Source organism: Sphingosinicella terrae (assembly GCF_003347635.1).
GTDB lineage: Bacteria > Pseudomonadota > Alphaproteobacteria > Sphingomonadales > Sphingomonadaceae > Allosphingosinicella > Allosphingosinicella terrae.
Window position 1 is genome coordinate 1 of sequence record NZ_QDFY01000014.1, and the last position, 54,649, is coordinate 54,649.

Consider the following 54,649-nt stretch of genomic DNA (forward strand, 5'->3'; position numbering starts at 1 on the left):
GGTTCATGCTCATCTTCACGTTGGCGAGGTCGATCCCCGTGCCGTCCGCCTTCACCCGCGGCTTCACATTATAGTCGATCACACGCTTCACAGCGACCAGAAGCTTCATGTCAAATCTCCAACCGTCACGCCGCAGAAGACCGGCACCCCAGCAGGTTCATCGCGGCTCGGCGCCGCCGACCGGCCCCCGCAAGCGGCGCGACACAGAGGCAGCTACTCTGCCCTTTACGTAAACGTCAACCAGGCTGCTTCACCTGCGCGACGATCTTGCGCGCGGCGTCGCCGAGATCGTCCGCCGGGACGATGGCGAGCCCGCTATCGGCCAGGATGGCCTTGCCCTCTTCGACGTTCGTCCCCTCCAGCCTGACCACCAGCGGGACGTTGAGCTCGACCTCGCGCGCAGCGGCGACGATGCCCTCGGCGATGATGTCGCAGCGCATGATGCCGCCGAAGATGTTGACGAGAATTCCCTTCACTGCCGGATCGGAAAGGATGATCTTGAACGCGGACGTCACCTTCTCCTTCGACGCGCCGCCGCCGACGTCCAGGAAGTTGGCCGGGAAGGCGCCGTTCAGCTTGATGATGTCCATCGTCGCCATGGCAAGGCCGGCGCCGTTGACCATGCAGCCGATATTGCCGTCCAGCTTGATGTAGGCGAGGTCGTGCCTCGACGCTTCGAGCTCCATCGGATCTTCCTCGCTCTCGTCGCGCAGCGATTCGAGATCGGGGTGACGGAATTCGGCGTTCGAATCGAAGCCGACCTTGGCATCGAGCACGAGCAGCCGCCCGTCGTCGGTGACGGCGAGCGGATTGACCTCGATCTGCGACGCATCGGTTCCGACAAAGGCCTCGTAGAGACGGGCAGCGATCTTCTGCGCCTGCTTGGCCAGATCGCCCTCCAGGCGAAGCGCCGAGGCGACTGCGCGGCCGTGATGCGGCATGAAGCCGGTCGCCGGATCGACGGTGAAGGTGCGGATCTTCTCGGGCGTCTCGTGGGCGACGTCCTCGATGTTCATGCCGCCCTCGGTCGAGGCGACGAAGGCGATGCGGCCGGTCTTCCGGTCGACAAGCAAGGCGAGATAGAATTCGCGGGCGATGTCGACACCGTCGGTAACGTAAAGGCGGTTGACCTGCTTGCCCTGCGGCCCGGTCTGGATGGTGACCAGGGTATTGCCCAGCATCTCGGCGGCATGGGCCCGGACTTCCTCCGGGCTGTTGGCGAGGCGGACGCCGCCTTTCGCTTCGGCGCCCAATTCCTTGAAACGGCCCTTGCCGCGGCCGCCGGCGTGAATCTGAGCCTTGACGACGTAAAGCGGGCCGGGGAGCTGACCGGCGGCGGCGACCGCTTCTTCGACGGACATGGCGGCATGGCCCGCCGGCACCGGCACGCCGAACCGGGCGAGCAGTTCCTTGGCCTGATATTCGTGGATGTTCATCGCTGAAAGGAGGTCCCTTGGAGAGAGTCGCGGCGGGCTAAAGCACAGACGCCGGGCGATGAAAAGCATCGCGCGCGGCGGAGCCGGCCGCCGGTGGGGGGCCGACGAAGATCATTGCTCCAGGGATTCGAACATCGAACGCGCCTCTCCCTCGCTGACCGGCACGCGCACCAGCGGCTCGAATCCGGCGCGGGCGCCGCAGCTCGCATAGTCGGCCGCCCGGGGATCGATGCCATCCTGGTCGGCCATCGCCCGGCCCTGCTCATAAACTTCGGCCCTATCGTCGGACAGAAGCAGGACAGGCACCGGCCGGCCCCGCCATGGCGCTGGCTCGTCCGCCGCCGCGTCCCGCGCAGCCGAATACCAGCCGGTGTCAGGGTCAATCCGCAGCCTCTCGGCGCCGAGCGAGCACAGATGCGCGTTGGCGCCCACCGCACTGCCGCGCGCATCGAGGCTCCCATCGGCATTCACGCGGATGGCGACATGAGCCGAGGCGGAACCGATGATCACCGGCAGCAGGCGCCGGTAGAGCGGATCGCTTTGGAAGCCCTCGTCGAAGCCCAGATCCGGAACGACGAACAGGACATGACCGGCGCTGCCCAACCAGTCTGGCCGGAGACGTCCGGCGAGAAAGGCTCGACGAGCGCGGTAGGCTCGGTCGAGGCAGCTGAGCAAGGCATCGCCGGTGCATCGGTCGCGATCGGCCAGCCAAGCGCGCTGGCCGGAGGCGAGCGACGGATCGGCGAGGAGCGCTCGTCTGTAGAGCGAGGCCATATCCTGATCGAGCGCGCGCAGGAAGCCTCCGTCATCGCCGCAGATCGTCCGCTCGACCTCGGTGCCGGCGCGAGCGCAGTCGAACGCGGGCCGTGCAGGCCGCTCCACGTCCCGGGCGTGGGCGAGGAGCGTGCGCAGCTCCTGCGGACGGATCTCCACCGCAGCGTCGCCGCCGCGAACGGTGAGCGGGCCGGCAATATCGGCGGCGGCCAGGGCCTGGAGCTGATGCAAGCCGACCTGCGTCCCGTCGATGCGGGATCCAGTCCAGTCGGCGATCAGCCAATAGCTGTCGATTCGCGCTTCGGTGAGATTGGCGCGGCGAAGACTGATGCGCCGCTCCAGCGGGCAGCCGTCGCCGAGCGTGATGCCGCAGTCGAACCGGAAACGGCTGAGATCGGCGTCGTCCAGGCCGAGATTGTCGAGACTGCCTGCCCAGCCGCCGTCGAGGCGGCCGCCGGAGAGATCGGCCCCGGCGGCGTCGACATCGGTAAGCGTCGCTTCCCGGAGGAGGACCTGCCCGAGGTCGGCACCGGCGAGCCTGGCGCCGCTGAGATCGGCCCGGACAAAGCCGATCCCGGTGGCGTCGGCCCCACGCCAGTCGCTCCGCCCAAGGTCGGTGTCGAGAAAGCAGATATTGTGCAGCGATGCTCCGCGAAAGTCGGCTCCGGCAAAGTGGCCGCCTTTGACGACGATGAGCGCATCGCCGCGATCGGCGCGCAAGCGGAGGAGCGCGTCGGCCGAATTCAGAGTTGCGCCATCCACTTGTCCGGGGAGGTCCGCTTCGTCAGTCCCCTCGTAGAGCGAGCCGAGCGCCGACTGGCAGGTTTGGTCGCCTGCCGCCACGCTGGGTGGCGCCTGAGCCGCGGTCAGCGCGAAAGCGAGGACGAAGCCAAACATGATCCGGTTTCCTGCAGCCGATCCGGGCGGCAGCTTTGCCCGAAAGGACCGGGCATGCCAGCGGAAAGCCCCCTTGGTCGACCGTGCGATGTCAGCCGGCGAGGCCGACGGCGCACAGGGCAGCGGCGCGCGAGGTCACGCTCCAGATCTCCGGATCGCGAAGCGACCGCACCCGGTGAAGGAAGTCCTCGGTAGTCGGCGCGCGCCCGGCCGCCTCGAGATCGGCGAGACGGCGCAGCTGGATCAGCGACAGCCGGTCCACCATCCGCTCGGCCATGCAGCCGGCGAGCGGCTCAGGCAGACCTGCCTCGATGAGGCCGCCACGCAGCCGCGATTCCGGCGTCGCGCAGCCAGCGAGCAGGATGAAAGGCAGGAGCCATGTCGAAGCGCGCGGCATCACCGTCCGTTAATGCGTCGCCCAGCCCCGCGCAATCCGGGGAGTTTCACCTTCTCCGCACATAGTTGCGCTACCGCTAAGAGGTTCCGATTCAGGCTTTTCTCGCAGCATGCCGAGATACCGGGCAAGTGACCCGGCCGTGCGTTGAATAGCGGCAGCGTTGCGGCCGCAGCCTGTTCTTGTGCGTCCTGCGATTCGGAGTCATGTTCGACCCAGGGAGGGGATGATGAGTCGCAATCCCGTCGCACTGGCCGCTGCCGCTTGTCTGCTCTCGGGCTGCGTCACTCACCAGATCATCGTCGCCAACCCCAACCCGACCGACGATCAGCCGGCCGTGGTGGACAGCAATGGCTTCGGCTTCGGCGCCGTTCAGCGCCGCAACGTCGCCGAGTGCGACACCAACCTCCTCGACGAAGTACGGGTGCGGCAGACACTGGCACAGGCGCTGGCGACCGTCCTTACCCTCGGCCTGTGGATGCCGACGCAGATCGAGTATCGCTGCGCCAAGATCCCGTCGACGACCGGCACGATCGGGGCCGGCGAAACCGGCGGAAGCGACGATGCCGGCCGATGAATTCCTGAAGTTCGTCGAAGGTGGCAGCTGGACGAACTTCCACGCCACCGTGACGGTGCCGATCAAGGGCCTGTGGAGGATCCGGAATCCTTCGCCGGCCGCCTCGCTCGACAATATGCGCACAACCGCCCAGCGCCTGCAGCGATTGATCCGTCATGCCATCGATCGGCAGGTTCGACTTCGAGCGGTAGGGTCGCGCTGGTCTTTCTCCGACATCGCCGCGGCCGAGGATGGATGGGCGCTGCAGACCAGCCAGCTCAACCATGATTTCATCGTCGGCCCGGCCCTATGCGACGCCGCCTTCGACGGCGATCCCGCCTCACTCGTCCTCGCCCAGGCGGGCGCATCGGTCGCCGAGATCAACCTCAAGATCGAGAAGCCAAGCCGCCGGCGTTCGTTCAGGACCAGCGGCGCCAGCAACGGCCAGACGATCGGCGGCATGATCGGCACGGGCGTGCACGGGTCGGCTGTCGACATGGGTGCCTTCGAGAGCGAGGTGGTCGGCCTTCAGCTTCTCACCGGCTCCCGAAACCTCTGGCTCGAGAATCCCGATCGGCCGATCATGAGCGCGCAGTTCGCGGCGAAGCTCGACGCCGAGCTGGTGCGCGACCGCTTGCTCTTCAGGGCGGCTCTGGTCGGCCTTGGCGCGCTCGGCATTGTCCATTCGGTCATGCTGCGGACCGTGCCCACTTACCTGCTGCGATCGTACCGGCGGAAGATGGAGTTCGCCGAGGTCGAATTCGCGATGAACAGCCTCAGCTTCGACGGCGTGCCGTTGCCGCGACCAGCGGAGCGCCCCTATTTCTTCCAGGTGGTCGTGCATCCCGACCCGAAGGAAAGAATCGCTTATGTCACCACCCGCTACCGCGAGGAATGCCCGCCCGGCCACCGCATCGATCCGAGCCTGAAATCCGGATACGATATCGGCAACGATCTCCCGGCCCTGTTCAGCAAGCTGGTCGATGCCCTTCCGGCGGTCACCCCGGCCCTGGTGAAGCTCGCCATGGCACAGCAGCTCGCTCCCTTCGAGGACCGCCTGAACAGCCCGGGCGAGGCCTATACCTATACCACGTCCAAGCCGGGCTCCGCCGGGGCCGCGCTCGCCGTGCCCGCCAATCGCCTCTCCGAGGCGCTCGCTTTGGCCCGCCAAGCCTACCAGACGGTACCGGGGACGCCGGCGACCTTCGCCTGCCGCTTCGCAACCGCGTCGCCGGGGCTGCTTTCCTTCGTCCAATATGCGCGGACCTGCATCATCGACATAGACGGAGTGGAGAACAGCAAGACGCGCCGGGTCATGGAAGCCGTCCGCAGCGCCTTCGATGCCAACGATTTTCCCTATTCGCAGCATTGGGGGAAATTGAACGCACTCACCGCCGAGCGCGTGCGCGCAAGCTACGGCGACAAGGTGGATGCCTGGAACCTGGCGCGGGCGACGCTGCTGCCATCGCCGGCCGAGCGCTTCGTCTTCTCCACGCAAACGCTGGAGAAGGCCGGGCTCTGCCAGTGAGAATGGCGGCTACGCCGCTCGCCCGATCGCCTTCTGGCGACGCCGCTGGACCGAGGAGCCGATCCCGATGGCTTCGCGATACTTGGCGACGGTGCGCCGGGCGAGATCGAACCCTTCCGCCCTGAGCAGGTCGACGAGCTGGTCATCCGAGAGGATCTTGCCCGAATCCTCGGCGGAAATCAGCGCTTTGATCCGGCTCTTGACCGCCTCGGCGGAGACGGAATCGCCGCCGCCTTCGGCGCCCGACGCGCGGATGCCGCTGGTGAAGAAATATTTGAGCTCGAACAGGCCGCGCTCGCAGGACATATATTTGTTCGAGGTGACGCGGCTCACCGTCGACTCGTGCATGCCGATGGATTCGGCGACCGAGCGCAAGGTCAGGGGCTTCAGGTGCGAGACTCCGTGGCGGAAGAAGCCCTCCTGCTGGGTCACGATCTCGCTCGCCACCTTGACGATCGTGCGGGCGCGCTGGTCGAGCGCCTTCATCAGCCAATTGGCGCTCTGCAGGCACTCCGAGAGCCAGGCTTTCGACTGGCGATCCTGCGCCCCGCCCGACAACTCGGTATAATAAGTGCGGTTGACGAGCAGCCTGGGGAGCGTCGCGCTGTTGAGCTCGACCGCCCAGCCGACGCCGCGCCGGGCGACGAAGAGGTCCGGGACGATCGCATCCACCCGGTCCGAGGAGGCGAAGCGGCAGCCCGGCTTGGGATCATAGGCGCGAAGCTCGCGGATCATGTCCGCAAGATCCTCGTCGTCGACACCGCAGATCCGCCGAAGCGCGGCGAGATTGCCCTTCGCCAGATAGTCGAGATTGTCGATCAGCCGCGCCATGGCGGGATCGTAGCGGTTCGCGTCCTTCGCCTGCAGCGCAAGGCACTCGGCGAGACTGCGTGCGCCGACACCGGCGGGATCGAAGCCGTGGACGATTTCGATCACCCGCTCGGCGTGCGAGAGAGGAATTCCGAGCCGATCGGCAATGTCGCGCAGCGGAACGAGAAGCCAGCCGGTCTCGTCGATCTGGTCGATAATGGCTTCGGCAATCGCAAGATCCACGCTGCCGAGGCATTCGCCGGCCTGGCGCCGAAGATGATCGTGGAGCGACAGCGCCTCACTGGCGAAGGCATCGAAGTCCGGCGCCTCGTCGAAGCCGCCGCCGCTGCCCGTTCCGCCAAGACCCAGCCCGCCGTCGAGGCCGACGCCGGAATCGACGGCGCTGTCCTGATGGAAGTCCTCGCTGTTCAGGTCGACGTCGAGCGGCGCGTCGGCGATGCCATCGCCGTTCAGGACGAGATCGTCGACGGTGGCCGACTCGTCCCGGTCGGGCGCGGCCGACGCCGTGTCGGCGGGTGGTTCGCCCCCATCCTCGCCCGGCTCGGCGCCGCCTGCCGTTTCGAGCAGAGGGTTCTTCTCGATCTCCTCGGCGATGAAGCTCTCGACCTCGAGATTGGACAGCGCGAGCAGGCGGATGGCCTGCTGCAGCTGCGGCGTCATCACCAGCGATTGCGATTGGCGAATGTCGAGGCGAGGCGCGAGCGACACGGCTGACCTATAGCTCGAAGCTCTCGCCGAGATAGAGACGGCGGACGTTGGGATCGCGAACCAGTTCCTCCGGCGCGCCGGCGAACAGGACCTGTCCACCATAGATGATGCAAGCGCGGTCGACGATGTCGAGCGTCTCCCGGACATTGTGATCGGTGATGAGAACGCCGATGTCCCGCTTCTTCAGCTCGCCGATCAGGTCGCGAATGTCCTGGATCGAGATGGGGTCGATCCCGGCGAAGGGCTCGTCCAGCAGCATGATCGATGGATTGGCGGCGAGCGCGCGGGCGATCTCGCAGCGGCGGCGCTCGCCGCCGGAGAGCGCCATGGCCGGAGCGTCGCGAAGGTCTCCGATGTGGAATTCCGCCAGAAGCTGCTCGAGGCGATCCGCACGGGCCCGGCGATCCGGTTCGGCGACCTCGAGCACCGCCATGATGTTCTGGGACACCGTGAGACCGCGGAAGATCGATGTCTCCTGCGGAAGATAGCCGAGCCCGAGAATCGCCCGACGATACATGGGGAGGCCGGTAATGTCCTGCCCGTCGAGCAGGATACGGCCGCTGTCGGGCTTCACCAGGCCCATGATCGAATAGAAGCAGGTGGTCTTGCCGGCGCCGTTGGGACCAAGGAGGCCGACCACCTCGCCGCGGTCCACCCCGAGCGACACGTCCGTCAAAACCGCCTTTTTATCATAGGATTTCGCGATCGAGATGACGGAGAGGCCGCGCGAAAGCTCACCCACCGCCGCCTGGACGTCGGGTCGGTCGATGGCGAGAGTCTCGTTCATGCATGCTCCGCCGGAGCAACCCGTTCGAGGCGGGCCGTCCCGATTGTCAATCGCATTGCGAGCCGAATTCGGACCACCCCTCTCCGGCGCAATGCCTATCCCCTTGCGCTAGTTAGGCGATCGCGTGCGCCGTCTCAACCGGCAAGACTCTTGCATGGCCGAAGTGGCGGAAGCCGCTTGCGAAACGCGCCAATCAGTTGTCGCGGCGGGGCACGGTGAAGCGGCCCGTCACCCGCCCGCCGGTCTGCTGGGTGCCGGGAGCGCCGGCCGTACCCCCGTCCATCACGGCACGGCCGCTGTCGAGATCGAGGACGAGCCGACCACCGCGCACCTGCGATTCGCCGCGATCGAGGCTGACGCCACCGATCATCGTCACGATCCGCCGATTGAGATCATAGATGGCGAACTGGCTCCGCGCCGTCTCGGACGGGCTGCGCAGAACGACACCGCCGCTCGCTTCGAGCCGCTGGATCTCGATGCCGTCCGCATTGGCATAGGCGACGGTCAGGCGCGCCGTGCTGAGCTGCAGATTGCCTTGGCGGACCTCGACACTACCGCTGAATATGGCGCGGTCGGCGCGATCCTGGACCTCGATGCGATCCGCCGCGACGTCGACCGGCGCGTCGGTGTCGTGCCCCTTGAGCGCCGACCCGCCTTCCTGCCCTATGGCGGCGGATGCGGTGGCAATGGCGATCGCCAGAGCGGCACCGGCGGCGAGCTTGATCCGTCTCATCCGACCGCACCTTGCACGATGTGGACCCGGGCGCGGCCGCTCAGCACAGCGCGGCGTTCCGGAAGGTCGACCTGGAGGCGCTGCGCGGAAAAACGGCCCAGCGGCATCTGACCGTCGACCGGCCCCTGGCTGGCGAGGGTACGCGCGCGAAGGTCGACGACCACATCGCGCGTGCGCATCCGATAGCCGTCGGAGGCGGCGAAGAGGATCGGGCCGTCGACCGCGACCTTGCTGGTGTCCATATTGTAGCGCGCCCGCTCCGCGACGAGGCGCGCGGGCCCGTCGTCGAGCAGAATCTGAGCGCTCATGTCGCGGATATGGACGATCGGCACCGAAGAACTCTGCTGAAGGGCGGCGCGGGCATTCAATACGAACGGCCGGCCCCGGCTGTCCTGGCCGCGATACTGGGCGGACTGAATCCGCATCCGTTCTTCGGCGTGCTCGACCTTGTCCTTGTCGAGGATGAAGCTCACCTCCTGCTTCTCCTCGAGCGGGGCGAAGGCAAGAAAGGCAAGAACGACGCCGATCGCCGCGGGCAGGGCGACCTTCAGCAGCCGGATCATGCGGTCGTGGGCTCCCCCGGGCGCCGCCCATCCCCGCTTGAAGATCCTGTCCCGCTCGGCGAGATCAGACATGGGCGAAGATATCCTGTTCGGCCCAGCCCGCAAGGTCGAGGATCGCCCGATGCGGCAGGAATTCGAAACAGGCCTGCGCGAGCGCCGTCCGCCGCTCGCGCTCGAGCCGCTCATCGAGCTTCGCCTTCAGAGCGTGGAGATAGCGCACGTCGGAGGCGGCATAATCCTTCTGAGCATCGGAGAGTTCCGGCCCACCCCAGTCGGTCTGCTGCTGCTGCTTGGAGATCTCTTGCCCGAGCAACTCCTTGACGAGGTCCTTGAGCCCGTGCCGGTCGGTATAGGTGCGCACCAGGCGCGAGGCCGTCTTGGTACAATATACCGGCGCCGCGACGATGCCGAGATAGGCGCGGATAGAGGCGAGGTCGAAGCGAGCGAAATGGTAGAGCTTCACACGCTCGGGATCCCCGAGCACCGCCTTGAGATTGGGCGCGTCGTAGCGACTGCCGGGCCCGAAACGAACGAGATGCTCGTCGCCGCGGCCGTCGGCGATCTGGACGACGCACAGCCGGTCGCGCCCTAGCTGCAGGCCCATCGTCTCGGTGTCGACGGCGACTGGACCGGGACCGAGCACGTCGGCCGGCAGGTCCTCTTCGTGAAAATGTACGGTCATCTGCTAGCCCGCATAAGGCGAAGCGCCTGAACGCTCAATGCACATCGGGCATCGGCGGCCAGATCGCCGCGGCAGGAGCATCGGCAAGAGGGTGGCGCCGCACCTTTGTTCCAGCCGGGGTTGATTGCGAGATTGAACCCGGTCCACAGAAAACGCCCGACCAGCCAGGAAAGCCCCCCCTCATGCCCGGAGGCCTCGCCGCTCTTCTCGACGACGTTACCGCGATCGCCAAGCTGACGGCCGCGTCAGTTGACGATATCGGCCTCGCCGCCAGCCGCGCCGGCATGAAGGCCGCCGGGGTCGTGGTAGACGACACGGCCGTCACGCCGCGTTACGTCACCGGCTTCACGCCGGATCGCGAGCTGCCCATCATCTGGCGCATCGCCAAGGGCTCGCTGCGCAACAAGTTGCTCATCATCCTGCCCATCGCCCTGCTGCTGAGCGCCCTGCTTCCCTGGGCGATCACGCCGCTGCTGATGCTCGGCGGCGCCTATCTTTGCTACGAAGGGGCGGAAAAGGTCTGGCATGCCTTCACCCATGAGAAGAGCAGCCTCGCCGAGGTGGCCACCGAGCTCAACAGCGAGGAGCATGAACGCTCGATGGTGTCGGGCGCGATCCGCACCGACTTCATCCTGTCCGCCGAGATCATGGCGATCGCACTGGCCGAGGTCGCAACGGAGCCGTTTGCGATGCGCGCCGGCATCCTCGCTCTGGTCGCCGTCGCGATCACCATCGGCGTCTATGGCGTGGTCGGGCTGATCGTGAAGATGGACGATATCGGCCTTCATCTCGCCGAGCGGCCCGACCCCGGATCGCGCGCACTGGGGCGCCTGCTCGTTCGAGCCATGCCGAAGGTGATGGCGGCGCTTTCCGTGATCGGAATCGCGGCGATGATCTGGGTCGGCGGCGGCATCGTCGTCCATGGGCTCGCCGCATTCGGTGTCGGCGCCGTGGAGCATGCGATCCATGACGCCGCCGTGGCGGTGGGTCACGCGCTGCCGGCGGCCCACGCCGTGGTCGAATGGATCGTCACCGCCGCCGGAGCCGGGCTGGTCGGGCTGGCGCTCGGCGCGCTGATCGTGGCGGTCCATCACGCCGTCGCCGCTGCGCGCGGCAAGGACGCCGCCCACTAGGCACAGGCGTTCCCGGCTCGATCTGTGCGCCGGAACGAGCACCGCCGAGCACGCCGGCCACGCAACCCTTCCGGCGGCAACTCGATCACCCCCCGGAGGCGTCCGAGCGATCCCCGGCCATGTCGACATCCCTCGCCGCGGCCTCGCGGCGGAGGCGTCGGTTGCGCGCTACCATGTTCAGGCCCTCGACGAGCGCCGAGAAGGCCATGGCCGCATAGATATAGCCCTTCGGCACGTGGACGCCGAAGCCGTCCGCGATCAGCACCGCTCCGATCATCAGAAGGAAGCCCAGGGCGAGCATCACTACCGTCGGATTGCGGTTGATGAACTCGGCGAGTGGATTGGCCGCGAGCAGCATCACCACGACGGCGAACACGACGGCGATGACCATGATGGGCAGGTGCTCGGTCATGCCGACGGCGGTCAGGATCGAATCGATCGAGAAGACGATGTCGAGAAGGAGGATCTGGAAAATCGCGGCGCCGAACCCGATCGCCGCGCGAGACGTGTCGAACACGTCCGCGGTCGGCGCCGGATCGACATTGTGGTGGATTTCCTTCGTTGCCTTCCAGACCAGGAACAGGCCGCCCGCGATCAGGATCAGGTCGCGCCAGGAAAAGCTGGTCTCGAAGCTCGGCCGGCCATGGGCGTCGAGCGGCCCCTGAAGTCCGAAATCGACGACCGACGCAGTGAGGCCGACCAGCCAGGCGATCGCCGACAGCAGTGCCAGGCGCATGATCAGCGCCAGGCTGATGCCGATCCGTCGCGCCTTCGCGCGTTGCGCTTCGGGCAGTTTGTTCGACAGAATGGAGATGAAGATGAGATTGTCGATGCCGAGCACCACCTCCATCACGATCAAGGTGACGAGCGCAGCCCACGCTTCGGGCTGGCCGAGAATGGCGAGAGAGTCGATCATGATTTCCCCGAACCGCTGGACTTGCCGCGCCATGCATGAAGTGTGGCTTCCGAGCAATGGATCGTGCTCTTACGGTCGCGTCTGTTGACGCCGAGGGAAAAGCACTCGCAGAGCCCGTCTTTTTCGGGTATAGGATTCGCTCGCGCGCCGGCTGTCCGGCGTGAAGGCCTTTGCGCGTTCTGCCCAGCGCGGTGGTTCTGACAGGGGATTGGGCGCTGGAAAGTAACTGAAGCAGATGGGTTTCGACAGAGGGCGCCGCGGCGAGCGCGGTGGGCGCGGCAGAGACAAGCGCGATTTCATCGGTGAGGAAGGTCCGGGTCAGGACCGGTTCGGCGGCGGCGGCGACCGATTCGGTGGTGGCGGCGGCTATGGCGGCGGCGGCGACCGTTTCGGCGGTGGCGGCGGTGGCTATGGCGGGCCTCGCGGCGGCGGTGGCGGCGGCTATGGTGGGCCACGCGGCGGCGGTGGTGGCGGCGGCGGCTTCGGCGGCCCGCGCGGCGGCGGCGGAATGCCCCCGCAGGTCGTCGGCGAAGGCCGTGGCATCGTCAAATTCTTCAACGCGCAGAAGGGCTTCGGCTTCATCGTGCGCGATGACGGCGGCGAGGACGTCTTCGTGCACATTTCCGCGGTCGAGCAGGCCGGCCTGACAGGCCTGGCCGAAGGGCAGCCGCTCGAGTTCACGCTCGTGGATCGCGGCGGCCGCGTCTCGGCGACCGATCTCAAGATCGAGGGCGAGCCGCTCCCGGTCGAGGATAGCGGGCCGCGCGAGCGCGGGCCGCAGCGTCAGCTGACCGGCGAGAAGGCCACCGGCACGGTGAAGTTCTTCAACGCCACCAAGGGCTTCGGCTTCATTACGCGCGACGATGGCCAGCCCGACGCGTTCGTGCACATTTCCGCCGTGGAGCGGGCTGGAATGATCTCGCTGAACGAAGGCGATCGCATCGAGTTCGAACTCGAGGTCGATCGGCGCGGCAAGACCGCGGCGGTGAACCTGGTTCCGATCCAGTAACGCTGCTTCGGCAGCGGACGAAGTTGAAGGCCGGCAGCGATGCCGGCCTTTTTCGTCGTGCGTCCGGTTCGGTTCGCACTTTCCTGGTCCCGCCCGTCGACACAGGCATGCTTTTCGTCGCGTAAACCATTTCCTCTGAACCATCCTCCATATTTGCCGTTCTACATGGCAGACATGGAAAGCCTTCTCATCGCCCTGTTCGTCGCGACGGCGCCGGCGGCCGTCCCGGCCGAAGACGGCGATCCGGCCGCGCTCGACCTGCGCTGCTTCCGGCTGATGGCTGCGCTTTCGGACGAGGAGGATCCACGGCTGAGGTCGATGGGCCGGGTGGCGGCGCAATATTTCCTCGGACGGATCGACGCGGCGGCACCGGGCTTCGATGTCGCCAATGCCGGTGCCGATGCCGGCGGAGACCGCGCCCGCCTTCTGCGCCGATGCGGCGAAGTGATGAGCCGCGGTGGACGGGACTTCCGAGCCATTGGCGAGGCCCTCGCGCCGACCGGCGGGCCTGCCATCTAGCCTCGTCTCGCGAGTCCGGGGTTCCAACCGTCCCACGGGCCTCGCAGCCAGACGTCTCAGGTTACCATCCGCCGCAAGGTCTCGATCGTGTCGGCTTCCTCGGCCGGCTTGTCCCGGCGGATCCGCGACACCCGGGGAAAGCGCATCGCCAATCCCGATTTGTGGCGTTTGCTGAGATGAACCGAATCGAAGGCGACCTCGAGCACGAGCTTCTTCTCCACCTCGCGCACCGGTCCGAACCGTTGCACCGTGTGGTTGCGGACGAAGCGATCCAGCCACATCAGTTCCTCGTCGGTAAAGCCGAAATAGGCCTTGCCGACCGGCAGCAGCTCGCCCGTCTCGCTCCAGCAGCCGAACGTGTAATCGGAATAATATGAGGAGCGCTTTCCGCTGCCGCGGGCGGCATACATCAGGACGCAGTCGACATTGAGCGGATCGCGCTTCCATTTGTACCAGAGCCCCACGCGTCGTCCGGGCACATATTGGCTATCCCGACGCTTGAGCATCACTCCTTCGATCGCCGCGTCGCGCGTCCCGCCCCGGATCTCCTCCAGCGCCTCGAAGCTTTCCGCCTCGATCAACGACGAAAGATCGAACCGCTCTGGGTCGAGCTGGGCGACCAATGATTCGAGGCGGGTCCGACGCTCGCTCCACGGGGACATTCGGACGTCTTCCCGTCCGTCGATCAGCACGTCGTAAAGGCGAACGAACGCCGGATAATCCGCAAGCATCCGGGCCGATACCGTCTTGCGGCCGAGACGCTGCTGGAGGGCGTTGAAGCTGCCCGCCTCGCCCCCCTGAAACTCGCCCCTGACGAGGAGTTCACCATCGAGGACGCCCTCTCGATCGAACGCGGCGGCGACGTCGGGGAAGCTGCGGGTGATATCGTCGCCGGCTCGGCTGTAGAGCCTTGTCTCGCCGCCGGCGTGAACCAGTTGGACCCGGATCCCGTCCCACTTCCACTCGGCGGCATATTCGTCCATCGACACCCGCACATCCTCGAGCGGGTGGGCGAGCATGAACGGCCGGAACACCGGGACATCCTCCGCCGTCGGCTGCGGCCCGCGCCCCTCCGCCCAATCGAAAAGCGCCTGGTAGGGCGGGCCGATCCCGTGCCACACCTCCTCGACCGCATCGACGTCGAGGCCGAAAGCCTGAGCCAGCGCGACCTTGGCGAGACGGGCCGAGATGCCGATCCTGAGCTCTCCGGTGGCCAGCTTGAGCAAGGCGAACCGACCACTCGCATCGAGATGGTCGAGCATCCCGGCCAGCGCTCCCGGCGCCTCCGACCGGCCGAGGGCCGAGAGTCGCTCGACGACGCGGCCGATCCCGAGTGTGCCATCGTCGAGATCCGCGCCGCGATCGACCGGCTTCGGCCACAGCAGGGCGGCGGTCTCGGCGAGATCGCCCACATAATCCCAGCTCATGTGGAACAGGGTCGGATCAATCCTTTCCTCGACGATGGCGCGGACCGCCGCCCCCTTTACCGCCGGAAGACTGAGCTCTCCGGTGAGTGCGGCGAGCGCATAGCCGCGATCCGGGTCCGGGGTGCGGCGCAGATAGTCGCCGATCAGCTTCAGCTTGGTGCTGCGCGAGCGCGTGTAGACGAGCGCATCGAGAAGCTGCGAAAAGGCTCGCATCAGCGGCCCCGTGCCATGGGAGCAGGCGGCGCCAGCGGCTCGGTCCGTAAGTCACCGAGCGTGCGCGGGGACAGGGCGCGGACCTGCTCGCGATAGTGATCGGTCCATCCCGTCCCGACCGCGGCATGGCCGAAGCCGGGTAGGAGCCACAGCGCCTTGGTTCCCGCCGCCGCTGCGTGAAGCGCACGTGTCTCGGCAGCCGGAGTGCTGTGACCGCCGGTTCCGCCGACGACGAGCACGGGCGCAGGGAAATGCGAGATCGCACGAGCCGGTGCGAGCCGGGCGGGACCGACTCCAGGTCTCATCCAGGATTGATGGCTCAGCATGGGTTCGCCGAGATAAGCGAGCAGATGGCCGATCCGTTGCGCCAGCCGGTTGAAGATCGCCGAGCGTAAGTTCCTCACCGGACGGAAGCCTAGCGTCTCGCGCGCTCGGCGGAAGCCGCGTTGGCGCCGAGGCATGGAGCGGCGGTTCACGGTTTCCACTTTGCCGCGCGATGCTCTAGCTGAGCCGCCGTGCCCCTGTTCACGATCCGCCGCCTCCTCCTGTTGCTGCTGGTAGCCGTCCTCGCCTTCGTCGCCTGGTGCTATCGCAACGCCACCGCCCGCCCCGTCATCCGCGAGGCGTCGGTCATGCTGCCCCGGTGGCCGGCGGGTCAGCCGCCGATCCGCCTGCTACTGCTGTCCGACGTCCATGTCGCCGCCCCAGACATGACTCCATCGCGCCTCGCCGAGATCGTGTGGCAGATCGAGGCCGCCAGCCCCGACATCGTGCTCATCGCCGGAGATCTGGTGAGCGACCGGCGGATCGCGACCGGCCATTACTCCCTGAGGCAGGCGGTGGCGCCCTTCGAACGGTTGCGGCCCCGCCTCGGGGTCTTCGCCGTCCTCGGGAACCACGATCATTGGCGCGACTCACGCGAGGCCACCGAAGCGCTGGAGGCCGTCGGCGTGCGGCTGCTCGACAACGAGGCGGTTCGCGCCGGGCCCCTGGCGATCGGCGGCCTGGACGATGCCTTCACCGGTCATGACGATCTCCAGGCGACGCTGGAAGCGATGAGCCGCGCCGGCGGCGCCCGGGTCCTGCTCAGCCACAGCCCCGATCCATTCGCCGAATTGCCGAGCGGCACCGGGCTGATGCTGGCCGGCCATACCCATTGCGGGCAGATCCGGCTGCCGCTGTACGGCGCGATCAGCACCATGTCCGACCATGGCGAGCGCTATGCCTGCGGCCGCGTCGACGAGAGGGACAACAGCCTCATCGTCACCTCGGGAGTAGGTACCAGCATCATGCCGCTCCGGCTCGGCGCTCCGCCGGACATGTGGCTGATCACCGTCGGGCCGGAGGCCCGCTGACCGATCAGGCCAGGCGAAGCGCGTGCACCGCGACGATGAAGCCGGCGACAAGGAAAAGGATGGCGCCGGCGATCCGGATCGCGCGAAGCGGCACCGCAGCCCTCAGCTTGTCGCCGAGAAAGGCCGCGGGGACGGCCGCGGCGAAGATGGCCGCCGTCGCACCGCAGGCCGCCAGGGCCGGCGAGTCGAACCGGCCGGCCACAGCGAATGTGATGAACTGGGTCCGGTCTCCCATTTCCGCGGCGAGGCAGAGCAGGAGCGCGGCAAGCAGGACGGGGGTCCGCGCCGATCCGATCGAAGGGGTTCCGCGCCTGAAGAGACCCGCCACCCCGGCGAAGAGCAGCGCCAGCGCGACCATCAGGCTCATCGCGCGGATGGTGATGGTGGCACCGACGAGAGCACCGGCGAAGGCCGCCACCGCCGCGCTCACCGTCGCGGCCACAAGGAGGCCGGCAAGGACGAGACCCGGCCTGCCCGAGCGGGCGGCGAGCAGGGCGACGATGAGCTGGGTCTTGTCGCCCCATTCGGCGATGAAGGCGGCGACGAAGGCGGTGACGAGCGCGTCCATGCAGGGGATGCCGGAGGCGCCTTGGCGCCGGTCCGATCAGCCGGCGAGGCGCACGGAGACCGAGGCGAGCAGCGCCTCGCCGGCGGCATCGTCGAGGCGCTCGCAGCCGATCGCGTCCCGCAGCCGTTCGAAATAGAGGCCGGCAGGGCAGCCTCGCGGCTGTGAGAGGATAGCCCGCTCGAAGGCGTCGGCGAGCGCGACGACCGGGACGAGGCCATAGGCCGAAGCGAGGATACGGATCGTCCCGAGACGCTGGGCGAAATCGCGGACGGTGAGGCCCTGGGCGCTGCTCTGCAGCCGCTCGAGCCGATCGGCGAGGTCCGCCCGTACCACCAGCATCCCGTCATGGTCCCAGCGCATGGCTTGCTCCTTCAGCGCCCGTCCGCGAAGGATGCCCCATTCCGGTTACAGTCGCGTTAACCGGCGCCGAATGGGGGTGCCGCCGGATGAAGGGCGGGACCGCTGCCCTTGACAGAATCGCGGGGTCAGGGCAGAGGCGGCGCGCACGAGGGCGGCGCCAGCGCCGCTTTATTTTTTTGCACATCCAATTCGAAAGAGGCTGTCATGGCCAAGCCGACCACGGTGAAGATCAAGCTCGTCAGCACCGCCGACACGGGCTTCTATTACGTCACCAAGAAGAATCCTCGGAACATCACCGAGAAGATGAGCTTCCGCAAATACGATCCGGTCGCGCGCAAGCACGTCGAGTTCAAGGAAGCCAAGATCAAGTGATCCGGCCGGCCGGGTCACCGGCCGCCCGTCAACCCGGACGCTCCATCTTGTCCGTTTCATCTTCCTGAGCCTCGCCGGCCGCCGCGCCGTCGGGGCTTTCTCCATTTTCGCTGACCGACGGCAGCGCCTCGGGAGAGGGGAGAGCTTCGGGCTCCGCTTCGACGGCCCCGGCTTCGGACTGCACTTCGACCGCACCGTCGGCGTCAGGCGCCGATTCGGCAATGACCGAATCGTCTGGTCGGTCGGGCGCTGGCGCCGCGGCTTTCCGCTCGGCCAGCGCAAGCAGGCCCGCCACCGCCTCGACGAAGCGAACCACCGAGATCGGCTTGGAGACATAGCCCTCGGCACCGGCGTCACGAATCCGCTCCTCGTCTCCCTTCGCAGCGTAAGCCGTCACGGCCATGATCGGCGTCGCGAGCAGATCCGCATCGGCCTTCATCTGCTCGATCAGCTCGAGGCCGCTGACATAGGGCATCTGGATGTCCATGATGACGAGGTCGGGCGCGAACGCGCGCGCGCGCGCCACCGCCTCGCGGCCGTCGCGGACCGGCTCTGCCTCATAGCCGTGCGCGCGCAGCAGCTCGCAGAACAGCTTCAGATTGAGCTCGTTGTCCTCGACAACCAGGATTTTTTGTCCCACCGGCGCGCCTTAAGCGATGCGGGATGAACAAACAAACGATCCGGAGGCGGCGGCGCTGCAGGCACTCGGCTGGACGCTGAGCGATGACGGGCGCGCGGACCGGTTCCTGGCGCTGACCGGCCTCACCCCGGAGCAGTTGCGCGGCCGAATCGGCGAACGATCGCTGCTGGCCGCCCTGATTCGGTTCCTCGAGGCGCATGAACCCGATCTGGTCGCCTGTGCCGCCTTCATCGGCATCACCCCATTGCAGTTGGTCGACGTCCGCCGCAGGCTCGAAACATGAGCCAGTTGCACGGCCGACCGCTGCTTATCAGCGATTGCGACGAGGTGATCCTCCACTTCGTCACCCATTTCGCGCAGTGGGTGGAAGAGGCGGCCGACCTCGTCTTCGCGCTCGACACCCCGGGTTTCGCTGGCGCATTGCGCAGCCGAGACGGCCAATTGGTGCCGGAAGAGCGGGTATGGCCGCTGCTCGAGATGTTCTTCGATGGCGAGATGCATCGACAGAATATCGTGCCAGGCGCTGCCGAGGCTCTCGCCGAGATCGCGCGCCACGCCGATATCGTCATCCTCACCAATATCGGCGATGCCTATGAGGCCAACCGCGTCGCCCAGCTGGAGGCATTCGACATCAAGCATCGCGTGCTGTGCAACCGCGGCGGCAAGGGCAGGCCGGTGAGCGAACTCATCGAGTCGATGCGGCCGAGCGCCACGGTCTTCATCGACGACCTATCGGTCCATCACGAATCGGTGGCGAACCATGCGCCCGACGTATGGCGTCTCCAAATGATCGCGGAGCCGCGCCTCGCCGCATCGACCCCGCCGGCCGAGCACGCCCACGCCCGTATCGACGATTGGAAAGAAGCTCTGCCATGGATCCTGGCGCGGCTGACCGGGCAGGAGCCGGGCGGGGACGAGGATCGCCGTCCTTGACCAGGCGACCCTCCTCATCCTAGCGCAGCGGACATGACCGACAGCATCGACTCCCGCCTCGCCGAGCTCGGCATCGAGCTCCCCACCCCGGCGGCGCCGGTTGCGGCCTACGTGCCTACCGTCACCGTGAACGGGCTCATGCATATTTCGGGTCAGATCCCGTTCCGGCCCGACGGCAGCTTGATCACGGGTCGGCTCGGCGAGAACCAGGACTTGGAGCAGGGCCGCGCGGCGGCCGAGCGCTGCGCCATCATGCTCGTCGCCCAGATGAAGGCGGCGCTGGGCTCGCTCGACCGCGTCGAACGGATCGTCAAGCTCGGCGTATTCGTCAACTGCAGCCCGGACTTTACCGATCAGCCCAAGGTCGCCAACGGCGCCTCCGAGCTGATGGAGCGGGTGTTCGGCACTGCCGGCCAGCATGCCCGCAGCGCCGTCGGCGTGCCGGCGCTGCCGCTCGGCGTCTCGGTCGAGGTCGATGCCGTCGTCGCCGTCAGGCCGGACTGACCTTTCGGATCCGAACGGCGGCCGGCTCGACCGGCTGATCGCGCATCCGTTCGCCCACCGCGGGCTCCACGGCAGCGGGATCGTCGAGAACAGCCGCGCCGCCTTCGAGGCGGCGATCGCCGGCGGATGGGGCATCGAGCTCGATGTCCAGGCCAGTCGCGATGGGCGCGCCTTCGTCTTCCATGATTACGAGCTGGACCGGCTGACGCCGGCGCGTGGCCGACTGGCCGAGACTAACGCTACCCAACTGAAGGATGTTCGGCTGCGCGGGACGGACGAGGCGATCCCCTCTCTCGAGGAAGCGCTCGCCCTCATCGGCGGCCGGGCCGCCTTGCTCATCGAGGTCAAGTCGCCGGGACGGCAAGTGGCTCCGCTGAGCCGGGCCGTCGCCGACGCGATCCGGTCCTATGAGGGGCCAGTGGCGGTGATGTCGTTCAATCCGGAGATCGGCCGGTGGTTCGCCCGCCACAGTCCGGCAACGCTGCGCGGACTCGTCGTCACCGAAGGCGGGCGGCGCTGGCGCGGCTCGATCGCCCGCTACGCAGCGCTGTGGCGATCACGTCCCCATTTCCTTGCCTATGACATTCGCGATCTCCCTTCGCGCTTTGCCGACCGCCAGCGCGCGCGGGGCCTGAAGCTGCTCACCTGGACGTGCCGCAGCGACGATCATCGGGCGACGGCGGCGCTGCACGCCGACCAGATCATCTTCGAGCGGCAGGCATGAGCGGCGAACCCATCGTCGCGCGATTGGCCGCCGGCGTCTCCGCCTTCGATCCGGCGGCGTGGGATCGCTGCGCGGGGAACTCGGATCCGTTCATCGGCCACGCCTTTCTGTCGGCGCTCGAGCAATCGGGCAGCGCCACCGCGCGTGCCGGCTGGCAGCCGGTCCCGGTCGCGATCGACGGCGCGGATGGACATCCGGACGCGGTGATGCCGGCTTATGTGAAAAGCCACAGCCAGGGCGAATATGTGTTCGATCACGGCTGGGCCGACGCCTATGAACGGGCCGGCGGCGACTATTATCCGAAGCTCCAGATCGCCGTCCCATTCACGCCCGTGCCCGGACGGCGGCTGCTGACGCGCCAGCCTGCGCTGGCGCCGGTGCTGATCGCCGCGGCCGAGCGGGTGGTCGCGGCCCATGGCCTCTCTTCCGCCCATGCCACCTTCATCGCGCCGCAAGAGGTGGCCCTGTTCCGGGAGGCGGGATGGCTGATCCGCACCGACAGCCAGTTCCACTGGCTGAACGAAGGCTTTGCGAGCTTCGAGGACTTTCTCGCGTCCTTGTCGTCAAGGAAGAGGAAGATGATCCGGCGCGAGCGGGCGCTCGCGCACGAAGGCATCACGGTCGAGCATCTCACCGGGGCGGCCATCGAAGAGAGTCACTGGGACGCCTTCTGGCAATTCTATCAGGACACGGGCTCTCGCAAATGGGGCCGTCCCTATCTCACGCGCGCCTTCTTCTCCCTGCTCGGCGAGCGGCTTGCCGACCGGGTCCTGCTGATCCTGGCGCTGCGCGAGGGCCGGCCGATCGCCGGCGCGCTCAATCTCATCGGCGCCGAAGCCCTCTACGGGCGCTACTGGGGGGCGATCGAGGAAGTGCCCCACCTCCATTTCGAGATCTGCTACTATCAGGCGATCGAGGCGGCTATCGCCCGCGGCATGGCACGGGTCGAGGCGGGGGCACAGGGCGCGCACAAGCTCGCCCGCGGCTATCGCCCAGTGCCCACCTACTCAGCGCATCATATTCCCGATCCCGGGTTCCGCGACGCCGTCGCCGCCTATCTCGCCGCAGAGCGACAGGCGGTCGAGCGCGAGATCGCCGCGCTCGAAGAATTCACGCCGTTCCGCAAGGGCTGACCCTTTCCTCAAGGTCCATCGCCCGCTTATCATCCGCACGTCTGCCGCCTCCGAGGAGAGAATGATGAACGTCCGCGCCTTCCTCTGGCCGCTGCTCCTCCTCGTCTCGGCGCCGGCGGCGGCCCAGCCGGCGTCCGGCCCGGAGCGGAGCTTTACCGCGCGCGACCTGTTCGATCTCGAGGTCGCGAGCGATCCCCAGATCAGCCCGAACGGACGCTTCATCGCCTATGTCCGGCGCTCGGGCGACGTGATGAGCGACCGCCTGCGCCCTTCCATCTGGCTGATCGACACGCGAGGCGGCGAGCAGATGCCGCTGGTCGCCGGCGCGGGCCTGCACAGCCAGCCACGCTGGTCTCCCGACGGGTCTCGCCTCGCCTACGTCTCGGCCGCCGATGGTCGGCCGCCCCAGCTCCATGTGCGCTGGATGGAGAGCGGCGAATCGGTTCGGATCACGGGCCTTCCCAATTCGCCCGGGAGCCTGGCCTGGTCGCCCGACGGGGAGCACATCGCTTATTCGATGTTCGTACCCGACGAAGGCACGAAGCTGGGGACGGCGCCGGCACGGCCGGAGGGCGCGCAATGGGCCGAGCCGCTCGAAGTCATCACGGCGGTCACCTATCGCTTCGACGGCGCCGGCTATCTGCGCCCTGGCTACGACCAGATCTTCGTGGTGCCGGCCGAGGGCGGTGCCCCCCGCCAGCTCAGCTTCGGTCCCTACAATCATTCCGGCCCGCTCTCCTGGTCGCCTGACGCTCGGACCCTCTATTTCAGCGGCAACCGGAGCGAGGATTGGGAGCGCGAGCCGGTCGACACCGAAATCTACGCGCTCGACGTCTCCAGCCACGCGATTCGCGCGCTCACCGATCGGGACGGTCCGGACGCTTCACCCGCAGTATCGCCCGACGGCCGGCTGATCGCCTTCACAGGCTATGACGATCGCCGGCGCGGCTACGAGAATTCGGTCCTCTACGTGATGGACGCCCAGGGCGGCAACCGCCGGCCCCTCACCCAGTCATTGGACAGAAGCGTGGAAGCGCCGGTCTGGTCGGCGGACGGCCGCGCGATCTACGTCTCCTATGATGATCGCGGCCGCACGCGGGTCGCGCGGGTCAGCCTCGACGGATCGATTCGCATGGTGGCCGAGGGGTTGAGCGGCGCCGAGCTGGACAGGCCCTATACCGGCGGCAGCTTCTCCGTCGCCGGCGACGGGACGCTCGCCTTCACCGGCGGAAGCGCGACCCGGCCCGCCGATATCGTCGTCACGCGCTCCGGCACGAGGCGCCAGCTCACCCGGCTGAACGGCGAACTGCTGGACGGCAAGCGGATGGGCGAGGTGCGGGAGCTCGAGCTCGCCTCATCGTTCGACAATCGGCCGATCCAGGCCTGGCTGACGCTTCCGCCCGGTCATCGCGACGGGGAGCGCCACCCGCTGATCCTCGAGATCCATGGCGGCCCCTTCGCGGCTTACGGCCCGCATTTCTCGACCGACAACCAGCTCTACGCCGCCGCCGGCTATGCGGTCCTGTCGGTCAATCCGCGCGGATCGACCTCCTATGGCGCCGAGTTCGCGAACCTGATCCATCATGCCTATCCCGGCAACGACTATGACGACCTGATCAGCGCCGTCGATGCCGCCATCGCCGAAGGCTATGCCGATCCGGAACGACTCTTCGTCACCGGCGGCTCCGGCGGCGGCGTGCTCAGCGCCTGGATCATCGGCCGGACCGACCGTTTCCGCGCGGCCGCGGTTCAGAAGCCGGTGATCGACTGGTCGAGCTTCGCGCTGACCGCTGATTCGCCCGCATATTTCTCGCGCTACTGGTTCGGCGCTCTGCCCTGGGAGGATCCGGAGAGCTATTGGCGGCGATCGCCCCTATCGCTGGTCGGCAATGTCCGCACCCCGACGCTCGTCGTCGTCGGCAGCGAGGATTATCGGACGCCGGTGAGCGAGGCGGAGCAATATTATACGGCGCTGCAGCTGCGCCGCGTACCGACCGCGCTGGTGAAGGTGCCCGGCGCCGGCCATGGCAGCCTCGCGGCACGACCGTCCCAGAGCGGCGCCAAGGCTGCGGCGATCCTGGCCTGGTTCGAACGCTACCGGAACGGTGCGCCCGTCGACACCGTCACGCCATCGAGCGCGACGGCCGGCTCTCAGCCGTAGGAAGAGATCAGGCGACGCGCCGATAGTGGCCGATTTCGGAGAGCCAGGCGCGCGCCTGACGCTGGGCCTCGGCGATCTCGCGAGCGCTCATCTCGTCGGCGATCTCGGCACGGCATTCCTGCGCCGGACCGCTGCCGTTGAGCGCGGCGAGATTGAACCACTTATGCGCCTCGACGAGATCGACGGCGATGCCGCCGCTGCCGGTCGAGTAGGCGACGCCGAGTTCGAACAGCGCCTGGACGTCGCCGCCGGCGGCGTCGGCGATGCGGGATTCTATCAGGAATGCTGCCGATTTGAGACTGTGAGCCATTTGAGATGCCCCCTTTTTCGCGCATCAGGAGACCATCTGGCCCTCTCGTCACCAACAAATGGTTAACGTGCCGATCAGGATCTGTGCGTAGCCGGCTCCGGCACGATCGGCACATTATCGATGAGCCGCGTCCGGCCCATCCAGGCCGCCGCCAGCAGGCGCCCGGGCCGATCGAGAGTCCCGAGCGGCGTCAGCGTCTCGGCGTCGCGCAGCTCGACATAGTCGACCTTGGCAAAGCCGGCCTCGACGAGGCGCTCGCGCGCCTCGGCGAGCGCAGGCGCGACGGTCGCACCGCCGGCGATCGCGGCGGCCAATGCGCGGAGCATCTCGGGCAGCACCCTCGACGCCGCACGCTCGCCGGGCGACAGATAGGCGTTGCGCGAAGACAGAGCGAGGCCGTCCGGCTCGCGGATCGTCGGCACGCCAACGATCTCGAGATCGAGGTCGAGATCGGCGGCCATTCGGCGAATGACGGCGAGCTGCTGATAATCCTTCTCGCCGAACAGGGCGACGTCGGGACGAACCTGATTGAACAATTTGCACACGACGGTGGCGACGCCGTCGAAATGGCCCGGGCGCGCCGCACCGCAGAGCCCTTCGCTGACCCCTGAGACGCTGACGGTGGTGGCATAGCCCTGCGGATACATCTCCCCGGCGTCGGGGGCCCACAGGATCGCGCAGCCCGCCGCCTCGAGCATCCGCGCATCCTCGGCTTCGCGCCGAGGATAAGTGGCGAGATCCTCGTTCGCGCCGAATTGCCGGGGATTGACGAAGATGGAGGCGACCACATGCCCGGCGCGCGCCCTTGCCTCCTCGACCAGCGCCATGTGCCCTGCGTGGAGCGCCCCCATGGTCGGGACGAGGGCGATGCGTCCGCCCTGCGCGCGCAAGGCAGCGACGGCGCGACGAAGCGACTCCTTTTCACGGATGAATTGCACGGCCAGTGGGGCTCCGATAGAGGAGGACGCGGCTCTTTGCGGGCCGAAGCGTTCGAGATCAAGCCGTTCGGGATCCAAGTACATGGCCGCCGCAGCGCCGCATTTCCTCGTCTTCGCCAACGAAAAGGGCGGCACCGGCAAGTCGACGACGGCCGTGCACACGGCCGTCGCGCTCGCCGCCCAGGGACGGCGGGTCGCCGCGCTCGATCTCGACACGCGCCAGCGCACCCTCGGCCGCTACCTCGACAACCGGAAGGGGACGATCGACCGGCTCGGGGTGGAGCTGCCCATGCCCGACTATGCGACTTTCGATCCGTCGGCCGGAGACAGCCTCGAGACAGCGATCGAGCGGCTCGGCGAGGGCGCGGAGATCATGGTCATCGACACGCCGGGGCGCGACGATCCGCACGCCCGCACCGCCCTGACCCGCGCCGACACCCTGGTCACGCCGATCAACGACAGCTTCGTCGATCTCGACCTCATCGGCGAGGTCGATCCCGAAAGCTATCGCGTCCGGCGGCCGAGCTTCTATGCCGAGCTGGTCTGGAACAGCCGTACCCAGCGCGCCAAGTCCCAGGGCATGAGCGTCGACTGGGTGCTGCTTCGCAACCGGATGCAGCATATCGAGGCGCGCAACATGCGCCGTGTCGGCGAGGCGCTCACCGAATTGTCAAGGCGGGTCGGCTTTCGGATCATCCCAGGCCTGCACGAACGGGTGATCTACCGCGAATTGTTTCCCAAGGGCCTCACTTTGCTCGACCTCCAGCAGATCGGCGAGGTCGGCATTGCCCATGTCGCGGCGCGACAGGAGCTTCGCGAGATGATCGCCGGCTTCGCACTACCGGAACGCGGCGCCGAGGCGCTACCGCGACAGGCCGCCGCCGGCTGATGACCAAGTTGGTCCTCCTGCTCGCGGTCGCCGCCGGCATCTGGCTGTGGTGGCGGCGGCAGAGCCGGTTGAGACCGAGAATGCCCGCCGCGGAGGCGCGCGCGCTCCTCGGCATCGGCGAACAGGCGAGCCTGCAGGAGGTGCGCGACGCGCATCGGCGGCTCATCGCCCGCGTCCATCCCGACGCAGGAGGATCCGCCGAGCTGGCGACCAAGGTCAACGCGGCCCGAGATGCGCTCGTTGCGGAGTTGAACCGAAAGCGCGCTTGACCATTTTGCTGGTGCGGCGCCAGGCGCCGCCGAATTCCTTCATCGTCCGGACGCGGCGTGCGCACCCGGACCCAGTCCATGGAGCCTTTCATGTCGCATCGCTTCGATCCCACGTCTCTGCGCGAATATGACATTCGCGGCATTGTCGGGAAGACGTTGAGCGAAGCGGACGCCTATGCGCTCGGCCGCAGTTTCGGCACGCTCGCGCGCCGCGGGGGCGACCCGCGCGTCGCCGTCGGGCGCGACGGCCGCGAGAGTTCCCCTATACTCGAGCAGGCACTGGTGCGCGGCCTCAACGAGAGCGGCGTCGACGTGGTCAAGGTCGGCGTCGGCCCGACGCCGATGCTCTATTATGCGGAGGCGGAGCTGCCGGTCGGCGGCGGCATCCAGATCACCGGGAGCCACAACCCGCCGGAATATAACGGCTTCAAGATGGTGCTCGGCCACAACGCCTTCTTCGGCGAGAACATCCAGAAGGTCGGCCGCATGGCCGAGGCCGGCGACTGGGAGAGTGGGGACGGCACGGTGAGCGAGCGCGAGGTGCTCGATTCCTATGTCGAGCGGCTGCTCCAGGGCTTTGACGGCGACGCCTTCCGGATCGGTTGGGACGCCGGCAACGGCGCCGCCGGGCCGGCCGTGGAGAAGCTCACCGCGCGGCTGCCGGGCGAGCATCACCTGCTCTTCACCGACATCGACAGCCGCTTTCCCAACCATCATCCCGACCCGACCGACGAAGCCAATCTCGAGGATCTGAAGCGCCTCGTTCGCGAGAAGGGGCTCGATTTCGGCGTCGCCTTCGATGGGGACGGGGACCGGATCGGCGCTGTCGACGGCGAGGGCCGAGTCATCTGGGGCGATCAACTGCTGTCGATCCTCGCCGAGCCGGTGCTGGAGGCGGTACCGGGCGCGACGATCATCGCCGACGTCAAAGCGAGCCAGGCGCTGTTCGACCGGGTCGCCGAGCTCGGCGGGACCCCCTGCATGTGGAAGACAGGCCACAGCCTGATCAAGTCCAAGATGAAGGAAACCGGCGCGCCGCTCGCCGGCGAGATGAGCGGCCACATTTTCTTCGCTCACGATTATTACGGCTTCGACGACGCGCTCTACGCAGCGGTTCGGCTGATCCGGGCCGTCACCGGGCTGGGCGGTTCGCTCAGCAACCTGCACTCGGCAATGCCGAAGGTGATCAACACGCCCGAGATGCGCTTCCAGGTCGAGGAGAGCCGCAAGTTCGCGATCGTCGACGAAGTGCTCGACCGGCTCGCCGCCGACGGCGCCCGCGTCGATCGGACGGACGGTGCCCGGGTGACCACGAATGACGGCTGGTGGCTGCTGCGCGCCTCGAACACCCAGGACGTACTCGTTGCACGTGCAGAGGCGAAGGACCAGCCCGGCCTCGAGCGGCTGGTCGGCCAGATCGACGGCCAGCTCGCGCTGTCGGGGGTGAAGCGGGGGCCACAGGCTTCGCATTGATGCCGCGACTGCATATCGAAGCTTTGCTCTTCTGCCTGGCCTGGGCGGCGCTCGCCGTGTGCGGCGGTCTGCTCGCCGGCTGGCGGACGGGTGCCCTGCTCTCCGTCGGGCTTCTCGTGGTGATCATGCCGATCAGCAGCGTCATCGTCACCCGCGTCGAGAGCGAGAATGTGGAGCGGGCCGTCCGCTGGGGCTTGCTGGCGGCCGCCGGGATCGGCCTGCTCGCCTATCTCAACGCCTGAAGGCCTCTCCTCTCAGTCGTCCTCGTCCTCGTAGCCGACGAGGTTGAGTTCGCGCGCCTTGATCTGTCGGGTCATGCACCAATGCTTGAGCGCCTCCTCCCGGCCGTGGGTGATCCAGACCTCGCGCGGCGCCAGTTCGGCGATCGTCTCGGTCAGCTCGTCCCAGTCGGCATGATCGGAGACGATCAGCGGCAGCTCCACCATGCGCTGGCGGGCGCGCTGGCGCACCCGCATCCAGCCCGAGGCCATGGCGGTGATCGGATCGGGCAGCCGACGTGACCAGCGATCGTTGAGGCAGCCGGGCGGGGCGATGACGATCTGGCCCTTGAGCTCGCCCTTCGACGCACCGGTCGCGGGCTTCAGCTCGCCGAGGGGCACGCCGAAGCCGGCATAGAGATCGCACAGGCGCTGGAGCGCACCATGGATGTAGATCGGCTCGTGATAGCCACGGCAGCGAAGCTCGACGATCAGCCGCTGGGCCTTGCCGAGAGCGTAGGCGCCGACGAGGATACATCGATCGGGATTGTCGTGGAGGCGGGCCAGCAGCCGATCGACTTCCTCGGCGGTGGCCGGATGCCGGAAGACCGGGAGTCCAAACGTCGCCTCGGTGATGAAGATGTCGCAGGGTACCGGCTCGAACGGCGCGCAGGTCGGATCCGGCCTGCGCTTATAGTCCCCGGACACCACCACCCGCTCGCCGCCATGTTCGAGAACGATCTGCGCGGACCCGAGCACATGTCCTGCCGGAACGAAGCTGACGTCGACCTCGCCGAGGCGGACGACCTCGCCATAAGCCGCGGCGCGGCCCGTCTGGGGCCCGTAGCGCGCCTCCATGATCGCCAGCGTTTCCGGCGTCGCCCAGACAGCGCCGTGCCCGCCGCGGGCGTGGTCGGCATGGCCGTGCGTAACGAGGGCGATGGACTTGGGCTGTGAAGGATCGATCCAGGCGTCCGCGGGACGCACATAGATGCCCTCGGAAAATGGCTCTATCCAGGAACCGAGGCGGGCCATGAGGAGATATATGGGAAGGACGGAGCGGCTCGCCAAGCGGGGCCGACACCATGAAAGGAGTCGAAGCGATGGACCTGGGCGGATTCAACTGGTCGCTACTGACCATCGTCGGCGCGATCGTGCTCGCGGTCGTGATCGCCTGGGCGGCGCTTCGCAACCGCAGCTCGCGCGCCAAGATCGAGCGAAGCGAGGAGGCGACGCGCCGCGTCTACGAGGCGGAGGAGCGCGCCCACGGACACGAGTCCGACAAGGGTCCGTAAAACCCGCTGGCGGCGATCGGACCAATGGCTGACGCCGCCCTTCCGCCACCGATCGCTGCGTGGTTCGAAGCGAAAGGATGGCAGGTCCGTCGCCACCAGCGCGAGATGCTCGAGGCGGCGCGGGCCGGCCGCTCCGCGTTGCTGGTCGCGCCGACCGGCGCCGGCAAGACGCTTGCCGGCTTCCTGCCGAGTCTTGCCGCTCTGGCCGAGCGGCCGGCGGAGGGCCTGCACACGCTCTATGTCTCGCCGCTGAAGGCGCTTGCCGTCGACGTCCAGCGCAACCTGCTGATCCCGGTCGAAGAGATGGGACTTCCGATCCGGATCGAGACCCGCACCGGCGACACGCCGGCCGACCGCAAAGCTCGCCAGCGCACGCGGCCACCTCAGATGCTGCTCACGACGCCGGAGTCGCTGAGCCTGCTGCTCAGCCACGAGGACAGCTTCCGGCTGTTCGCCGATCTCGCGACCATCGTCGTGGACGAGGTTCATGCCTTTGCGACGTCCAAGCGCGGCGACCTTCTCGCGCTGGCGATGGCGCGACTGCAGCGGATCGCCCCCGGGTTGCGACGGGTCGGACTCTCGGCGACGATCGCCGATCCGGATGCCTACCGGCAATGGCTGGCGCCGAATGCCGATGTCGAAGCTGTGACTTATGTCGAGGGCGATCCGGGCATCGAGCCCCAGATCCGGATCATGTTGCCCGAGGACGAGCGCGTGCCCTGGTCCGGCCACAGCGGACGCTGGGCTTCGCACCAGGTTATGCGGGAGATCGAACGCCACCGCACCACCTTGGTCTTCTGCAACACGCGCGGCCTGGCCGAGCTCATCTTCCAGGACCTGTGGGCGGTGAACGAGCAGACCCTGCCGATCGGCATCCACCATGGCAGCCTCGCCGTCGAGGCGCGCCGCAAGGTCGAGGCGGCGGTGGCCGACGGACGATTGCGGGCACTGGTCTGCACCGCGAGCCTCGATCTCGGCGTCGACTGGGGCGACATCGACCTCGTCATCCAGATGGGGGCGCCCAAGGGCTCGTCGCGCCTGCTGCAGCGGATCGGCCGCGCCAACCACCGCCTCGACGAGCCCAGCCAGGGGCTGCTCGTCCCCGGCAACCGGTTCGAGTATCTCGAGGCGCGCGCCGCGCTCGACGCGGTCGACGAACGCGAGCTCGACCAGGACCTGTTCCGCGACGGCGCCCTCGATGTGCTCGCCCAGCATGTGATGGCGGCCGCCTGCGCGGCACCCTTCGCCGAAGCGGAGATGCTGGCAGAGGTCCGGAGCTGCGCGCCCTATGCCGGGCTGGAGGCGGAGACGCTCGACCGGATCCTCGGCTTCATCGAGAGCGGCGGCTATTCGCTGCGTGCCTATGACCGGTTCAAGCGCATCACCCGCGGCAGCGACGGCCGCTGGCGGGTCTCGCATCCACGCTTCGTGCAGCAGCACCGGATGAATGCAGGCATCATCGTCGACGCGCCGGTGCTCGACGTTCGTTTCCGCAACGGGCGTCGGCTGGGCACTGTGGAGGAGGCCTTCGCGGCACCGCTGTCCGTTGGCGACACCTTCTTCTTCGCCGGACTGACGCTCGAGGTCGAGCGCATGACGGCGGCCGAGATCATCGTGCATGCGTCGTCGAAGGCGGCGCGGATCCCCGCCTATATGGGCACCCGGCTGGCCATGACGACGCATCTGGCCGACCGCGTGCGCGGGTTCCTGGCCGACCCAGAGAGCTGGCGACGCTTTCCGGACGATGTCCGCGAATGGCTCGAGGTCCAGGCCTACCGATCGGTCCTGCCTCGGCCCGAGCAACTGCTGGTCGAGACGTTCCCGCACGAGCAGCGCCATTATATCGTCGCGTACAGCTTCGAGGGCTGGAACGCGCACCAGTCGCTGGGCATGCTGATCATGCGACGGATGGAGGCTTCCCGACTCAAGCCTCTAGGCTTCGTCGCCAACGATTACGCGCTGGCCTGCTACGGCCTCGAACCGATCCGTGATCCGGCCGCCTTGTTCAGCCCGGACCTGCTCGAGGACGAATTCGTCGAGTGGGTGCAGGGATCGAACCTGCTCAAGCGCGCCTTCCGGGAGGTAGCGGTGATTGGCGGCCTGGTGGAGCGGCAGCATCCCGGTCGACGCAAGACCGGCCGCCAGGTGACCTTTTCGACCGACCTCATCTACGACGTGCTTCGCCGGTACGAGCCCGACCATCTGCTTCTCCGCGCTGCCTGGGAAGACGCCAAGACCCGCCTCACCGACGTCCGCCGGCTCGGCGCCTTGCTCGACCGCGCGGCGCGAACGATGCTCCACGTCGACCTCGACCGGATCACGCCGCTGGCGGTCCCCGTCCTCATCATGATCGGTCGGGAGATGGCGCCGGCGGGGACGGCCGAGGACGAATTGCTGGTCGAGGCGGAGGCGCTCGCGGCCGAGGCGATGCGCAGGGAGTGAATGGGCAGACGACGCTTGACCTCAACCAAGGTTCAGGTCGTAGGACCGATTCGGAAGGGGCAGGATCGCCCCTGCAGGAGGAAGAGATGACTGCCCGAATCGAGCATGTGAACGTGACCGTCCGCGACCCCGAACGCGCCGCGCGGCTGATGGAGCAGGTGTTCGGCTGGCGGATACGCTGGCATGGACCGGCACGCGACGGCGGGCGTACCATCCATGTCGGAGCGGAACGCGATTACGTCGCCTTGTATACGGGGGCGGGAGCCGATTATGCAGACGCCGACTTCGCGAAGGGCCGCCCGCTCAACCATATTGGCGTCGAGGTCGAATCGATCGACGTCACAGAGGAGCGGGTGATCGCGGCCGGGCTGCGGCCGTTCAGCCATGGCGACTACGAACCCGGGCGCCGCTTCTACTTCCTCGATCCGGACGGGATCGAATATGAGGTGGTGAGCTATGCCGCCCCTGGCGGTCCGAGCTCGTCCAGATAGAGGCGGATCTGCGCGGCTTCGGCGGCGGTGCCCGCGAGACCGATCGCGCGGTTGAAGGCTTCGAGCGCCTCCGCTCTGTCGCCGAGCCGCTGGAGCAGATGCCCTTTGAGCCCGTGAAAATAGAAATAGGAGGAAAGCGCCGGCTCGAGCGGGCGAATCAGCGCGAGCGCCGCCTCCGGCCCCTCCGCCCTGGACAAGGCGGCAGCACGATTGAGTGTCACCACGGGTGAGGGGGCATGGAGCTCGAGGGCCTCGTAAAGTCGAGCGATCTGCGGCCAATCGGTGTCGTCGAAGCGTGGCGCCCGGTCGTGCAAGGCAGCGATCGCGGCCTCGATCTGATAGCGTCCGGGGCGATGCCGGCGGAACGCCCTTGCGACGAACACCAGCCCCTCCTTGATGGTGGCGCGGTCCCACAAGCGCCGGTCCTGACGTTCCAGCAACACGATCTCGCCAGAAGCGTCGAAGCGGGCGGCTCTGCGGGCATGCTGGAGCAGCAGCAAGGCGGTCAGCCCCATCAGCTCAGGCTCGTCGGGAAACATGCTCATGAGCAGTCGCGAAAGGCGGATCGCCTCCTCGCACAGCGGCACCTTCGCGTCGGCATGCTCCGTCGCGGTATAGCCTTCGTTGAACAGGAGATAGATCATGGCCGCGACCGTCGACAGGCGTTCGGTCCGGGCGACCGGCGACGGCGTCTCGAAGGCGGCGCCGGCGCGGGCGACAACCCTCTTCGCCCGGGTGATCCTCTGCTCCATGGCAGCATCGCTGACCAGGAAGGCACGCGCGATCTGCGCCACGGAGAGGCCCGAGACGATTCGCAAGGCGAGCGCGATCTGCTGGGTCGGCGGCAGATCCCGGTGACAGCAGATGAACAGGAGCCGCAGCAGATCGTCGGGAAATTCGGAACGGTCGAGCGAGTCGGCCAGCGACTCCTCGACATCCTCAACCGGGTCGGGGGCGATCTCATCGGGCAGTCCGACTTCCCGCGCTTGTCTTCGCGTCCCGTCGATCCCGGCATTGCGGCCAACGAGAATGAGCCAGGCTACCGGATCGCGGGGCGGTCCCTTTTCCGGCCAGGCCCTCAGCGCCCTGAGGCAGGCGCTCTGATACGCTTCCTCGGCCAGATCGAGATCGCGAAAGTATCGCAAGAGCGCACTCATCGCCTGGGGACGGGCCGCCGTCAGGGCCGCTTCCAGCCATTGCCGATCGATGCTCATGATTCGGCTCCTGCCCGTGCACGAAGACGATGTCCCCGCGCACGGGCTCAGGGGGGCGAACGGCTCAGGTGCCCTTCTGCTCGATCTGCTGGCGAAGCCTCTCCTCCTGCGCCTGCAGCTCCGGCGTGAACGCTTCGCCGAAATCCTCGGCGGCGAAGATCGGCCGGATCTCGAGATCGGAATCGCCCGGCATCGGGTTGGGACAGCGCTTCGCCCACTCGATCGCCTCGTCCATCGAGGCCACTTCCCAGATCCAGTAACCGGCAACGAGCTCCTTGGTCTCGGCGAAAGGCCCGTCGATCACTGTCCGGTCGCTACCGGAAAAATGGATGCGGACTCCTTTCGACGATGGGTGGAGGCCGTCGCCACCGACCATGATGCCGGCCTTCACCAGCTCCTCATTGTAGTTCATCATCGCGGCGATCAGCTCTTCCGACGGCATTTCGCCGGCTTCGCTCTGATCCGTCGCCTTCACGAAAACCATGACACGCATTCTGCTTCTCCTCCTTCGTGGACGCCACAAGGACGGCCCACCGACCTCGAAACCGACACCGCGCGCGAAAAAAAGTCATGCGCCCCGCGCCGTCGGCGCGGCGGCTGCCGCTTCATCCGGCCTGGGTGCGAGCGGCCCCACCCTTGCCGCGCGCCGGCGCGGGCTCGGCAGGCGCCACCGGAAGCTTTAGGCGGGCGAGAAGGCCACCCAGATCCTCGCTTTCCTCCAGCGCGACGTCGCCCCCATAGATCTGGGCAACGTCGCGGACGATGGCGAGGCCGAGGCCCGTGCCGGGCTTGCCGGTATCGAGGCGGGCGCCGCGATCGAAGATGGAGGCACGCTCGATCTCGGGGATGCCCGTGCCGTCATCCTCGACCTCGACCTCGATGAATTCGGCGGTCGCCTTGACCGTCACGAACACACGGCCATTGCCGTATTTGGCGGCATTCTCGACCAGGTTGCCGAGCATCTCGTCGAGGTCCTGGCGCTCGACGCGCACCGCAGCCTTCTTGTCGCCTGCCAGGTCGACTGTGACATTTTCATACAGCCGCGAGACCGCGCGCTCGACCGCCTGCAGGGCGGGCCAGATCTCGGCGCGAGCCTGGGCACTGGAGCGGCGGCCGATCGCCCGAGCCCTGGCGAGGTGATGATCGACCTGGCGGCGCATCGTCGTCGCTTCCCGGCAGACCGTGTCGGCGAGGTCGGGGCTCTGCGCCGTCGCCGCATTGGTGATGACGGTGAGCGGGGTCTTGAGCGCGTGGGCGAGGTTTCCGGCGTGCCGGCGCGCCTCCTCGGCCTGCTTCTCATTATGCTCGAGAAGGGCGTTCAGCTCGTCGACCAGCGGCTCGATCTCGCGCGGCAGCTTCTCGTCGATTCGCGCCTTATGTCCTGAACGGATCGCGGCCAGCCCGCGCCGCACCCGGCGGAGCGGCCACAATCCGTAGATCGCCTGGAGGGCGGCGAGGGCGATGAGTCCGAGCCCGAGAATGCCGAACGACCGGACGAGGGTGCGGCGCAACACGCCGATCTGGGCATCGAGCTCGTCGCGATTCTGCGCGACCTGGAAGCGCCAGCGCACCGCCGATCCCGGAAGGCGGACGTCGCGCTCCGCGATGCGCAGCCGCTCCATCGGAAACTCGCTGCTGTCGAAATAGTGGACGTCGGTGTCGGCATGGCTGGGCCCGACCGAGAGGCGCCGATCCCAGAGCGAGCGCGACGGGAAGGGATCGAAGCCGTCCCCGGATATCTGGTAGTAGACGCCGGAATAAGGCTCGAGAAAGCGCTGGTCCGCGGGCGGGCGGTTGAACAGGACCTCGCCTTCGGGACCGATCTCGGACGAGGCGATCATCGCCGTCAGCACATAATCGAGCTGGGCGTCGAAATTCCGGGTGATGGCGGACGTCAGCACCCGATCCAGCGCGAATCCGCCGACGCCGAGCAGAAGGGCGATCCAGATCGTCGCGGCGGCGATCATCCGCCTGGTCAGCGAGCCGGTCCGCCTGCGGGCGGGCCGACGCAGGGAAAGGCGGGGGAGCTTCATCGCGCGCAGCGGAGCCGAGACGGGCTTAGCCGGCCCTGAACCGCCGGGCTAGGGTTCAAACCCAATTGGGAGGCGGATCGGGATCGGCCGGAGGAGGCGGCTGGAAAGGAGAGCGGCGCAGGCCGGGCTGGGAGCCCGGCCGAACCGATCGACGAAGCCAGCCGGCTCCTCCGGCCGACCGCGAAGCGGCGGGCTCGCTCTTGTCGCCCGGACGGCGTCGCTGCGTCGGTCACGATGCACAAGCATCGCTCCCTCCTTCCTCCTTGCCGGACAACAAGATCGAACCCGTCACGACCGCCTCCTAATTGAGTTTGGACCTAGGCTCGCGGCTCCTCGAGCGAATAGCCCAGCCCGCGGATCGTGGTGATGACGTCGGGCCCGAGCTTCTTGCGAATGCGCGTCACGAACACCTCGATCGTGTTCGAATCCCGATCGAAATCCTGGTCGTAGATATGCTCGATGAGCTCCGTGCGGGAGACGACCTTGCCCTTGTGATGCATCAGGTAGGAGAGGAGCTTATATTCCTGCGCGGTCAGCTTGACCGGCTCCCCGTCGAGGGTGACCTTGCCCGAGCGCGTGTCGAGCCGCACCGGGCCCGCCGTGAGTTCAGAACTGGCATTGCCGGACGCGCGGCGGATGAGTGCCCGCAGCCGCGCGATCAGCTCCTCCGTCTGAAAGGGCTTGGCCAGATAGTCGTCGGCGCCGGCGTCGAGACCCGCGACCTTGTCGGACCAGCTGTCCCGCGCGGTGAGCACCAGCACCGGCACCTTGATGCCTTCCTTGCGCCAGCGATCGAGCACGGTGAGGCCGTCAATTTCGGGAAGACCGAGATCGAGGATGATGGCGTCGTAGGTCTCGGTCGAGCCGAGATAGTGGCCGTCCTCGCCATTGGCCGCATGATCGACGGCGTAGCCGGCGCCCTCGAGCGTCGCCCGCAACTGCCGGCTCAGATTGGGTTCGTCCTCGACGATCAGGACCCGCATCGTCTCTCCCCTGGCTTGGTGGGCGGCCCATCCAATAGGCATGACCGCCAAATGTTCCAGCGCCTATATGGGATAGCAGCGCCGTTACGCCAGCGCCACGTTCCGGCGCGGGGGAGGGGCGACCGGCGGAGAACCCTATTGCCGGCCGATGACCCGGCCGGTGCGCGCCTCGACGTCGATCCAGATGACCTCGGCGCCGCGCAGGAATTTGAGCCGATAGACCCGTCCGTCGAACTCGGCGCCGATGAACTGGGCACCGGGCACGCGAATGCGAGCGCGGATTTCGGGAAGCGGCAGAATCTGGCCTTGCTGGGTCGCGCGATACGCGCGGTCCTGCTCGCGCATGTTCTGCAGGCCCTGCGCCTCGGCCGGAAGGGCGGAGGCGACCATTGCGGCCAAAACGAGCAGAAGGGGGGAACGCATCAAACTTTTCTCGGCTTGGCCATGGAAATCGCCGCCGAAATAGCAGATCGCATTGAATAGGCCATGAATAGGCTTGTAGCTTTTGCTTAACATTTTGAAACTGCGGGAGGATCGCGAATGAGTCGAGCAAGGGGGTGCCTGGCTGCCGCAGCGGCGCTGGCGGCCATGGCGGCACCGATCGCGCTGACCGCACAGCCGTCTGCGAAGGCCATGGCGAGGGTCGCGGACCGCCAGCCAGGCGAGGGTGAGGGCCCCTTCCGGCGGCTCGTCATCCGCGGTGCGATGATGGTCGACGGGAGCGGCGCCCCACCGCGCGGGCCGGTCGACATCGTCATTGCCGGCAACCGCATCGAGGCGATCGTCGCCGCTGGCACGCCGGGCCTGCCGCTCCCAGCCGACCGCCCCCCGCGCAATGCCGACCGGGAGATCGACGCTTCCGGCATGTACGTGCTCCCGGGTTTCGTCGACGTCCACGGCCACAATGGCGATCCCGACAAGGCTCCCGACGCCGGTTACGGCTATCGCCTGTGGCTTGCCCATGGCGTCACGACTGTGCGCGGCGTCCCCCTTTATTCGGGACGGGACAATCCCTCGCTCGACGACCGCCGGCGCAGCCAGGAGAACAGCATCGTCGCCCCGCGGCTGTTCGCCTATATGGCGCTTGGCGACGGCTGGAGTGGCGGCGACATCGCGACTCCGGAGGCCGCCCGCGCCTGGGTCCGCTGGGCCGCGGCCCAAGGCTATGACGGCGTCAAGCTGTTCAACGATGTCCCGGCAGCGGTTGCCGCGGCGGCGATCGAGGAGTCAGGACGGCTTCGCCTGGGAACGATCGCCCATCTCGGGCAGGGTGGCGTTGCCGAGGTCAACGGAGACCGCGCCGGGGCGATGGGCCTGGGCGGCATCACCCACTTCTACGGCCATTTCGAGGCCCTGCTCCGCGGCCGTGCGCTGCCTTCCTATCCCGACGACTATAACATGCATGACGAGCAGTGGCGTTTCGGCCAGGTCGCCCGCCTGGCCGACCAGATCGTCGAACCGGGAGGCGCAGAGTGGCGGGCCTATCTCGAGCGGCAGCACGAGCGGGGAGTATCATTCTCGCCCACCTTCAACATCTACTCGGCGTCGCGTGACGTCATGAGGGCACGCAATGCGGACTGGCACGCGCGCTACACATTGCCCTCGCTCCAGGCTTTCTTCGCTCCGAGCCGCACGCACCACGGGTCTTATTTCTGGGACTGGACCACGGCCGACGAGATCGCCTGGCGGCGATTCTACGTCCCCTACATGCGGCTGATGAACGACTACAAGAATATGGGCGGACGCGTGACCGTCGGATCGGACCCGGGCTTCATCTACCAGAGCTGGGGCTTCTCCTATGTCGCGGAGCTGGAGATGCTCCAGGAAGCCGGCTTCTCGCCCTTGGAGACGATCCAGGCGGCGACGATAAACGGTGCGCGCGAGATCTATGCGCCGCGCGGCGAGGACGCGCCCTTCGGCCTCGTCCGCGAAGGGATGCTCGCGGATCTCGTCATCGTCCCGGAGAACCCGCTCGCCAACTTCAAGCTGCTCTATGGCACCGGGCACATGCGCCTGAACCCGCGCACGCAGCAGGCCGAGCGGGTCGGCGGCGTCCGTTGGACGATCAAGGACGGGATCGTCTACGACGCACCGGCCCTTCTCGCCAGCGTCGAGCGGATGGTCGAGTCACAAAGGGCTGCGCTCGAAGCGGCGCCGTGAGCCGGAGATCAGTCCGACGGAGCAGGGTGCTGTCCGTCCTCGCCGAGGGCGGCGCCGATCAAGACTTCGATCGCCCAGCGCCTGGCATCGCCGGCCTCGGCGTCGCTGAGCTGGAGCACGTCCTTGAACACGATCGTCGATTCGGTACCGACGATGAGCGCCAGGGTTCGCGTCAAGCGGTCGAAAGGCGGCCCCTCAAGTCGGGATCGAATGGGGGCCAGCGCTGCCTCGATCAGCGGCGTCCGTCGGTTCTGGCGAACAGGCTCGGCGCCTTCGTCGCCGAGGCTGCGCTGGAGGGCATGGATCAGCATTCGGCGCAGCGCCGTCTCGTTCGACCTCACCATATCCTGGACGGCGGCATCGGCTCGAAGCACGCGATCGGCCGGATCGGTGCCAGGATCGCCGGCGAACAGCTCGGGTCCCGGCATGGCGACGTCGAGCGCCGCCTCGATGAGCAGCGGCTCGACACCGGGAAAGTAGCGATAGGCGGTGGCGCGTGAGACCAGCGCCGTCTCCGCCACTTCTTCGAGCGTGGGATCGCGTCCCTCGCGCATCAGCCGCGATGCCGCCTCGAGCAAGGCTTTTCGCGTTCGACGCTTCTGGTTGGTGCGTCCCTCTTTCCCCACATCGGCCATCGGTCAATCCTGGGGGAGCTGAGCGATGATCGCGGCCAGGTCGATCCAGACATTCTCCCGACTGATCTCCCCGCCGTCGGCAAACTCGAGAACGTGCAGCAGCCGGAATTCGAGAGGGCGACCGCGACCTTCCAAGCCGAACGGCGTTCCGGTGGCCGTCCCTCGCCACAGGGAATCGTCCACCAGGAAATTGTCGCCATAGAGTCGGTGCCGCGTCTCGATTCGTCCGTTTGCGAGATCGCCGAACAACGTCTCATAGAACGGCCTGACCGCGTCCTGCCCCCGAACCGGGCCGGTGGGCCAACCGACGATATCGTGCTCGACGTCGTGGCTAAGCGTCGCGAGGACACCTTCCACATCGTCGGCGGCTTCGAACGCGAAATGCTCGTCCAGCTTGCGGTCCATCTGCTCGGGGCTCAGCGACATGTCGATCTCCTTTAGCGGCGCCACTCAACTAATGAGACTATAGTCTCATGTCAAGATAGTCATCTCACTCTTGGAGGTGTGGGTGACGAGAGAAGCTTCACCACCTATGTCCCCGCCATGTCCGCGCCCGTGCTCGCCTTCGAGAATCTCGGCCTGATCCAGGGATCGGGCTGGCTGTTTCGCAACCTCGACCTGTTCATCGGTCCGCGCGACCGGCTCGCGCTGATCGGTCGCAACGGTGCCGGCAAGACGACCCTGCTCAAATGTCTTGCCGGTCTGATCGACTCCGACGAGGGACGCCGAACGATCAAGCCAGGCGCCAAGGTCGTGCTGCTCGAGCAGGATCCGCCCGTGTCTCGGTTCGCGACCTTGCGCGAGTTTGCGCTGAGCGGTCCGGACGCGCCGGCCGTCCACGAGGTGGAGGCCATCGCCACTCAGATCGGGCTCGACCTCGATCGGCCGGCGGACACGGCAAGCGGAGGCGAACGGAGGCGCGCCGCGATAGCCCGGGCGCTTGCCCAGGATCCGCAGGTACTGCTGCTGGACGAACCGACCAATCATCTCGATCTCGCCGCGATCGAGTGGCTCGAGGCGTGGCTGTCGCGCTTTTCCGGCGCCTTCATCGCCATCAGCCATGACCGGACCTTCCTCACCCGCCTCACGCGCTCATCGCTCTGGCTCGATCGTGGCGCCCTCCGCCGGGCCGAGATCGGCTTCGGCGGTTTCGACGCCTGGACCGAGAAGGTCTACGAGGAGGAAGCGCGGGCGGCCGAGAAGCTCGATGCCAAGCTGAAGCTCGAATTGCACTGGCTCCAGCGGGGCGTCACCGCGCGGCGCCGCCGCAATCAAGGCAGGCTCGCCAAGCTCAACGAGATGCGCGCCGCGCGGGCGGCGATGCTCGGGCCGGCAGGCGCAGCACGGCTCGCCCTCGAGAATGACGACGTCAAGACGAAGATGGTGATCGAGGCCGAAGGCGTCACCAAGCGTTATTCCTCGACCTCCGTCGCGGAGGGCGGCGAGCGCACTATCATCCGAGACTTCTCGCTTCGGATCCAACGCGGCGACCGGATCGGCGTGGTCGGGGCCAATGGGGCCGGCAAGACCACCTTGCTGAGGCTGCTCACCGGCGAGATGGAGCCGGACGAGGGCAAGGTCGTCCGTGCGAAGACGCTCACCGGCATCATGATCGACCAGCAGCGTCGGCTGCTCGATCCCGACAAAAGGGTCCGTGATATCCTCGCCGACGGCGGCGACTGGATCGAAGTGCGCGGCAGCAAGAAGCATGTGCAGGGCTATCTCAAGGACTTCCTTTTCGATCCGGAACTGGTCGATGCGCGAATCGGGACGCTCTCCGGCGGCGAACGGTCACGATTGCTGCTCGCGCGCGAGTTCGCGCGCCAGTCGAACCTGCTGGTGCTCGACGAGCCGACCAACGATCTGGACATGGAGACGCTCGACCTCCTCCAGGAGGTGATCGCCGACTATGACGGCACCGTCCTCATCGTCAGCCATGACCGCGACTTCCTGGACCGGACGGTAACGATCACCCTCGGCCTCGACGGATCGGGCAAGGTCGATATCGTCGCCGGAGGCTATGAGGATTGGGCACGCCGCCGGCGTCAGCCACCGGAAGCGCGGTCGACGGCACGGGCCACCCCGACGCCTCCGTCGCCGCCGCGGCCGCGCACCAAATTGACCTACAAGGACCAGCGCGATCTCGACCTGCTGCCCCAGCGGATCGAGGCGTTGGAAGCGCAGATCGCGCGAGACGAGCAGGCCCTGTCCGATCCGGATCTCTACAGGAGCGACCCCGCCCGCTTCGCCGCGATCACCTCGGCGATCGACAAGGCCCGAGCCGAGCGCGATGCCGCCGAGGCGCGATGGCTCGAGCTGGCCGAGCAGGCGGAAGCGCTGGCGGGCTAACCCCGCCGCGCACGCTCGAGCCGCTGCCGGATCTCGGCGTCGCTCGGCGCTCCGCGCGCGGCTCGCTCCAGCAGCGCGAGGCCGCCGGCGCGATCGGCGCCGCTCTTGAACAGGATCCATCCAAGCGTATCGGCGGTGGCCGGATTGTTGCGGTTGAGCGCCCAGGCCCGCCGCGCGAGGGGAAGCGCCGCGTCGAAATCGCCGCTCTCCGAATAGGCCCAGGCGAGATTATTGAGGATGGTGGCGTCGTTCTCGCCGAGCCGGCTGCGCAGGCTTTCATAAGTGGTGATGGCCCCTGCCCAGTCCTGGCGCTGCATCATCCGGGAGGCCAGCAGCACCTGCCCGGGTACGTTGCGCGGATTCTGCAATGCGAACAGCTCGAGCACCTGATCCGCGGCCTCGACCTGGCCGGAGCGCTGCAGGGCCTCGATCAGCCGCAAAGCCACGGCCTCGCTGAAGGCGAGATTGGCGGCGCGGCGATATTGATCCGCAGCGCCCGCAAAGTCGCCGCCGATGCCGAGCGCATCGCCGACGAGCATATGGGCCTCGGGCGCTCCAGGATTGGCCGCCTGGATCGCCCGCGCGCGCGCCAGGGCCTCTTCGCCAAGCCCGCGGGCGAGGAGCGCAGAGACGAGGCGCACCTGAAGGGGGCCATCACCCGGATGGGCCACCGCGGCCTCGCGCAGGGCGGCGAATTCGCCTTCCGGAAGCGCTTCCAGCGCGGTGAGCGCGTCCGGCTGCGGCTGGGCCGCGCGGGCGAGATAGCGGGACGCGGCGGCGGCATCCCCCTGGGCCGCGAGGATCCGGCCCATCAAAGTGAGGCTGTAGCTGTCGGCGTCGGGACGCTCCACCACCGCCCGCAAGGTTAGGGCCGCCGCGGTCGAATCACCCATACGCCATTGAGCGGCGGCCAGGAGACGGCGCGCCTTGCGATTGCCTGGCTGGCGCGCCACCAGCCCGGCTAGCCGCCCGGCCGCCTGCTCGACATTGCCGGTCTCGAAATCGATCGCGCTGAGCAGCAGCATGCCGGCGGGCGTCGAATCGAACGCGCCGCCGGTTCGATTGTAGAGCGACCGCGCCAGCGCAAAATTGCGGGCGCGGGCAGCGAGGACGGACTGAAGATAGTAAGCGGTCGCATGCCCGCCGGTGATGCGGTGGACCTCGCGGGCGTCGGCCAGCATCTCGGTCATCCGGCCGAGATCGCCGTAAGTGATGGCCCGTTCGAGCCGGGCCGTGACATGCTCCGCATCGACTCCGAGCGCGCGGTCGAACCAGGGCAGGGCAGCGATCAGGCCATATTGGCTCCGCGTGAGCTCGCCGCGGAGCACCAGTGCCTCGACGTTTCGGGGACGCGCGGCAACCGCGCGATCGGCGGCCTGCAGCGCGCCGCCGACATCGCCGCCGGCGCGGCGGAACCGAGCGACATCGGTCCAGACGTCGCTGTCGCCCGGACCGAGCGCGATCGCCCGATCGAATTCGGCGGCCGCCGCTTCATTGTTGCCGAGCGCCATCAGCGCCCGACCCCGTATCCGCGCGGCGTAGGCCAGGTGAGGAGGGACGGCGCCTGCCGACTGCGCCAGAGCCCCTTCCGGATCGCGCTGAAGCAGCCGGGCATGGGCGAGGAGGTGACGAATGCGCTCCGCCGCAATCCCCGTTTGGCGCGCACGCGCCAGCTCCGATTCCGCGGCGATGCCGTCGCCGAGCGCCAGCAGGATCTGGGCGTGAATGAGACGAGCCTCGGAGTCTGCCGGCTGCGCCTGAAGCGCGTTCATCAGCTCGACCCGCGCCGTGCGCAGATCGCCGGCGGCAAAGGCGGCGCGCCCGCGCTCGAGGGCGGTGCCGTCGCTGCCGCAGGCGGCGAGCGCGAACAGGAGGACGAAGCCCAAGGAAAGGGCGCCTCTCACGGCTGCAGCCCATGTTGCTTGATGAGGTCGTACAGGGTGGGCCGGCTTATCCCGAGCAGCTTGGCGGCGCCGGAGATATTGTTGTCCGTCTGTGCCAGCGCCTTGCGGATAACCGCGCGGTCGGCCGCCTCGCGGGCGGCCTTGAGATTGACCGGGAGGCCCGGGTCGTCAGCCGGCGCGAGGTCGAGATCCTCGGCCGACACCAATCGCGATTCGGCCATGATGACGGCCCGCTTCACCCGATTCTCAAGCTCCCGGACATTTCCGGGCCAAGGCCACGTTTCGATCGCCGCGATCGCGCCGGGGGCGAAGCCCTTCACCTGCGGGTTCATCTCGCGGGCGAAGCGGGCGAGGAAATGCTTGGCGAGCAAGGCGGCGTCGCCCGACCTTTCCGCCAAAGACGGGATCCGCACCACGATCTCGGCGAGTCGGTAATAGAGATCCTCGCGGAACGTGCCGGCGGCGATCATCGCCTCCAGATCCTGATGGGTGGCGCACACCACCCTCGTGTCGACCGGGATCGGCTTGCGGCCGCCAATGCGCTCGATCACCCGCTCCTGGAGGAATCTCAGCAGCTTCACCTGCAACGGCAAGGGGATATCGCCCACTTCGTCGAGGAAGAGCGTGCCGCCCTGAGCCAGCTCGATCTTCCCCTCGGTAGCCTTGATCGCACCGGTAAAGGCGCCCTTCTCATAACCGAAAAGCTCCGCCTCGAGCAGGTTTTCGGGAATCGCGGCGCAGTTGATCGCGACGAAGCCGCCGGCACGGCGGCGACTCTGCTGATGGACCCCGCGGGCGAGCAGCTCCTTGCCGGTTCCGCTGGCGCCGAGCAGCATCACGCTGACATCGGCATTGGCGACGCGCTCGATGGTGCGCGCGACCTTGATCATCTCCGGCGCGGCCGCGATCATGGTTCCGAGGACGGTCCGGTTCTCGCTGACCTGACCCTCGAGCCGCTTATTCTCCGATTCGATCTCGTGGAGCTGAAAGGCGCGGCGGACGATCAGGCCGAGCTGATCGATGTCGACAGGCTTCTGATAGAAATCGTAGGCGCCGCCGGCGATCGCGCGAAGCGCACTTTCGCGCGCGCCATGGCCGGACGCGACGATGACTTTGGTGGCGGGCTTCAGCGTGAGGATGTGCTCCAGCGTGGCGAACCCTTCGCTGACCCCGTCCGGATCCGGCGGTAAGCCAAGGTCGAGCGTGACCACCGGCGGTTCCGCCGCGCGCATGATGTTGACGGCGGCATCGCGGTCGGAGGCGACGAGGACCTCGTAATCGTCATAAGCCCACCGCAGCTGCCGTTGCAGCCCTTCGTCATCTTCGACGATCAGGAGCCTGGGTTTCACGGGTAGGTTCATGCGCGGATCCGTTCATAGGGGAGGCTCGCCGGCGCGGGCGTTCCGGGAAGAATGAGGGTGAAGCGGGTGCCATGGCCGACGGCGCTCTCGACCTCGAGCCGACCGCCCATCGCCTCGATGAGCGAACGCGCCTCATAGGCGCCGATGCCGAATCCGGATTCCTTGGTCGAGGCGAAGGGCTGGAAAAGGCGCGTCCGGACGAACTCGTCGGTCATGCCGCCGCCGCGATCGATCACCTCGATGACGGCGTCGCCGCCGCTCTCGAAGCAGCGGACCTCCACGGGCTCCCCCCGAGGGCTTGCGTCGATCGCGTTCTGGACGAGGTGCGCCAACGCCTGCTCCAGGCTGCCGCGGACCGCGCGCGCGATCAAAGGCAGCTCACCGACCGACTGGATCGGATGGGCACGCCGCTTCGCGCCCACCACAGCCTCGACCACCGGCTGCACATCCGTCGGACGCGGCGGTTCAGGATCGCGCGCGGCACCGGCCGAAAGCCGCGCGAGCAGATCGTTGAGCTTCTTCACCGACGCCTGCAGCGTCGCGATCATATCGGCGCGGAAGTCGGGATTGTCGGCGTGGCGCTCCGCATTGCGGGCGACCAGGGTGAGCTGGCTCACCAGGTTCTTGATGTCGTGGAGGATGAAGGCGAAGCGCCGATTGAACTCGTCGAAGCGGCGCGAATCCGCCAGCGCCTGCTGGCTGCGCGCTTCGGCGATGTAGCTCGCGGCCTGGATCCCTGCGGCGCGGAAGAGATCGAAATCTTCCCAGTCGAGCGCCCGCCGGAAGGGCGGGTGCTCGAGGATCACAAGGCCGACCAGGCGCCCGGCATGGATGAGCGGGACGCCGGCCCACGCTCGGTCGAGGCCGACGAGCCATTCCGGAACGTTCAGCCGGACGTCCCCGGCGACGAGACAGGAACCACGCATTGCTCCGAAGTCGACGATGAAATCCCGACTCTCGATAAAGCGCGCCAGCGTCTCGGCGCCGTCTCCGGTCGGCGGAAGCTCGAGCCGTGAATGCCAGCGGGCCGTCACCGTGAAACGGTAATGAGCGTCCGCGGTCAGCAGGACGCCGGCAGGAGACCCACCGATGTCGGCCAGCGCCTTGATCACCCGCTCCTCGAGCGAAACACCCTCCTGGCCCCGGCGCCCCATCGTGTCCGTGAAGCGCAGCCATTCCTCGCGATAATCGTAGCGATGCTCGAAGACGTGCTTGGCGACGAAGACGCGAAGCCGTGCGCGGAGACGCGCCGACGGCACCAGCGCGAGCGCGGCGACGCTCATCACGACCACGACACCCAGCTGCGCTGCCGGCCCCCACTGGCCGCCGACGATCTCCAGTGTGCGGGAGGCCGACATCATCACGAGCAGATAGGCGAGGATGGCGACGACGGAGAGCGACTGGAAGGCCGCCGCCCGTGACAGCTGGATCTTCCATTCGGAAGCGCCCCGCGGGGAGAGCGCGAACAAGGCGGCCAGGGCGACGAGGACGACGCCGCGAAAGGCCTGCAGCCCCACCGCACCGCCGCGCGTGAAATAGTCGACCGTGTAGAGATGGAGATCGTAGGCCCACATCACCGCCAGGGCGAGCATCGGCAGCCGCAGAGCGCTTCGCGATCCAGGCGCGGCCTGGCCGTAGAGATTGTGGACCAGGACGAGTGAGCCGGCGGCGATCGTGATTCCGAGGATTTGGCTGGTCGAAACCAGCGCGTCGAAGATCAGCGGGATGTCGCGATATTCGGCGACGATTCCGCCGACGACGATCTGGAGGCCGACAACCGCGGCGACCGCGGCATAGACGGCCTTCACCGCCCGTTGAGAGGCGCGCGCGCCGCCGGTCTGCATGATACCGTACAGCAAGGTGAGGAAGGCGAGGTTGCGCGCGCTCTCCGCCAGCCTGGTCAATATGTCCTGGACGTCGAGAAGTGCGAGAAAGATCGCCCAGGCGGACACCACCGCGAAGACGATAGCGAGCAGGCGGTGCAGGGGATCGCCGCGCCAGTGGCGGAGACGACCGACCGAAAGACCCCCATAAAGGAGCGCGGCGAGCCCATGGCTCCAGAGCGAAAGCGCCGCAAGCATCAGCGCGCGCCCTCCGGCCAGAGGATCACGCGCGCGGTCTGGAGGAGGATGAGCAGGTCGAGGAAGGGCGTGTAATTCTTTGCGTAATAGAGATCGAATTCCAGCTTCTCGCGCGCGTCCTCGACCGAGGCCCCATAAGGATAGTTGATCTGGGCCCAGCCGGTGATGCCCGGCTTCACCACGTGCCGCTCGGCATAGTAAGGCAGTCGGGCCTCGAGATCGGCGACGAATTGAGGCCGCTCGGGCCGCGGGCCAACGAAGCTCATCTCGCCGCGCAGCACGCTCCAGGCCTGGGGAAGCTCGTCGATGCGAAGCTTTCGGATCCAGCGCCCGATCCGTGTCACACGGGGGTCGTCGCGCTGCGCCCAGACGGCCTTGCCGCCGACCTCGGCATCGACCCGCATCGAACGGATCTTCACGACGTCGAAAGTCTGACCGTAGAGCCCGACCCGGCGCTGGCGGTAGAAGGCCGGCCCGGGACTCTCCAGGCGTACGGCGATGGCGGTGACGAATATGAGGGGCGCCGCCAGCACCAGAAGGACGAAGCTGACGACGAGGTCGAACAGCCTCTTGCCCGCGCTCGACAAACGGCGGCCGGCCGAAAAGCCGTCCGAGAAAATCAGCCAGGAGGGATTGAGGCTGTCGAGATCGACCCGCCCGGTCTCGCGCTCCAGGAAGCTCGAGAAATCGTGCACCGGAACGCCTGTCGTCTTGATCCGGAGCAGGTCGGCCAGCGGCAGGGCGTTACGGCGCTCTTCAAGCGCCAGCACAACCTCGCTGGCCGCCAGCGCCAACAGATGGTCGGGAAGGTGGGCGATATCGACGCGATTCACTGATGCGGAGACGGCGACGGGACCGTCGTTCATGCCGACATATCCGACGACGGCGAAGCCTGAACCCGGACGATCCGCCAAGGCCGCGATCCGCTTCGCCCGAAGTCCGGCGCCGAGGACGAGGACGCGGCGCCGGAAGCGCTCGCCGCCGATCAGGTCCCGAAGCAGCATCCGCGCGCCGGCGAGGGCGCCGACAGCAATCACGGTGGCGTAGAGCAGACTGGAGCGCCAGGAACTGACCGGGGGAAGAAGGAAGAAGAGCAGCGACAGCAGCAGGATGCCGAGCGACACGGCGACCAGCAGTCGGGCAACGGCGAAGCGGACGGACTGGAGGGCGTGGACACCGTAGAGGCCGACGGCGACCATCGCCGACTGCATCGTCACCGCGAAGACGAGCATGTTCGGCCATCGCGTCGTGTGGAGGTCGAGATCGCCCTCGATTTGCCACAGACGCAGCGTCCAGCCGGCTTGGGCGGCGAGCATCAAGAGCACGAAATCCACCGCGCCCAGCAGCAGCACCGCATAGGGGACATAGTGCTTGAAGACGCGGATCACCGTTCCGCGCCCCTCTCGCCGGGCCAGAATGTAAGATTGTCCGACACAGAGGGAGTGTCGGCGAAATTGACAAATAAAGCGTGAAAGCGGCTGGAGGAGGTCGCTACCCTCTGTCGACGGTCAACTACGACCGAGGTGACGCCAGTCTGCTGCCGGGATCAGCCGCGCGCGAAAAGCCGGTTCCCTGCCCGAGCCTCGCTGCTACAGTTGGGCCATGGAGACGCCCGCAGCGCCGATCACGCCGGTTATACTGTGCGGAGGGGCCGGCACGCGACTCTGGCCGTTGTCGCGGTTGGACCGGCCCAAGCCCTTCGTCTCGATCGAAGGCGACGAAAGCCTGCTTCAGGCGACTCTGTCGCGGGTTGCCGACCCTGTCCGGTTCGCAGCGCCCATCGTCATCGCAGCAGACGAATATGGACCGGCGGTCGAAGCGCAGCTTGCCGGCCGAGCGCCCGCCGGAACGCGCCTCGTGCTCGAGCCTGTGGCGCGCGGCACCGCCGCAGCGATCACCCTCGCCGCCTTGCTCGGCGATCCCGATGCCTTGCTGCTCGTCCTTCCCAGCGACCACGTGGTGAAGGCGCCGACCGAGCTCCTGCGTGCCGTTGCGGTCGGGACCGAAGCCGCAAGGGAGGGATGGCTGGTGACGTTCGGCGCCAGGCCGGACCGGGCCGAGACAGGCTATGGCTATCTACGCCAGGGCGAAGCCGCTCCTGGCGGCACCCGCCGCGTCGAACGCTTCGTCGAGAAGCCGGATGCCGAGGCCGCCGCCGGCTTCGTCGCCGACGGGGCCTATCTCTGGAATTGCGGGATCTTCTTGTTCACCGCCGGCGCACTGATCGAGGAGATGCGCAAGCACGCGCCCTATATATTGGCGCCATGCGAGGAGGCGGTGGCGGGGATCGTTACGGGGCCGGACGGGATCCGCCCTTCGCCCGGCCCTTTCGCGCGGGCCCCCGCCCAGTCGATCGATCATGCGGTGATGGAGCGAAGCGACCGGGTCGCAACCGTGCCGGTGGACATGGGCTGGTCCGACGCCGGCAGCTGGGAAGCGCTGCACGCTGCCGCCGCAAAGGATTCTCGGGGCAATGCCCTGGACGGTGACGTGGTGGCTATCGACAGCGACAATTCCCTGATCCGCTCCGAAGGTCCGCTCGTCGTCGGCGTCGGCATCCGCGACATGGTCGTGGTGGCGACGGAGAGGTCCGTGCTGATAGTCCCGCGGGGCGAGAGCCAGCGAGTCAAGGAAGCGGTGGAGGCGTTGATCCGGCGCGGGCACGCCCCGCCGCCGGAACTGAAGGAAGGCGAGGAATAGAAGATGGAGCATCGCAAGCTCGGCGACAGCGGCCTCGAGACGCCGCGGCTGGTCCTCGGCGGCAACGTCTTCGGCTACACGGCCCACGGCGAAGAGGCGTTCGCGATCCTGGACCGGTTCATCGAGGCCGGCGGCACGATGATCGATACCGCAGACGTCTACTCCAACTGGGTGCCGGGCCATGTCGGCGGCGAATCGGAGACGCTGCTGGGCGCGTGGCTGAAACGCCGCGGGCGCCGTGACGACGTGCTGATCGCGACCAAGGTCGGCTACGACAAGGGCTTATCGGCCGCTCATGTCGCCGCGGCGGCGGAAGCGTCGTTGCGCCGCCTCGGGACCGACCGGATCGATCTCTATTATGCCCATAAGGACGATCCGAACACGCCTCTGGAGGAGACGCTGGCGGCATTCGACCGCCTCGTCCGCGACGGAAAGGTGCGCGCGGTCGGCGCGTCAAACTATTCGGCCGACCGTCTAGCCCAGGCGCTGGATGTTTCGGCTCAGGCCGGGCTCGCTCGCTTCACCGTTCTGCAGCCCGAATATAATCTGATCGCGCGCGCGAGCTTCGAAGGGCCGCTCCAGCAGCTTTCGATCGATCGCCAACTCGGCGTGCTTCCCTATTTCGGCCTCGCCTCCGGATTCCTCACCGGCAAATATCGATCCGAGGCGGATTTCGGAAAGAGCGTTCGCGGCGGCGGCATGCGTCGTTATCTCGACCACCGCGGCCTGCGGGTACTGGCGGCGCTGGATTCGGTGGCGGCGGAGACCGGATCAACGCCGGCCCAGGTGGCGCTGGCCTGGCTTGCCGCCCAGCCGGGCGTCACCGCCCCGATCGCCAGCGCGACGGGCGTCTCCCAGCTCGAGGAACTGCTCGGGGTGCTCACGCTCGATCTCGGGCGGGACCAGCTGGAAAGACTGAGCGCGGCCGCGCGCTGAATCGTGGTGGGGTCAGGCGGCTTCCCAACCGAGGACGAAGTCGCGCAAGGCGCGCGCATCGTGCAGCGCGTTGTGGGGCACCGCACTGTTCGCCGCCGTGCTGAACCCGGGCGTGCGCAGCAGCTCGAAGCGCAGCGCTCCCACCGGGGCCATCTCTCCCGGACCCGTCATCAGCAGCGCGCAGAAGTGGCAGATATCGTCTGGCCAGTCGGCGACGATCACGGGATCGGCGTCCCCGGCTAGATAGTGGGCCAGGAGCGCCGCGGCCTCGGCGCGGGACAGCTGCTGGTCGGTGCCTTGGGGGACCTTCCGCAGATAGGGAACGACGTTGCGCTCGACCCATGGATGGACGACGTCCGGCAAAGGCAAGGTGACATAATATTCCTGGTCGCCATGCTCCGGCGCCAGCGCCAGGCTGATCAGGGCTCCGCCGAAGCCGTTGAACTCGGTATCCAGAAAATAGCGCATCGCCCTCGCGCAATCCCTTCTCAATCTCGTCGATGCCGGAACACGAAGATGCGCCGAGGCGCGCCGGCAAGACATTCGGACGCCGCCGAAATCGCGGCGATCCTGCCGCCCTGCGCAGACCATCGGCGCCGGGGCTCGCCGGGGCAGATCGGCCCCGCACGACGCTTCTCTGGAAGATCGGCGTTCGCAGAGCAAGCCGACCGCTGCAATGCGCGCGAGCCTAGTGTCGGAAATGCCGCATGCCGGTGAAGACCATCGCCAGGCCCGCCGCATCGGCGGCCGCAATCACTTCCTCGTCACGAATGGAGCCGCCCGGCTGGATCACCGCCGTCGCGCCCGCTTCGACGGCGGCGAGCAGGCCGTCGGCAAAGGGGAAGAAGGCATCCGAAGCGACCGCCGAGCCGATCGTGCGCGGCTGCGCCCAGCCTGCCTTCCCGGCAGCGTCCCGGGCCTTCCACGCGGCAATCCGAGCCGATTCGAGCCGATTCATCTGGCCGGCGCCGATCCCGGCGGTCGCTCCCTCCCGCGCGTAGACGATGGCGTTGGACTTTACGTGCTTGGCGACCGTCCAGGCGAAAAGACAGTCTTCCAGTTCCTGCTGGGTCGGAGCGCGCTTCGTCACCACCTCGAGAGCGTCCCGGGAGACTCGGCCATTGTCTCGCGTCTGGACGAGCCATCCACCCGCGATCGACTTTACGGCGAGACCAGGACGGGTCGGATCGGGAAGCTCGCCGGTCAGCAGAAGGCGCAGATTCTTCTTCGCGGCGAAGATCTCGCGCGCCGCCTCGTCGGCGTCGGGCGCGATGACCACCTCGGTGAAGATCCGGCTCATCGCTTCGGCGGAAGCACGGTCGAGCGGGCGATTCACCGCGATGATCCCACCGAAAGCCGAGACGCTGTCGCAGGCGAAGGCCGCTTCATAGGCCATGGCGAGAGTGGAGCCGACGGCTACTCCGCAGGGGTTGGCGTGCTTGACGATGACGCAGGCCGGATCCGCCTCGCGGAACTCCGCGACCAGTTCGAGCGCGGCATCGGCGTCATTGTAATTGTTGTAGCTCAGCGCCTTGCCCTGAACCTGCTCGGCCTGGGCGATGCCACGCGCGTGCGGACCGTCGGCCAGATAGAGGGCGGCCTGCTGATGCGGGTTCTCGCCGTAACGAAGGCGGTCGCGCGATTGCATGGCAAAGGCGAGTGTCGGCGGAAGAAGCTCCCCCTGATCGGCGAAGGCGAACCATTGTGAGATCGCCGAATCGTAGGCGGCAGTCGCGGCGAAAGCCTTGGCGGCAAAGCGGCGGCGCAGGTCGAACGACGTCATGCCGCCACTCTGTTCTAGGGAAGCGATCAGCTCTCCATAGTCGCCCGGATCGGTGACGATGGTGACATATCGGTGGTTCTTCGCGGCCGAACGAACCATGGAAGGTCCGCCGATGTCGATATTATCTATCACTTCGTCGCGGGCCGCGCCGCGGGCGACGGTCGCGGCGAAGGGATAGAGGTTGACGACGACCAGATCGATCGCGCCGATCGCATGCTCGGACATGGCGGCCGCATGGGCGGGGTCGTCCCGTACCGCCAAGAGCCCGCCATGGACCATCGGGTGGAGCGTTTTCACCCGGCCATCCATCATCTCGGGGAAACCGGTGAGATCGGACACGTCCCGCACCTCCAAGCCCGCGTCGCGCAGCGTGCGGGCGGTGCCGCCGGTGGAGATCAGCTCGACGCCGTAGCGGACGAGGGCGGCGCCGAGTTCGGCCAGGCCCGCCTTGTCGGATACCGAGAGCAGCGCGCGGGTTATCTTCACGTCGGACATGGTCGGCCTTTCAAGTGGGAGCTTCCCGCCCTGAGCGCGAGCCACGCAAATTATCAAGCGGCAACCGCCTTCCCCCGCGCGACGCCAAGGCGCCGGACGAACCGTATCGGACATGGCGGATGAAGGGCGGCTGGCGATTTTCACTGCCCTTGGCGGCGCTCCTCGTCGGGCTGATCGGCACCCTCGTGGCGACGCTGCAAGTATCACAAGCCGCTGTAGGGCGGATGCAGGCGCGCTTCGAAGCGCTCGCCGCGGGCGCCGTCGCCGATATAGAGGGCCGCGTTCAGGGCCAGGTGACGCTCCTGCGCGCGACTGCGGGTTTCTTCAATGCATCGGATCGGGTGACGCGGGACGAGTTCCGCGTCTTCGTCGAGCGGCTTCGCCTGGAAAGGAACTATCCGGGGGTACTGGGCATCGGCTACGCGGCCTACGAGCCGACGCGCGAACGCCTCGCCGACACCGTAGCCACAGCCCAAGTCGAAGGTAGCCCGGAATTTCGGGTGTGGCCGGCCGTGGAGAGGCGAGGTGGCCATTCTGCGATTCTGATGCTGGAGCCGCTCGATCGGCGTAACGCGGCCGCGCTCGGGTACGACATGCTCAGCGAAGCGACCCGGCAGGCCGCGATGCGGGCGGCGGCCGCAACGGATTCCGCCACGATGAGTGGACGGGTCCGGCTCGTTCAGGAGATCGATCCGGTCAAGCAGCCTGGCTTTCTCATCTATGTACCTCTCTATCGCCGCGCAACGGACGACCGGCCCGAGCTGCGCGGGTGGGTATACAGCCCGTTGCGGGCCTATGATCTTTTTCGCACGGTCTTCGCCCAGGATGAGCTCACGAATATCGTCGTCGAAATCCACGACCAGGCGGTCGCACCCGAACGGCTGCTCTTCCAAAGCGGTCCGCCGGCTCAACGGCCGAAGCATGTTCAGATTAGACCGGTCGAGATCGCCGGCCGACAATGGGTGGTTCGGGTGAGCTCGACTGCCGCGTTCGAGGACGAACTGCCGGTCAGGACAGCTTCCGTCATCGCCTTGGCCGGTGTCGCCATCTCGGTCCTGCTCGCCCTGCTGATGCTGCAGCAGACGCAGTCGGCCTGGCGCACCCAGCGGGAAGTGGACCGGAGAACGGCGGAGCTACGCGAGGCGAACGCGCGGCTGGTGGCCGAGGCCGAGGCGCGCGAGGTGGCCGAGGCTCAGTTGCGTCAGATGCAGAAGATGGACGCTATCGGCCAGCTGACCGGCGGCATCGCTCACGACTTCAACAACATGCTCGCGATCATCATCGGCAATCTCGATATGGCGCAGCGGCGGGCGGACGACCCGCCCCGCCTCCGTCGCGCGCTGGCCCACGCCGCCGAGGGCGCACACAAGGCCGCCGACCTGACGCGCCGCCTGCTGGCATTCGGGCGGCGGCAGCCGCTCGATCCGCGCGCCGTCGACGCCAATGCCCTGCTCTTGGGCATGTCCGATCTCTTGCGTCGCTCGATCGGGGAGAAGGTCCGGCTCGACCTGACCTTGGCGCCGGATCTGTGGGCAGTCCACGTCGATCCGGTCCAGCTGGAAAACGCCATCCTCAACCTCGCCATCAATGGCCGCGACGCGATGCCGGATGGCGGCACCTTGACAATCGCCACCGGGAACCGCGCCGAGAGCGGCGGCCCTGGGCCGGCCGGCTCGGCTGACGACCTTGTTCTCATTTCCGTTCGCGACACGGGCGTCGGGATGGACGAGGAAGTGGCGGCGCGGGCGCTCGAACCCTTTTTCACGACCAAGGCAGTCGGCCGCGGAACTGGACTGGGTCTCAGCCAGGTCTTCGGGTTCGTGCAGCAGTCGGG

Annotated in this window: 54 protein-coding genes and 2 pseudogenes (1 of these 56 cut by a window edge); 25 read left to right on the forward strand and 31 right to left on the reverse strand. The window is 67.5% G+C overall.

Annotated elements, in window-relative coordinates; translation table 11 throughout:
- The 4 genes and pseudogenes from DDE10_RS19705 to DDE10_RS19720 form a co-directional block, all read right to left on the reverse strand.
- Positions 1 to 109 (reverse strand): annotated as a pseudogene (locus DDE10_RS19705) (electron transfer flavoprotein subunit beta/FixA family protein); the annotation flags it as partial.
- Between the two features lie 127 nt (positions 110 to 236).
- Entirely contained in the window at positions 237 to 1,436 is a 1,200-nt protein-coding gene (gene sucC, locus DDE10_RS19710; protein WP_114954520.1) for an ADP-forming succinate--CoA ligase subunit beta, read from the reverse strand.
- A 111-nt stretch (positions 1,437 to 1,547) separates the two neighbouring features.
- Positions 1,548 to 3,107 carry a pentapeptide repeat-containing protein gene (locus DDE10_RS19715; RefSeq protein WP_114954521.1) on the reverse strand — a complete coding sequence of 520 codons (1,560 nt, stop codon included), beginning with the start codon at positions 3,105 to 3,107 and terminating at the stop codon, positions 1,548 to 1,550.
- A 91-nt stretch (positions 3,108 to 3,198) separates the two neighbouring features.
- Positions 3,199 to 3,504 (reverse strand): hypothetical protein, encoded by a 306-nt coding sequence (locus DDE10_RS19720; protein ID WP_114954522.1) that lies wholly within the window; start codon positions 3,502 to 3,504, stop codon positions 3,199 to 3,201.
- 226 nt (positions 3,505 to 3,730) lie between these two features.
- On the opposite strand from DDE10_RS19720, the gene DDE10_RS23605 reads away from it, so the two are divergent.
- A complete protein-coding gene (locus DDE10_RS23605) occupies positions 3,731 to 4,078 on the forward strand; it encodes a hypothetical protein (protein ID WP_162806750.1) in 348 nt (115 codons plus the stop codon).
- The gene (locus DDE10_RS19725; RefSeq protein WP_162806751.1) at positions 4,065 to 5,585 is read left to right on the forward strand and encodes an FAD-binding protein; all 1,521 of its coding nucleotides are present in this window, start codon (positions 4,065 to 4,067) and stop codon (positions 5,583 to 5,585) included. The genes DDE10_RS23605 and DDE10_RS19725 overlap by 14 nt, the downstream gene beginning before the upstream one ends.
- A gap of 9 nt (positions 5,586 to 5,594) precedes the next feature.
- Here DDE10_RS19725 and rpoN read toward each other — a convergent pair whose 3' ends face one another.
- The 5 genes from rpoN to DDE10_RS19750 all read right to left on the reverse strand — a co-directional run bounded on the left by rpoN (position 5,595) and on the right by DDE10_RS19750 (position 9,889).
- A complete protein-coding gene (rpoN, locus tag DDE10_RS19730; protein WP_114954524.1) occupies positions 5,595 to 7,124 on the reverse strand; it encodes an RNA polymerase factor sigma-54 in 1,530 nt (509 codons plus the stop codon).
- A gap of 7 nt (positions 7,125 to 7,131) precedes the next feature.
- The gene (gene lptB, locus DDE10_RS19735; RefSeq protein WP_114954525.1) at positions 7,132 to 7,911 is read right to left on the reverse strand and encodes an LPS export ABC transporter ATP-binding protein; all 780 of its coding nucleotides are present in this window, start codon (positions 7,909 to 7,911) and stop codon (positions 7,132 to 7,134) included.
- 193 nt (positions 7,912 to 8,104) lie between these two features.
- Positions 8,105 to 8,644, reverse strand: coding sequence for an LptA/OstA family protein (locus DDE10_RS19740; RefSeq protein ID WP_114954526.1), 540 nt, complete (start codon positions 8,642 to 8,644; stop codon positions 8,105 to 8,107).
- On the reverse strand, positions 8,641 to 9,279 hold the full coding sequence (locus DDE10_RS19745; protein ID WP_114954527.1) for an LPS export ABC transporter periplasmic protein LptC: 639 nt from the start codon (positions 9,277 to 9,279) through the stop codon (positions 8,641 to 8,643). Before DDE10_RS19745 ends, DDE10_RS19740 begins: the two co-directional genes overlap by 4 nt.
- On the reverse strand, positions 9,272 to 9,889 hold the full coding sequence (locus DDE10_RS19750) for a ribonuclease D (protein WP_114954528.1): 618 nt from the start codon (positions 9,887 to 9,889) through the stop codon (positions 9,272 to 9,274). Before DDE10_RS19750 ends, DDE10_RS19745 begins: the two co-directional genes overlap by 8 nt.
- Positions 9,890 to 10,071: 182 nt before the next feature.
- Here DDE10_RS19750 and DDE10_RS19755 point away from each other — a divergent pair, with 182 nt between their 5' ends.
- Positions 10,072 to 11,022 (forward strand): DUF808 domain-containing protein, encoded by a 951-nt coding sequence (locus tag DDE10_RS19755; protein WP_114954529.1) that lies wholly within the window; start codon positions 10,072 to 10,074, stop codon positions 11,020 to 11,022.
- A gap of 85 nt (positions 11,023 to 11,107) precedes the next feature.
- Here DDE10_RS19755 and DDE10_RS19760 read toward each other — a convergent pair whose 3' ends face one another.
- A complete protein-coding gene (locus DDE10_RS19760) occupies positions 11,108 to 11,938 on the reverse strand; it encodes a TerC family protein (RefSeq protein WP_162806752.1) in 831 nt (276 codons plus the stop codon).
- 235 nt (positions 11,939 to 12,173) lie between these two features.
- Here DDE10_RS19760 and DDE10_RS19765 point away from each other — a divergent pair, with 235 nt between their 5' ends.
- Complete coding sequence (locus tag DDE10_RS19765) at positions 12,174 to 12,947, forward strand: cold-shock protein (RefSeq protein ID WP_114954531.1); 774 nt, start codon at positions 12,174 to 12,176, stop codon at positions 12,945 to 12,947.
- Positions 12,948 to 13,112: 165 nt separating this feature from the next.
- Entirely contained in the window at positions 13,113 to 13,466 is a 354-nt protein-coding gene (locus tag DDE10_RS19770; RefSeq protein WP_162806753.1) for a hypothetical protein, read from the forward strand.
- A gap of 56 nt (positions 13,467 to 13,522) precedes the next feature.
- Here DDE10_RS19770 and DDE10_RS19775 read toward each other — a convergent pair whose 3' ends face one another.
- A complete protein-coding gene (locus DDE10_RS19775) occupies positions 13,523 to 15,106 on the reverse strand; it encodes a cisplatin damage response ATP-dependent DNA ligase (RefSeq protein WP_114954533.1) in 1,584 nt (527 codons plus the stop codon).
- Positions 15,106 to 15,510, reverse strand: a complete 405-nt coding sequence (locus DDE10_RS19780; RefSeq protein WP_162806754.1) for an alpha/beta hydrolase family protein — start codon at positions 15,508 to 15,510, stop codon at positions 15,106 to 15,108. Before DDE10_RS19780 ends, DDE10_RS19775 begins: the two co-directional genes overlap by 1 nt.
- A 111-nt stretch (positions 15,511 to 15,621) precedes the next feature.
- Between DDE10_RS19780 and DDE10_RS19785 the strand changes: the two genes are divergently transcribed.
- Positions 15,622 to 16,461 (forward strand): metallophosphoesterase, encoded by an 840-nt coding sequence (locus tag DDE10_RS19785; RefSeq protein WP_114954535.1) that lies wholly within the window; start codon positions 15,622 to 15,624, stop codon positions 16,459 to 16,461.
- Positions 16,462 to 16,465: 4 nt separating this feature from the next.
- Here the strand turns inward: DDE10_RS19785 and DDE10_RS19790 are convergent, their stop codons facing one another.
- Both DDE10_RS19790 and DDE10_RS19795 read right to left on the reverse strand, forming a co-directional pair.
- Positions 16,466 to 17,029 (reverse strand): TMEM165/GDT1 family protein, encoded by a 564-nt coding sequence (locus tag DDE10_RS19790; RefSeq protein ID WP_114954536.1) that lies wholly within the window; start codon positions 17,027 to 17,029, stop codon positions 16,466 to 16,468.
- 36 nt (positions 17,030 to 17,065) lie between these two features.
- Positions 17,066 to 17,389: a hypothetical protein gene (locus DDE10_RS19795; protein ID WP_114954537.1), complete on the reverse strand. Its 324-nt coding sequence runs from the start codon at positions 17,387 to 17,389 to the stop codon at positions 17,066 to 17,068.
- A gap of 204 nt (positions 17,390 to 17,593) precedes the next feature.
- Between DDE10_RS19795 and rpmG the strand changes: the two genes are divergently transcribed.
- The gene (rpmG, locus tag DDE10_RS19800) at positions 17,594 to 17,761 is read left to right on the forward strand and encodes a 50S ribosomal protein L33 (protein ID WP_114954538.1); all 168 of its coding nucleotides are present in this window, start codon (positions 17,594 to 17,596) and stop codon (positions 17,759 to 17,761) included.
- Positions 17,762 to 18,041: 280 nt separating this feature from the next.
- Here rpmG and DDE10_RS23945 read toward each other — a convergent pair.
- Positions 18,042 to 18,401, reverse strand: a pseudogene (locus tag DDE10_RS23945) (response regulator); the annotation flags it as partial.
- A gap of 16 nt (positions 18,402 to 18,417) precedes the next feature.
- Between DDE10_RS23945 and DDE10_RS19810 the strand changes: the two are divergent.
- The 6 genes from DDE10_RS19810 (at position 18,418) to DDE10_RS19835 (ending at position 23,856) form a co-directional block, all read left to right on the forward strand.
- A complete protein-coding gene (locus DDE10_RS19810) occupies positions 18,418 to 18,684 on the forward strand; it encodes a DUF3572 domain-containing protein (RefSeq protein WP_114954540.1) in 267 nt (88 codons plus the stop codon).
- Positions 18,681 to 19,334: an HAD family hydrolase gene (locus tag DDE10_RS19815; protein WP_114954541.1), complete on the forward strand. Its 654-nt coding sequence runs from the start codon at positions 18,681 to 18,683 to the stop codon at positions 19,332 to 19,334. The genes DDE10_RS19810 and DDE10_RS19815 overlap by 4 nt, the downstream gene beginning before the upstream one ends.
- Positions 19,335 to 19,367: 33 nt before the next feature.
- Positions 19,368 to 19,838, forward strand: coding sequence for a RidA family protein (locus DDE10_RS19820; RefSeq protein ID WP_114954542.1), 471 nt, complete (start codon positions 19,368 to 19,370; stop codon positions 19,836 to 19,838).
- On the forward strand, positions 19,810 to 20,562 hold the full coding sequence (locus tag DDE10_RS19825; protein WP_114954543.1) for a glycerophosphodiester phosphodiesterase family protein: 753 nt from the start codon (positions 19,810 to 19,812) through the stop codon (positions 20,560 to 20,562). The genes DDE10_RS19820 and DDE10_RS19825 overlap by 29 nt, the downstream gene beginning before the upstream one ends.
- Positions 20,559 to 21,695, forward strand: coding sequence for a GNAT family N-acetyltransferase (locus DDE10_RS19830; protein WP_114954544.1), 1,137 nt, complete (start codon positions 20,559 to 20,561; stop codon positions 21,693 to 21,695). The genes DDE10_RS19825 and DDE10_RS19830 overlap by 4 nt, the downstream gene beginning before the upstream one ends.
- Before the next feature lie 64 nt (positions 21,696 to 21,759).
- Entirely contained in the window at positions 21,760 to 23,856 is a 2,097-nt protein-coding gene (locus tag DDE10_RS19835) for an alpha/beta hydrolase family protein (RefSeq protein ID WP_114954545.1), read from the forward strand.
- Positions 23,857 to 23,863: 7 nt separating this feature from the next.
- Here DDE10_RS19835 and DDE10_RS19840 read toward each other — a convergent pair whose 3' ends face one another.
- Both DDE10_RS19840 and panC read right to left on the reverse strand, forming a co-directional pair.
- Positions 23,864 to 24,166: an SEL1-like repeat protein gene (locus DDE10_RS19840; protein ID WP_114954546.1), complete on the reverse strand. Its 303-nt coding sequence runs from the start codon at positions 24,164 to 24,166 to the stop codon at positions 23,864 to 23,866.
- 74 nt (positions 24,167 to 24,240) lie between these two features.
- Positions 24,241 to 25,104 (reverse strand): pantoate--beta-alanine ligase, encoded by an 864-nt coding sequence (gene panC, locus DDE10_RS19845; protein ID WP_114954608.1) that lies wholly within the window; start codon positions 25,102 to 25,104, stop codon positions 24,241 to 24,243.
- Between the two features lie 82 nt (positions 25,105 to 25,186).
- Between panC and DDE10_RS19850 the strand changes: the two genes are divergently transcribed.
- The 4 genes from DDE10_RS19850 to DDE10_RS19865 all read left to right on the forward strand — a co-directional run bounded on the left by DDE10_RS19850 (position 25,187) and on the right by DDE10_RS19865 (position 27,977).
- Complete coding sequence (locus DDE10_RS19850; RefSeq protein WP_114954547.1) at positions 25,187 to 25,993, forward strand: division plane positioning ATPase MipZ; 807 nt, start codon at positions 25,187 to 25,189, stop codon at positions 25,991 to 25,993.
- Positions 25,993 to 26,262 carry a J domain-containing protein gene (locus DDE10_RS19855; protein ID WP_114954548.1) on the forward strand — a complete coding sequence of 90 codons (270 nt, stop codon included), beginning with the start codon at positions 25,993 to 25,995 and terminating at the stop codon, positions 26,260 to 26,262. Before DDE10_RS19850 ends, DDE10_RS19855 begins: the two co-directional genes overlap by 1 nt.
- Before the next feature lie 90 nt (positions 26,263 to 26,352).
- Entirely contained in the window at positions 26,353 to 27,735 is a 1,383-nt protein-coding gene (gene pgmG / locus DDE10_RS19860; RefSeq protein WP_114954549.1) for a phosphoglucomutase/phosphomannomutase PgmG, read from the forward strand.
- Complete coding sequence (locus DDE10_RS19865) at positions 27,735 to 27,977, forward strand: hypothetical protein (protein ID WP_114954550.1); 243 nt, start codon at positions 27,735 to 27,737, stop codon at positions 27,975 to 27,977. The genes pgmG and DDE10_RS19865 overlap by 1 nt, the downstream gene beginning before the upstream one ends.
- Positions 27,978 to 27,989: 12 nt before the next feature.
- Here DDE10_RS19865 and DDE10_RS19870 read toward each other — a convergent pair whose 3' ends face one another.
- Positions 27,990 to 28,988 carry a ligase-associated DNA damage response exonuclease gene (locus tag DDE10_RS19870; protein ID WP_114954551.1) on the reverse strand — a complete coding sequence of 333 codons (999 nt, stop codon included), beginning with the start codon at positions 28,986 to 28,988 and terminating at the stop codon, positions 27,990 to 27,992.
- Positions 28,989 to 29,056: 68 nt separating this feature from the next.
- Here DDE10_RS19870 and DDE10_RS19875 point away from each other — a divergent pair, with 68 nt between their 5' ends.
- From DDE10_RS19875 to DDE10_RS19885, 3 genes are all read left to right on the forward strand, one after another.
- Entirely contained in the window at positions 29,057 to 29,248 is a 192-nt protein-coding gene (locus DDE10_RS19875) for a hypothetical protein (protein ID WP_114954552.1), read from the forward strand.
- Between the two features lie 24 nt (positions 29,249 to 29,272).
- A complete protein-coding gene (locus DDE10_RS19880; RefSeq protein WP_114954553.1) occupies positions 29,273 to 31,690 on the forward strand; it encodes a ligase-associated DNA damage response DEXH box helicase in 2,418 nt (805 codons plus the stop codon).
- 86 nt (positions 31,691 to 31,776) lie between these two features.
- Positions 31,777 to 32,181, forward strand: a complete 405-nt coding sequence (locus DDE10_RS19885) for a VOC family protein (RefSeq protein ID WP_114954554.1) — start codon at positions 31,777 to 31,779, stop codon at positions 32,179 to 32,181.
- Here the strand turns inward: DDE10_RS19885 and DDE10_RS19890 are convergent.
- The 5 genes from DDE10_RS19890 to DDE10_RS19910 all read right to left on the reverse strand — a co-directional run bounded on the left by DDE10_RS19890 (position 32,145) and on the right by DDE10_RS19910 (position 36,834).
- Entirely contained in the window at positions 32,145 to 33,395 is a 1,251-nt protein-coding gene (locus DDE10_RS19890) for an RNA polymerase sigma factor (protein ID WP_114954555.1), read from the reverse strand. The genes DDE10_RS19885 and DDE10_RS19890 overlap by 37 nt on opposite strands.
- A gap of 64 nt (positions 33,396 to 33,459) precedes the next feature.
- Positions 33,460 to 33,888, reverse strand: coding sequence for a YciI family protein (locus DDE10_RS19895; protein ID WP_114954556.1), 429 nt, complete (start codon positions 33,886 to 33,888; stop codon positions 33,460 to 33,462).
- A gap of 112 nt (positions 33,889 to 34,000) precedes the next feature.
- On the reverse strand, positions 34,001 to 35,428 hold the full coding sequence (locus DDE10_RS19900) for a sensor histidine kinase (protein ID WP_114954557.1): 1,428 nt from the start codon (positions 35,426 to 35,428) through the stop codon (positions 34,001 to 34,003).
- A 317-nt stretch (positions 35,429 to 35,745) separates the two neighbouring features.
- The gene (locus DDE10_RS19905) at positions 35,746 to 36,411 is read right to left on the reverse strand and encodes a response regulator transcription factor (protein ID WP_114954558.1); all 666 of its coding nucleotides are present in this window, start codon (positions 36,409 to 36,411) and stop codon (positions 35,746 to 35,748) included.
- Between the two features lie 135 nt (positions 36,412 to 36,546).
- A complete protein-coding gene (locus tag DDE10_RS19910) occupies positions 36,547 to 36,834 on the reverse strand; it encodes a PepSY domain-containing protein (protein WP_162806755.1) in 288 nt (95 codons plus the stop codon).
- Between the two features lie 117 nt (positions 36,835 to 36,951).
- Between DDE10_RS19910 and DDE10_RS19915 the strand changes: the two genes are divergently transcribed.
- The gene (locus DDE10_RS19915; RefSeq protein WP_114954560.1) at positions 36,952 to 38,571 is read left to right on the forward strand and encodes an amidohydrolase family protein; all 1,620 of its coding nucleotides are present in this window, start codon (positions 36,952 to 36,954) and stop codon (positions 38,569 to 38,571) included.
- A gap of 8 nt (positions 38,572 to 38,579) precedes the next feature.
- Here the strand turns inward: DDE10_RS19915 and DDE10_RS19920 are convergent, their stop codons facing one another.
- Complete coding sequence (locus DDE10_RS19920) at positions 38,580 to 39,206, reverse strand: TetR/AcrR family transcriptional regulator (protein ID WP_114954561.1); 627 nt, start codon at positions 39,204 to 39,206, stop codon at positions 38,580 to 38,582.
- Between the two features lie 3 nt (positions 39,207 to 39,209).
- The gene (locus DDE10_RS19925; protein ID WP_114954562.1) at positions 39,210 to 39,632 is read right to left on the reverse strand and encodes a nuclear transport factor 2 family protein; all 423 of its coding nucleotides are present in this window, start codon (positions 39,630 to 39,632) and stop codon (positions 39,210 to 39,212) included.
- A gap of 117 nt (positions 39,633 to 39,749) precedes the next feature.
- Between DDE10_RS19925 and DDE10_RS19930 the strand changes: the two genes are divergently transcribed.
- Positions 39,750 to 41,555: an ABC-F family ATP-binding cassette domain-containing protein gene (locus tag DDE10_RS19930; protein ID WP_114954563.1), complete on the forward strand. Its 1,806-nt coding sequence runs from the start codon at positions 39,750 to 39,752 to the stop codon at positions 41,553 to 41,555.
- Here DDE10_RS19930 and DDE10_RS19935 read toward each other — a convergent pair.
- The 4 genes from DDE10_RS19935 to DDE10_RS19950 are packed head-to-tail and all read right to left on the reverse strand — an operon-like array spanning position 41,552 to position 48,289.
- A complete protein-coding gene (locus DDE10_RS19935; protein WP_114954564.1) occupies positions 41,552 to 43,441 on the reverse strand; it encodes a tetratricopeptide repeat protein in 1,890 nt (629 codons plus the stop codon). The genes DDE10_RS19930 and DDE10_RS19935 overlap by 4 nt on opposite strands.
- Positions 43,442 to 43,455: 14 nt before the next feature.
- A complete protein-coding gene (prsR, locus tag DDE10_RS19940; RefSeq protein ID WP_114954565.1) occupies positions 43,456 to 44,820 on the reverse strand; it encodes a PEP-CTERM-box response regulator transcription factor in 1,365 nt (454 codons plus the stop codon).
- Positions 44,817 to 46,901, reverse strand: coding sequence for an XrtA/PEP-CTERM system histidine kinase PrsK (gene prsK, locus DDE10_RS19945; protein WP_114954566.1), 2,085 nt, complete (start codon positions 46,899 to 46,901; stop codon positions 44,817 to 44,819). The genes prsR and prsK overlap by 4 nt, the downstream gene beginning before the upstream one ends.
- Entirely contained in the window at positions 46,901 to 48,289 is a 1,389-nt protein-coding gene (locus tag DDE10_RS19950) for a TIGR03013 family XrtA/PEP-CTERM system glycosyltransferase (protein ID WP_114954567.1), read from the reverse strand. Before DDE10_RS19950 ends, prsK begins: the two co-directional genes overlap by 1 nt.
- Positions 48,290 to 48,503: 214 nt before the next feature.
- On the opposite strand from DDE10_RS19950, the gene DDE10_RS19955 reads away from it, so the two are divergent.
- Positions 48,504 to 49,601, forward strand: coding sequence for a mannose-1-phosphate guanylyltransferase (locus DDE10_RS19955; RefSeq protein WP_114954568.1), 1,098 nt, complete (start codon positions 48,504 to 48,506; stop codon positions 49,599 to 49,601).
- Positions 49,602 to 49,604: 3 nt separating this feature from the next.
- Positions 49,605 to 50,537, forward strand: a complete 933-nt coding sequence (locus DDE10_RS19960) for an aldo/keto reductase (protein WP_114954569.1) — start codon at positions 49,605 to 49,607, stop codon at positions 50,535 to 50,537.
- 12 nt (positions 50,538 to 50,549) lie between these two features.
- Here the strand turns inward: DDE10_RS19960 and DDE10_RS19965 are convergent, their stop codons facing one another.
- The gene (locus DDE10_RS19965; RefSeq protein WP_114954570.1) at positions 50,550 to 51,005 is read right to left on the reverse strand and encodes a hypothetical protein; all 456 of its coding nucleotides are present in this window, start codon (positions 51,003 to 51,005) and stop codon (positions 50,550 to 50,552) included.
- Between the two features lie 220 nt (positions 51,006 to 51,225).
- Entirely contained in the window at positions 51,226 to 52,815 is a 1,590-nt protein-coding gene (purH, locus tag DDE10_RS19970) for a bifunctional phosphoribosylaminoimidazolecarboxamide formyltransferase/IMP cyclohydrolase (protein ID WP_114954571.1), read from the reverse strand.
- A gap of 119 nt (positions 52,816 to 52,934) precedes the next feature.
- On the opposite strand from purH, the gene DDE10_RS19975 reads away from it, so the two are divergent.
- Positions 52,935 to 54,649, forward strand: the 5' portion of a protein-coding gene (locus DDE10_RS19975) for a CHASE domain-containing protein (protein ID WP_114954572.1). Its footprint extends 499 nt past the window's final position; only the first 1,715 of its 2,214 coding nucleotides appear in the window; it begins with the start codon at positions 52,935 to 52,937; its stop codon lies beyond the right edge, outside the window.

Excerpts from the sequence above, each read along its gene's own strand:
- DDE10_RS19850 (WP_114954547.1), top strand. The coding sequence starts at position 25,187 with ATGGCCGCCGCAGCGCCGCATTTCCTCGTCTTCGCCAACGAAAAGGGC.
- prsK (WP_114954566.1), bottom strand. The coding sequence starts at position 46,901 with ATGCTTGCGGCGCTTTCGCTCTGGAGCCATGGGCTCGCCGCGCTCCTT.
- DDE10_RS19955 (WP_114954568.1), top strand. The coding sequence starts at position 48,504 with ATGGAGACGCCCGCAGCGCCGATCACGCCGGTTATACTGTGCGGAGGG.
- DDE10_RS19810 (WP_114954540.1), top strand. The coding sequence starts at position 18,418 with ATGCGGGATGAACAAACAAACGATCCGGAGGCGGCGGCGCTGCAGGCA.
- DDE10_RS19815 (WP_114954541.1), top strand. The coding sequence starts at position 18,681 with ATGAGCCAGTTGCACGGCCGACCGCTGCTTATCAGCGATTGCGACGAG.
- DDE10_RS19885 (WP_114954554.1), top strand. The coding sequence starts at position 31,777 with ATGACTGCCCGAATCGAGCATGTGAACGTGACCGTCCGCGACCCCGAA.
- DDE10_RS19820 (WP_114954542.1), top strand. The coding sequence starts at position 19,368 with ATGACCGACAGCATCGACTCCCGCCTCGCCGAGCTCGGCATCGAGCTC.
- DDE10_RS19870 (WP_114954551.1), bottom strand. The coding sequence starts at position 28,988 with ATGGCCCGCCTCGGTTCCTGGATAGAGCCATTTTCCGAGGGCATCTAT.
- DDE10_RS19770 (WP_162806753.1), top strand. The coding sequence starts at position 13,113 with ATGGCAGACATGGAAAGCCTTCTCATCGCCCTGTTCGTCGCGACGGCG.
- pgmG (WP_114954549.1), top strand. The coding sequence starts at position 26,353 with ATGTCGCATCGCTTCGATCCCACGTCTCTGCGCGAATATGACATTCGC.
- DDE10_RS19750 (WP_114954528.1), bottom strand. The coding sequence starts at position 9,889 with ATGACCGTACATTTTCACGAAGAGGACCTGCCGGCCGACGTGCTCGGT.
- lptB (WP_114954525.1), bottom strand. The coding sequence starts at position 7,911 with ATGAACGAGACTCTCGCCATCGACCGACCCGACGTCCAGGCGGCGGTG.
- prsR (WP_114954565.1), bottom strand. The coding sequence starts at position 44,820 with ATGAACCTACCCGTGAAACCCAGGCTCCTGATCGTCGAAGATGACGAA.
- DDE10_RS19920 (WP_114954561.1), bottom strand. The coding sequence starts at position 39,206 with ATGGCCGATGTGGGGAAAGAGGGACGCACCAACCAGAAGCGTCGAACG.
- DDE10_RS19915 (WP_114954560.1), top strand. The coding sequence starts at position 36,952 with ATGAGTCGAGCAAGGGGGTGCCTGGCTGCCGCAGCGGCGCTGGCGGCC.
- DDE10_RS19905 (WP_114954558.1), bottom strand. The coding sequence starts at position 36,411 with ATGCGGGTCCTGATCGTCGAGGACGAACCCAATCTGAGCCGGCAGTTG.
- DDE10_RS19790 (WP_114954536.1), bottom strand. The coding sequence starts at position 17,029 with ATGGACGCGCTCGTCACCGCCTTCGTCGCCGCCTTCATCGCCGAATGG.
- DDE10_RS19765 (WP_114954531.1), top strand. The coding sequence starts at position 12,174 with ATGGGTTTCGACAGAGGGCGCCGCGGCGAGCGCGGTGGGCGCGGCAGA.
- DDE10_RS19840 (WP_114954546.1), bottom strand. The coding sequence starts at position 24,166 with ATGGCTCACAGTCTCAAATCGGCAGCATTCCTGATAGAATCCCGCATC.
- DDE10_RS19900 (WP_114954557.1), bottom strand. The coding sequence starts at position 35,428 with ATGAAGCTCCCCCGCCTTTCCCTGCGTCGGCCCGCCCGCAGGCGGACC.
- DDE10_RS19960 (WP_114954569.1), top strand. The coding sequence starts at position 49,605 with ATGGAGCATCGCAAGCTCGGCGACAGCGGCCTCGAGACGCCGCGGCTG.
- DDE10_RS19835 (WP_114954545.1), top strand. The coding sequence starts at position 21,760 with ATGAACGTCCGCGCCTTCCTCTGGCCGCTGCTCCTCCTCGTCTCGGCG.
- DDE10_RS19745 (WP_114954527.1), bottom strand. The coding sequence starts at position 9,279 with ATGTCTGATCTCGCCGAGCGGGACAGGATCTTCAAGCGGGGATGGGCG.
- DDE10_RS19775 (WP_114954533.1), bottom strand. The coding sequence starts at position 15,106 with ATGCGAGCCTTTTCGCAGCTTCTCGATGCGCTCGTCTACACGCGCTCG.
- DDE10_RS19715 (WP_114954521.1), bottom strand. The coding sequence starts at position 3,107 with ATGTTTGGCTTCGTCCTCGCTTTCGCGCTGACCGCGGCTCAGGCGCCA.
- sucC (WP_114954520.1), bottom strand. The coding sequence starts at position 1,436 with ATGAACATCCACGAATATCAGGCCAAGGAACTGCTCGCCCGGTTCGGC.
- DDE10_RS19825 (WP_114954543.1), top strand. The coding sequence starts at position 19,810 with ATGCCGTCGTCGCCGTCAGGCCGGACTGACCTTTCGGATCCGAACGGC.
- DDE10_RS19925 (WP_114954562.1), bottom strand. The coding sequence starts at position 39,632 with ATGTCGCTGAGCCCCGAGCAGATGGACCGCAAGCTGGACGAGCATTTC.
- DDE10_RS19830 (WP_114954544.1), top strand. The coding sequence starts at position 20,559 with ATGAGCGGCGAACCCATCGTCGCGCGATTGGCCGCCGGCGTCTCCGCC.
- DDE10_RS23605 (WP_162806750.1), top strand. The coding sequence starts at position 3,731 with ATGAGTCGCAATCCCGTCGCACTGGCCGCTGCCGCTTGTCTGCTCTCG.
- DDE10_RS19760 (WP_162806752.1), bottom strand. The coding sequence starts at position 11,938 with ATGATCGACTCTCTCGCCATTCTCGGCCAGCCCGAAGCGTGGGCTGCG.
- DDE10_RS19720 (WP_114954522.1), bottom strand. The coding sequence starts at position 3,504 with ATGCCGCGCGCTTCGACATGGCTCCTGCCTTTCATCCTGCTCGCTGGC.
- DDE10_RS19930 (WP_114954563.1), top strand. The coding sequence starts at position 39,750 with ATGTCCGCGCCCGTGCTCGCCTTCGAGAATCTCGGCCTGATCCAGGGA.
- DDE10_RS19725 (WP_162806751.1), top strand. The coding sequence starts at position 4,065 with ATGCCGGCCGATGAATTCCTGAAGTTCGTCGAAGGTGGCAGCTGGACG.
- DDE10_RS19795 (WP_114954537.1), bottom strand. The coding sequence starts at position 17,389 with ATGCGCTGGGACCATGACGGGATGCTGGTGGTACGGGCGGACCTCGCC.
- DDE10_RS19855 (WP_114954548.1), top strand. The coding sequence starts at position 25,993 with ATGACCAAGTTGGTCCTCCTGCTCGCGGTCGCCGCCGGCATCTGGCTG.
- rpmG (WP_114954538.1), top strand. The coding sequence starts at position 17,594 with ATGGCCAAGCCGACCACGGTGAAGATCAAGCTCGTCAGCACCGCCGAC.
- DDE10_RS19895 (WP_114954556.1), bottom strand. The coding sequence starts at position 33,888 with ATGCGTGTCATGGTTTTCGTGAAGGCGACGGATCAGAGCGAAGCCGGC.
- purH (WP_114954571.1), bottom strand. The coding sequence starts at position 52,815 with ATGTCCGACGTGAAGATAACCCGCGCGCTGCTCTCGGTATCCGACAAG.
- DDE10_RS19740 (WP_114954526.1), bottom strand. The coding sequence starts at position 8,644 with ATGAGACGGATCAAGCTCGCCGCCGGTGCCGCTCTGGCGATCGCCATT.
- DDE10_RS19755 (WP_114954529.1), top strand. The coding sequence starts at position 10,072 with ATGCCCGGAGGCCTCGCCGCTCTTCTCGACGACGTTACCGCGATCGCC.
- DDE10_RS19875 (WP_114954552.1), top strand. The coding sequence starts at position 29,057 with ATGGACCTGGGCGGATTCAACTGGTCGCTACTGACCATCGTCGGCGCG.
- DDE10_RS19965 (WP_114954570.1), bottom strand. The coding sequence starts at position 51,005 with ATGCGCTATTTTCTGGATACCGAGTTCAACGGCTTCGGCGGAGCCCTG.
- DDE10_RS19890 (WP_114954555.1), bottom strand. The coding sequence starts at position 33,395 with ATGAGCATCGATCGGCAATGGCTGGAAGCGGCCCTGACGGCGGCCCGT.
- DDE10_RS19880 (WP_114954553.1), top strand. The coding sequence starts at position 29,273 with ATGGCTGACGCCGCCCTTCCGCCACCGATCGCTGCGTGGTTCGAAGCG.
- DDE10_RS19865 (WP_114954550.1), top strand. The coding sequence starts at position 27,735 with ATGCCGCGACTGCATATCGAAGCTTTGCTCTTCTGCCTGGCCTGGGCG.
- DDE10_RS19910 (WP_162806755.1), bottom strand. The coding sequence starts at position 36,834 with ATGCGTTCCCCCCTTCTGCTCGTTTTGGCCGCAATGGTCGCCTCCGCC.